Below are 56,362 nucleotides of genomic sequence, written 5' to 3'. Positions count from 1 at the left end.
GCCGTCATCGTTCACGATTTCGATCGCCTCACCGGCCTGCATGGTGATCGCTCCGGGCGCGAAGGCCCGGCCCTTCTGGGTGACCCGGTGCGAGGCCGGATCGCTCGCGACGGCAAGGGCTGTCCCGGATGCGGAGAGGGCGATCACGAGCAGAGCGGCGCCCGCCCGCCTCGGCGCGGTCGCACCCATCGAGCGCACGTCTGACATCAAACCTTCCCCGCTTCCCCACAGGGCGCCCCCGCGCGCTCAGTAAAGTCAGTTAAGCTTCCGTCAGGTTGCGTTCGCATTAACGCCGAACCGCGAAAAGACAGAATTGCTTCAGGCTTCGTAAGCGGGGGAGATTACCTTAACGATTGTCGGTCAGGCTCGCCTCGCGAAGCAAATGGCTCCCTGATGCGTTCTTTTCGACCTTTTCCGGGAAGTTTCCGGTGGCCTGCCGCCGTCGATGCGTTTCTGCGCAGCGGGCACACCATCCGTGGACGCATCTTCCTGGCGTTCCTGATGCTGAGCGTGATCACGGGATTGCTCGGCGGTTACGCTGCGTTCGGCATCATGACGACCGGTGCCCTGGTCGACAAAACCTACGATCGCTCTCTGATGTCGATCAACTACGCTCGCGCCGCCGCCGCCGACCTCGCGGCCCTCCAGGCCACGGTGGCCCGCGCCCGCCTCGCCGGCGACGCGGAAGAAAGGCGCCACCTGGAGGGGCGGATCGAGGAGCTGACGCAGTCCTTCGAGGAGGATCTCGAAATCGCGGTCGACCGCGCACAGTCCGACCGTGCCGCGCGGGAAGCGGCCGCCGCCAAGGATGCGGTGTCCCACTGGCTCGCCGCCCGTCGCGAGTTCGGACCCGACCGCCAGACCGTGGATGTCTGGCAAGCCCTCGACGCGCATGCGGCGGTGGCCGATCAGCACATCGATCTCTTCATCAATTTCACCGCCGGAGATGGCTTCTCCTACCGCCAGACCGCCCGCGCCATCGTCGCCCGCGACGTGCGGCTCAGCATCGCCGCGACCCTGGGCGCCATCCTGCTGTCCGGCATCGTCGCCCTGCTGCTGTCACGGCAGATCGTGCAGCCGGTGGCCGATGCCTCGACGGTCGCGAGCCGCATCGCCGCGGGCGAGCTGGATGTGACCGTGCCGAAGGGGGGCGACGACGAGTTCGGCGTGCTGCTGCGTTCCATGGCGGTGATGCGCGACAACATCGCCGCGATGATGCAGGAGGAGGTGTCGCAGCGACGCTCGGCGGAAGGGTTGCTTGCCGACGCGGTGCAGGGCTCGACGGAGGGGATCGTCGTCGTCGATGCCTCGGGGTGGATCGTCCTCGCCAACGAGCGCGCGGCGGCCTTGCTTGGGTTCACGGCGGCGGAAGCCGGCCGTCACCGTCTTTCGGAAACCTGTGGTTCGGCCGTCGGCGATGCCCTGCTCGCCATGCCGAACGACGGTGTGGCCACCGCCGAGACCCGCTCCGCCGATGGACGCTGGTTGCGCATCAGTCGCAGCCCGACGCGCGACGGCGGCTTCGTCGCGGTCTGCAGCGACGTGTCCCTGCTCAAGGACCAGGAGGATCGGCTCAAGCGCGGCAATTCCCAGCTCGATGCGGCGCTCAGCAACATGCTGCAAGGCCTCTGCCTCTACGATGCCGAGGGGGGATTGCTGGTCTACAATCGCCGCTTCGCCGATATGCTCGGCATCGACGCGGCGGCCCTGCGGCCGGGCATGAGCCTGCGCGAGGTCGCCGGCCTCGTCGAGGCCGCCTCCGGGGACGGCCGTGCCTTCAACCTGCTGATGGAGCAACAGGCGCTGCTCCAGCGCGGCGCGAGCGGTTCCCTGTGTTGTCCGATCCGGACAGATTGCATCGTCTCCCTGAGGCAGCAGCCGACCGCCGAGGGCGGCTGGATCGCCACCTACGAGGACGTGACCCAGCGTTACGAGGCGGAGGCTCGCATCATCACCATGGCGCGCCGCGACGCGCTGACGGGGCTGGCCAACCGCATGGTATTCGGCGAGCGGCTGGAAGAGGCGTCCTCGCTTCTCGGCGAAGGCATCGGCTTCGCCACGCTCTGCCTCGACCTCGACCGCTTCAAGGAGGTCAACGACACTCTCGGCCATCCCGTCGGCGACAGCCTGCTGCGCAGCGTCGCGGACCGGCTGCAGGGCTGCTTGCGGGACACCGACCTCGTCGCGCGGTTGGGCGGCGACGAATTCGCCATCGTCCAGGCAGGTCCGCAGATCCGTGACGACGCGATCGTCCTGGCCAAGCGCCTGATCGCCGCCTTCCAGAGCCCGTTCCTGCTGGACGGCCACACGGTGACGGTCGGGCTCAGCATCGGCATCTCGTTGGCGCCGGAGCACGGAACCAGCCCGGAGAAGCTGCTCAAGAGCGCCGACCTCGCCCTCTACCGCGCCAAGGCGGCCGGGCGCGGCGGCTGGTGCTTCTTCGATGAGGAGATGGATCTCGAACTGCGCAGGCGCCGGGCTCTGGAGAGCGACCTCAAGCAGGCGGTGCGGAACGGGGAGTTCGAGCTGGTCTTCCAGCCCATCGTCAAGCTGGACCAGCCGCGCATCGCCTGCTGCGAGGCGCTGCTGCGCTGGCGGCATCCCGTCCGCGGTTATGTCTCCCCGGCGGAGTTCGTCCCGCTCGTGGAGGAGACCGGCCTCATCGGCGAGATCGGCGAATGGGTGCTGCATCGGGCCTGCGCCGAGGCCGCGACTTGGCCCGGCGGCATCGGCGTCGCGGTCAACGTCTCGCCGGCGCAATTCAAGCACGCCGCCGTCGTCCGGGCTGTGAAAGCGGCCCTGGCCGCGAGCGGGCTGCCGTCGAACCGGCTCGAACTGGAGATCACCGAGTCGGTCCTTCTCACCGACAACATGGCGACGCTGGCGACGCTCCATACCCTGAAACGCATCGGCGTTCGGGTGGCCATGGACGATTTCGGCACCGGTTTCTCGTCGCTGAGCTATCTGCAGAGCTTCCCCTTCGACAAGATCAAGATCGACCAATCCTTCGTGCGCAATCTCGAAGTGACCGGCAATGCGCGGTTGATTGTGCGTTCCGTCATCGGGCTCGGTCGCAGCCTCGGCATCACCACGACGGCGGAAGGGATCGAGACCGAGGCACAGCTCGAACAGCTCCGCCTCGAAGGCTGCGAAGAAGGCCAGGGCTACCTCTTCAGCCGCCCGGTGCCCTCCGCTCGCATCCGCGAGCTGGTCGTCGCCCTGGGGCGGAATGCTGCCTGATCCCGACCCCGGTCGATCAGACCGGAGGCGGGATCAGGAAGCCCGCGCGGCGTCTGAGCGAAGCCTACATCCGCCATCCCGAAGGGATCGACCGGATTGGGTATGAGACGAAGGAACATCGTCCGAACACTGCAGCCACCGAACAGGGATCCGAAGGCTAGGGATCCCGCGCGGAGCTCGACTGCATATCATAATTTAAGTTATGCACATTGCTATACCAGAACAACATATGATGGGATGAGCTTGACGGCAAGTTTCCTCTGAACAAACCACGCGCAAGGCGATTTCCAAGGCACCGAAGCGAAGGCACAGCCCGGCCGAAAGACCCGGCTCTGCGTTGCCGTATGGCTTGTGCTTCGCGCAGCCGAGGAATCGAGCCAATGTATTATCACGACAAGCGTCTTCAGTACCCGGTTCGCGTCGATAGCCCGGATCCGGTCTATGCCCGCATGCTGCAGCAGGCGATCGGCGGCGTCGAGGGCGAGATCCGCGTCTGTATGCAATACTTCTTTCAGGCCTGGGGTAATCGCGCACCGAATACGAAGTATCGTGACATGCTGCTCCATACGGCGACGGAAGAAATCGGCCATATCGAGATGCTCGCCACGGCTGTCGCGATGAACCTGGAGAACGCACCGACCAAGGTTCAGGAAGCGGGTGCCGCCGACGCCATCGTCGGCGCGGTGATGGGCGGCGAGAATCCGCGCCATATCGCCGAGGGCATGCTGCACAAGCACCTGCTCTCCAGCGGAATGGCCGCCTTCCCCGGCAATTCGGACGGCGTGCCGTTCGACATGAATCACATCTATGCCAGCGGTAATATCGCCGCGGATATGTACTGCAACGTCGCTGCCGAGGCGACCGGCCGGACGCTGGCGGTGCGCCTCTCCAACGCGACCAACGATCCCGGCATGAAGGACATGTGGAGTTTCCTCATCGCCCGCGACACGATGCACCAGCAGCAATGGCTGGCGGTGGTGGAGGAACTCGGCGGGGTGGAAGGTGCCCTGCCGATTCCGAACAGCTTCCCGCAATCGGAAGAGAACCAGAAGTTCAACTACAGCTTCTTCGCGACCAACCGCGACGGTGCGCCGCCGCCGGAGGGACGCTGGACGAGCGGCCCCTCCCTCGACGGCAAGGGCACCTTCAACGTCTTCCAGAACGAGCCCATGGGCCAGGAGCCGGTCCTCGGTCCGGCGCGGCCGGATAGCGGCGCCGAGAGCCAGCAGATCGGCTGATCCATCCTCGCCCGTCCGGCCGACCGCCGGGCGGCCCTTTCTCATCCGGCAGCGATCGCATCAGGAGAAGCCGACGATGACGCTCGATACGCGCGAGATCTACGTCACCGCCCTCAAGAACACGCACGCCCTGGAAATGCAGGCCCTCCAGATCATGGAGCGCCAGGTCGAGCGGCTCACCCGCTATCCCGAGATGGAGGAGGCTCTGCGCCGCCATATCGAGGAGACCCACGGCCAGCGCACACGCCTGGAAGAGGCACTTCAGTCCCTCGGCGACAGCCCTTCGACGCTCAAGGAAGGCTTTCTCGGCTTCGTCGGGAACATGATGGCACTGGGTCACACCCCGGCGCAGGACGAGATCTTGAAGAACACCTACGCCAACCATGCCTTCGAGAATTTCGAGATCGCGGCCTACGAATCCCTGCTGACGATCGGCGACGTGGCCGGGCAGGGTGGAAACCTCACCGGCTTCCGGCAATCGCTTCAGGAAGAAGAGGCGATGGCACGCCGGGTGCGCGATCTGATCGGACCGACGACGAAACGCTACATCGATCTCTCGGTCGCGGGTGAGAAGGCGGATCGCTGAGCCGAGGCCGGCGCGCACCACGCACGACGAAACGCACCGGATCGGAGGTATTCCGATCCGGTGCGCGGTCATGGAGAAGGGGGCACCGGCTTCTTGGAAGAGACCGGTGCCGTTTCAGCCGTAAGGCCTCAGGCGGCAAGCCACTCGAGGGTGTCGGCAGCTTCCCAGGCGCAGGGAGCGCTGAGCGAGCCGGCGAACACCGCGTCGAGGCGCAGGCGCTCGGCCTCGACCACCGAACCCTCCACCGCCACCGGACGGCAGCGGCCGTTCCAGCCCGGGGCCACGAAGTCCGGGTTGTGCAGGGCATGATCCGAGGCTTCGGCGAAGAAGGCGCGGTCGCCGCCGTCGATGTAGCTTTCCGCCGGCAGGCCTTCGGCCAGCAGGATGTCGTGGGCATCGAGCTCGACGTGCCAGTAGGTGACGTGAGCGCGCGGCTCGCGGGTGATGGTGGTGCCGTTGATCAGGCACATCACGGGCACGAGCACGCCGCCCTCGTTGTCGGCATCGGCGCCGACCAGCACCGGGTGGCCGGGCGAGAGGAAGAGGTCGTTGACCGGCAGGCCGCCACCGAAGGCGCCGGCCCGGACGCGCACCGGCTGCTGGTTGACGTGCAGCGAACCGGCTTCCGCCACGATCTCGCGGTGGCCGATCCAGGTGATGGGACGCAGGGCGCCGGAGGCGGTGACGGCGAAGTCGCCGACCTGCAGATCCTCGACCGCGACTTCGCCACGCTCGGTGCGGATCTTCGTGCCGGTGACGAAGCAGACGATGTTCGGGCTGTCGGGCGCTTCAGCGCGGGTGATCGGCTGAAGCACATTGAGCAGCGGCAGGGTGCCGCCCTTGGTGACCGCGATCGCGGCCGGCGTGTTCAGGCCCACCGGCGTCAGCGAGAAGTAATAGGTCGGCTCTCCACCACCGGCCGGGACAGAGAAACCTTCGTAGGTCGCCGTGGTCGTCACCGGCAGAAGGCCCGCGACGGTGACCGTTGCAGCAATCTGATCACCGGGATTGGTGACATTGCCGGTAAGAGTTGCCGTGGTCAGGAGGGAGGTGAGGCTCGAGCCAGTAAAGCCGTTTGCTGCAATTGCACCGGTAGCGGCTTCGCCAGCAGTGAAATCAGTCGCGAAAGTCTCAGCCATTTGTGCCCCGCATTTATGTTTGTGCAAGGCATTGATCGGATAACGGACGAGCTTCGACCAGCCGTTGAAAAAGAAAGGTGCTTCCCGAAAGTAGTATCGCCTTTCGCGAAGGATTTTTGCATTGGAATATTATGATTTGTTATTGTGCAATATCGCCAGCAATGGCCACCCGGCCGAATCGAGCAACAGGCGGACGCGGCATGCTGCCCCGCAGGCCTGGGCATCGATTTCCTTGCTGAGACATGCCGTATCCGACGCAGATCCCCCCTCGTGCGGTCGGTTGCACCTTGCAGCGGGCAACAGCGGAGGATGCTCGGACGCTCCCGAGGGCGCCGCATCGGCCTATCGTCCCAGGATATTTGTGGGGATCCGACGGTTGCCGCGACGCCGTCCGTCGGCTCCGCGACCCGATCCCCTTCAAGGCTTCAGAAGCCCGAAACGAAACCGGAGCCCGAGCGATTGCCCGGACTCCGGCATGTCATTGAATGGGATGGTACCACCGCCCCGGCTCGAACGGGGGACCCCTAGATCCACAATCTAGTGCTCTAACCAACTGAGCTACGGCGGCACGTGAGGGGGGCATATCCCGAGCCTCTCGGCATTTCAAGCGTCTTGATGAGGCGACTGTGGATCGCGCCGGCTTTCCTGGGGTGATAGAGCGCGGTCCGATAGCCGAACGGCTTGAGATTTCGTCCCTTTTCCCCGCGAGTGCGATGAAACTTTCGTCATCCCCGTCCGGCACAGGCCCCTGGGTCCAGGCGCCGCTGCGGCTCAGGGCCTGGGTACGGGCGAGCGAGCTGGCCCTCGTGCTGCTCGCCGCCGTCACCGGCTGCCTCGGCGGCTTGGCCGTGGCGGCGATGAGCGGAGCGACGCAGATCCTCCGCGAGGTGCTTTACCGGCTCCCCTCCGGTCAACGGTTGAGCAGCCTGACGGCGCTGCCCGAGGGACTCTCGGGCCTGTCCTTCTTGGCCCCGGCGCTCGGCGGCGCCGTCCTCGGCCTGATGCTCCTGGTCTCGACCCGGGGCCGCGGCAAGGGCCGGCGCAGCGTGGTCGATCCGATCGAGGCCAACGCGCTGCATGGCGGACGGATGTCCCTGGGCGGCTCCCTCGACGTGGCGGCGCAGAACGTCGTCTCGAACGGGTGCGGCGCCTCGGTCGGGCTGGAGGCCGGCTATACCCAGGTCGCGGCGGGGCTCGCCTCCCGGCTCGGCATCGCCTTCCAGATGCGCCGCTCGGACCTGCGCACTCTTGTCGGCTGCGGGTCGGCCGCGGCCATCGCCGCCGCCTTCGGTTCGCCGCTCACGGGGGCGTTCTACGCCTTCGAACTGATCATCGGCACCTACACCATCGCGACGCTCGCACCCGTCGTGGTCGCGGCCCTGTGCGGCAGCTTGGTCGCGCGGGCATTGGCGCCGCAGCCGGCTCTCGTGGATGTCGGCGCCCTGGCGCTCGCCCGGAACGGTCCGGTGGGCGCGGGCGACACGCTGCCCTGCCTCGTCCTCGGCCTTGCCTGTGCCGGCTTCGCGGTGCTGCTGATGCGCGGCGTGACCTTGGTCGAGCGGGGTTTTCGCGCCTCGCGCCTGCCCGCGCCGGTTCGTCCCGTCCTCGGCGGGCTCTGTGTCGGCGGCCTCGCCCTGGCGACGACACCGCAGATCCTCTCGGCCGGGCACGGCGCGCTCCACGTCCACCTCGCGCCCGAGACGGCGACGGGGCTCCTCGCGCTCGCCGGTCTCATCGTCGCCAAGGCCGTGGCCTCGGCCGTGTCGATCGGATCGGGATTTCGCGGCGGCCTGTTCTTCGCCTCGCTGTTTCTCGGTGCCCTGGTCGGGCGCCTGTTCGCCGGGTTCGCGCCCCTGGTCTGGCCCGGCTTCGACGGCTTCAGCCTCGCACCGGTCGGCTACGCCGTCATCGGCATGAGCGCCTTCGCCGCCGCCATCGTCGGCGGTCCGCTCACCATGACCTTCCTCGCCCTGGAGATGACCGGCAGCTTTCCGGTGACGGCCCTGGTGCTCGCCTCGGTGATCGCCTCTGCCCTGACGGTGCGGAAGACCTTCGGCTATTCCTTCGCCACCTGGCGGTTCCATCTGCGCGGCGAGAGCATCCGCAGTGCCCACGATGTCGGATGGATGCGAAGCCTGACGGTGGGACGGATGATGCGCAAGGACATCCGCCCTGTGCCGCTCGATACGCCGATGGCGACGTTCCTGCGCGCCCATCCCCTCGGCTCGCCCTCCCGCGTGGTCGCGGTGGACGGTCAGGGCCGCTATGCCGGCATCATCCTCGTGCCCGACGCCCATGCCCGCGCTGCCGCATCGGGCGCGAGGCCTGCCGAACTCACAGACGTCGTCCGCTATGCGGAGGCCTTCCTCCTGGCCGATATGAGCGTGAAGCAGGCGGCCGAGGCCTTCGACGAGGCGGAGAGCGAAGCGCTTGCCGTGCTCGACGGTGCGGAGAGCCGGCGCGTCATCGGGCTCCTCACCGAGAGCCACACGCTCAAGCGCTACAGCGAGGAACTCGACCGCCAGCGCCGCTCCATGCTCGGCGAGGCGGCGTGAGAGAAGCGGCCGTGCTATGGCGGCGGCATGACCCTGCGCGCCCTCCTCGCCGGCCTCCTGCTATCCCTCGTCCTCACGGTCCCCGCCGGGGCGGATTCCTGCGATAGGTTCACCGTGCGGCTGATCAGGGGCACGGGCGTCGCCCTCGCCGGACGCAGCGGCTCGACGGTGGTGTTCCGTGCCGTCGATGCCGACCGGATGAGCCTCGACTGCGCCCCGCCCCGCCGGCTTCTGTTCCGTTCGGATCGCCGCGAGCCGCCGCGCGCCTTCTTCGTGCTGATCGGCCTCGCGGCGAAGACGCTGACCGGCGCCTCCCCCGAAGCCGTGGAGGCCCTCGCCCTGCGCCTGCACCAGGACAGCCTGCTCACCGGTGAGCCGCAGCTCGGTCGCAGCGACGGCGCGGTCCTGCGCTGTGATCCCGGTGACCGGCCCGACGGCATCGGCGGCGGCAGCCTCTGTCGCCTCGCGCCGGACCGGCCTCATCGCGGTCACGGCCTTTCCCACCGGGTGGCGAGGGGTTAGAGCCGAGCCATGTCCCAGACTGCACAGACCTCCGGTTCCGTCGTCCGCGTCGGCGGCGTCGCCTTCGCCAACCATCTGCCGCTGGCGCTGATCGCCGGCCCTTGCCAGCTCGAAGGGCGCAACCACGCCCTCGAAGTCGCCGCCGCCCTCAAGGAAATGGCGGCCGGGCTCGGCATCGGCCTCGTGTTCAAATCGTCCTTCGACAAGGCCAACCGCACCTCCGGCCGGACGGCCCGCGGCGTCGGGCTCGACGAGGCTCTGCCGGTCTTCGCCGAGATTCGCGAGAGCCTCGGGCTTCCGGTGCTCACGGACGTGCACGAGGCGGAGCAATGCGCCCGGGCGGCCGAGGCCGTCGATGTTCTCCAGATTCCGGCCTTCCTGTGCCGCCAGACCGATCTGCTGCTCGCCGCGGCGGCGACAGGCCGGGCGGTCAACGTCAAGAAGGGGCAGTTCCTCGCCCCCTGGGACATGGCCCATGTCGCGGCGAAGGTGACGGAGGCCGGCAATCCCAACGTCATCGTCACCGAACGCGGGGCCTCCTTCGGCTACAATACCCTCGTCTCCGACATGAGGGCTCTGCCGATCATGGCCCGGGTTACCGAGGGCGCGCCGGTCGTGTTCGACGCGACCCACTCGGTGCAGCAGCCGGGCGGGCAGGGCGCGACCTCCGGCGGCCAGCGCGAATTCGTCCCGGTGCTTGCCCGCGCCGCCGTCGCGGTGGGAGTGGCCGGCATTTTCATCGAGACCCATCCCGATCCCGATCGCGCGCCCTCGGATGGGCCAAACATGGTGGCTTTGGCCGACCTGCCGGCTCTGATCGAGACGCTGATGGCCTTCGACCGTATCGCGAAGACCTGACCGAGCCTCGGCGGATTCGGCTTCAGCTCTGGTTCAGCGAGCGCAGGTTATCCCCGTTTTCAGATGAGGTGAGGGAAGACACGGATAAAGGGCTGCCAGTAGTCCCGTATGCTGGGAACTTTCAGCCAAGCTCGGTGTTTTCCTGTCAAGATATTCCTCGACTGGAAAGGACGCTATGCGTAAACTCGCCCTCGTGACGGCCGCTCTGATCTCCGTCGGCACGCTGACCGCCACCTCCGCCGATGCACGCCCCTATGGCCGTGGCTACGGCCACCATTACGGTCATTATCATGGCGGCTACGGCACTCGGGCCTATTACGGTGGACGCCGCCGGGGCATCAGCACCGGTGCGGCCGTCGGCCTTGGCATCGCCGGCCTTGCCGCCGGTGCGATTGCCGCCGGTGCGGCCCGCGACGCCTATGCCCGGGATTCCTATTACGGTCGTCCGGCCTATGGCTACGATTACGGCTACTGAGGCGAAAGTCTCGTGAAACAGCAACAGGGCGGCCGGAGGATGCTCCGGCCGCCCTTTTCGTTTGGGCCTGCCATCGTCGAGGCCGGCTGCCCGCTCAGCCCCGGCCGCGATAGGGAGCGACACCCTGGTCCGGAAGCCAGACCGATTTCAGCGGCTCGCCCGTCTGCCAGAACACGTCGATCGGAATGCCGCCGCGGGGATACCAATACCCGCCGATCCGCAACCAGCGCGGCTCGAGAACCTCCACGAGGCGCCGGCCGATGCCCACGGTGCAATCCTCATGGAAGGCGCCGTGGTTGCGGAAGGCCCCGAGATAGAGCTTGAGCGATTTCGACTCCACCAGCCAGCGATCCGGCACATAATCGATGACGAGGGTGGCGAAGTCCGGCTGCCCGGTCACCGGGCAGAGGGAAGTGAATTCCGGCGCGGTAAAACGGGCGAGATAGTCGGTGTCGGCATGCGGGTTCGGCACTCGGTCGAGCTGCGCGGTTTCCGGAGAGGTCGGGAGCGGCGTCTGGCGGCCCAGCTGCCTGGCGTGGTGTTCGATGGGATCCATGACCGGCCTATACGCCCTGTGATCGCCGGCGCCTATTGTCATCGGCGAATGTCAGGATCACTGTGGGGGCGGGCCGCTCCGATGGCCGCCCAAAGCGGCGCATCGCAAAATTTGTGAAATCGGTGTGGGGTCGAAGGCAGGCCGGGAGCTTGCCCCCTTTCGAAGGTTGGCAGATAAGCCGGCATCGGAGAGCGTCGCAGGACGCGCGGCCCTCGAAGGCTCCCTGAGAGACGACCCCGCCGCGACGCACCGCAAGGAGCGCCCATGACCGCGATCACCAATATCGCCGCCCGCGAGATCCTCGACAGCCGTGGCAACCCCACCGTCGAGGTCGATGTCCTCTTGGAGGATGGCTCCTTCGGCCGCGCGGCGGTCCCCTCCGGCGCCTCGACCGGCGCCCACGAGGCGGTCGAGCTGCGCGACGGCGACAAGAGCCGCTACAACGGCAAGGGCGTGCTCAAGGCCATCGAGGCGATCCAGAACGACATTCTCGACGCCATCGGCGGCATGGATGCCGAGGATCAGGTCGCCGTCGATGAGGCGATGATCACCCTCGACGGAACGCCGAACAAATCGCGGCTCGGCGCCAACGCCATCCTCGGTGTCTCTCTCGCCGTGGCCAAGGCCGCCGCCGAGACCTCCGGCCTGCCGCTCTACCGCTATGTCGGCGGCGTGCAGGGCCGGGTGCTGCCGGTGCCGATGATGAACATCGTCAACGGCGGGGCGCATGCCGACAACCCCATCGACTTCCAGGAATTCATGGTGATGCCGGTCGGCGCCACCTCGCTCTCGGACGCGGTGCGGATGGGCGCCGAGATCTTCCACACCCTCAAGAGCGCCCTGAAGAAGGCTGGCCACAACACCAATGTCGGTGATGAGGGCGGCTTCGCCCCGAATCTGCCATCGGCGGAGGCTGCCCTCGATTTCGTGATGGAGTCGATCAACGCCGCCGGCTTCAAGCCGGGCAGCGACGTGGTGCTGGCGCTCGACTGCGCCTCGACCGAGTTCTTCAAGGACGGCGCCTACCATTACGAGGGCGAGGGCCAGACCCGCTCCATCGAGCAACAGGTCGAGTACCTCGCCAAGCTGACGCAGGATTACCCGATCCTCTCCATCGAGGACGGCATGGCCGAGGACGATTGGGAGGGCTGGAAGCTTCTGACCGACCGCATCGGCAGCCGGGTTCAGCTCGTCGGCGACGACCTGTTCGTCACCAATGTCGACCGGCTCGCCCGCGGCATCGAATCGGGCACGGCCAACTCGATCCTGGTGAAGGTCAACCAGATCGGCTCGCTCACCGAGACGCTCGCGGCCGTCGATATGGCCCAGCGCGCCGGCTACACCGCGGTGATGTCCCACCGCTCCGGCGAGACCGAGGATTCGACCATCGCCGACCTCGCCGTCGCCACCAATTGCGGGCAGATCAAGACCGGCTCCCTCGCCCGCTCGGACCGGCTGGCCAAGTACAACCAGCTCATCCGCATCGAGGAAGGCCTGGGCGCCCAGGCGCTCTATGCCGGCCGCAGCGCGATTCGTCAGCTCGCCGGCCGTTGATCGGCGCCTGAGCGGCAAGGGGCGCGGCGAGCCGAATGGGCTCGCCGCGCCCCTCTTTTTGCGCTCCCGGCCCAGCGCTCCGTCGTCGCCCGGCAACGCTTTCTTCACCTTGATCGGGCGATCCTCGTGCCCGCCATGGTTATTCGCCGCCGCGTCCGCGCCATCGTCGTTCCTGCCGTCCTGTGGACGGTGTCCGCGCTCGTCGTCGGCTACTTCGTGCATCAGGCGGAGAGCGGCAATCGTGGCCTGGAGGCCAAGCGGGCGCTCAAGATCGAGGCCTACGGTCTGACCCAGGAACTCAACGTCGCCAGGGCTGAGCGCACGACCTGGGAGCACCGGGTCTCCCTGCTGCGCAGCGAGCAGATCGACCGTGATCTTCTGGAAGAACGGGCCCGCGTGGTGCTGGGCCGTGTTCATCCCAACGACATCGTCATCATAGATCCATAGATTTTTTAGCGCCGGCTCAATTGTTCAAAATAGCATTTGAACAACCCTGTTTTAATTGTGTCACCGAATCGACAAGCGTTGCGGTGACAGGACTTGGCCGCTGTCAGTCCACCCCTCGATTTCCGTAAGTCGCTGTCCTAGAACCCCGCGTAACAGCGAGCTTTCTGGAGGACGCCGATGGGTGCGGGCAGCGAGGCGGGGAAACCTGCGACGGACACGGATGCGCCGCAGCACCGGCCTGCCCCGAACATTCCTCAGTTCACCCGGGACGAGGATCTCCACGCCTACCGCGAGATGCTGCTGATCCGCCGCTTCGAGGAGAAGGCAGGCCAGCTCTACGGCATGGGCCTGATCGGCGGCTTCTGCCACTTGTACATCGGTCAGGAGGCGGTCGTCGTCGGCGTGCAGATGGCCGGCGAGGACGGAGACCAGAACATCACCGGCTACCGTGACCACGGCCACATGCTGGCCTGCGGTATGGACGCCAAGGGCGTGATGGCCGAGCTGACCGGGCGCCGCGGCGGCTATTCCCGCGGCAAGGGCGGCTCGATGCACATGTTCAGCCGCGAGAAGCAGTTCTTCGGCGGCCACGGCATCGTCGGCGCGCAAGTCGCGCTCGGCACCGGCCTCGCCTTCGCCGACGCCTACCTCAAGAACGGCAAGGTCAGCTTCACCTATATGGGCGACGGCGCGGCCAACCAGGGCCAGGTCTACGAGAGCTTCAACATGGCGGCCCTGTGGAAGCTGCCGGTGGTCTACATCGTCGAGAACAACCGCTACGCCATGGGCACCTCGGTGGCCCGCGCCTCGGCGCAGACGGACTTTTCCAAGCGCGGCCTCTCCTTCGGCATCCCCGGTGAGCAGGTCGACGGCATGGATGTGCGCACGGTGCGCGAGGCCGCAGCCCGCGCGATCCAGCACGCCCGCTCGGGCGAGGGGCCCTACATCCTCGAGATGCAGACCTACCGCTATCGCGGCCACTCGATGTCCGACCCGGCCAAGTACCGGTCGAAGGACGAGGTCTCGAAGATGCGCGACGAGCACGACCCCATCGAGATGGTGCGCAAGCGCCTGATCGAGGCGCATGGCGTGCCGGAGGCCGACCTAAAGGGCATCGATGCCAAGGTCCGCGAGATCGTCAACGAATCCGCCGATTTCGCCACCCACGACGCCGAGCCCGATCCGTCGGAGCTTTGGACCGACATTCTTCTCGAAGCCCGCGCCTGAGGCGCCCGACCGTCGACGCACCCGGATCGATAGAGCAGCGCAAATGGCGACCGACATTCTGATGCCCGCCCTCTCTCCGACCATGGAGGAGGGAAAGCTCGCCAAGTGGCTCAAGAAGGAGGGCGACGCGGTCAAGGCCGGCGACGTGCTCGCCGAGATCGAGACCGATAAGGCGACCATGGAGGTCGAGGCGATCGACGAGGGTGTGCTGGCCAAGATCCTGGTGCCGGACGGCACCGAGAACGTGGCCGTCAACACGCCCATCGCCATCATCGCCGAAGAGGGCGAGGACGTCTCGGCCGCCGCCGCGAGCGGCGGCAAGGGCAAGCCCAACGGCGCCGATGGCGGCGCCCCGGCCCCGACGCCCGACATGGACGCCGAGGGCATGACGGAAAAACCGTCCGCCACCGCCAAGAGCGGTGAGGATGCTCCGAAGGCGACGGCGGCGCCGGCCGTCATCACCAACAAGGCGCCAGCCCCGGTGATGGAGGAATTCCCGGCCGATTCACCGATGGTGACCACGACCGTGCGCGAGGCCCTGCGCGATGCCATGGCCGAGGAAATGCGCAAGGACGACAAAGTCTTCGTGATGGGCGAGGAGGTCGCCGAGTATCAGGGCGCCTACAAGATCACGCAGGGACTGCTTCAGGAATTCGGCGCCCGCCGCGTGGTCGATACCCCGATCACCGAGCACGGCTTCGCCGGTATCGGCGTCGGCGCGGCCTTCATGGGCCTCAAGCCCATCGTCGAGTTCATGACCTTCAACTTCGCCATGCAGGCGATCGACCACATCATCAACTCGGCGGCCAAGACCCTCTACATGTCCGGCGGCCAGCTCGGCTGCCCGATCGTGTTCCGCGGCCCCAACGGCGCCGCCGCCCGCGTCGGCGCCCAGCACAGCCACGATTACGCCGCGTGGTACTCCAACGTACCGGGCCTCAAGGTGATCGCGCCCTACACGGCCTCCGACGCCAAGGGCCTGCTCAAGGCGGCGATCCGCGATCCCAACCCGGTGATCTTCCTCGAGAACGAGATCCTCTACGGCCAGTCCTTCCCGGTGCCGCAGATCGAGGATCTGGTGCTGCCGATCGGCAAGGCCCGCATCCACCGTCCCGGCACGGACGTCACACTCGTCTCCTTCTCCATCGGCATGACCTACGCCCTCAAGGCGGCCCAGATTCTGTCCGAGCAGGGCATCGAGGCGGAGGTGATCGACCTGCGCACGATCCGGCCGATGGACAGCGCCACGGTGGTGGAATCGGTCAAGAAGACCGGCCGCTGCGTCTGCGTCGAGGAAGGCTTCCCGCAATCGGGCGTCGGCGCCGAGATCGTCGCCCGCCTGATGGTCGATGCCTTCGACTATCTCGACGCTCCGGTGCTGCGGGTGACCGGCAAGGACGTGCCGATGCCCTACGCCGCGAACCTGGAGAAGCTGGCTCTGCCGAGCGTGGCGGAAGTCGTCGAAGCCGCCAAGAGCGTCTGCTACAAGTAAATGTCTCAGGAATTCGAAGAACTCGATATCCCGCCCGACGCCCTGGAACAGGGCGGGATCGAGATTGTGCGCGCCTCCATCGTCGACGGGGCCGTGAGCGTCGCGCTCCGGCGTGCCTTCGACGATCCGGCGACCTGGGGCCGCCTGCTGATCGATCTCGCGCGCCAGGCCGCCCGCGCCTACGCCCTGGAGACGGACACCTCGGAGGAGGAAGCCTTCGAGCGGATCCGCGCCGGGTGGGAGGCCGAAAGCCTCGACCCCAACAACGTCCTCAACTGACCCCTTCTTGAAGGCCGCTCGGGAACGACACGATGCCGATCAACGTCCTGATGCCCGCCCTTTCGCCGACGATGGAGAAGGGCAACCTCGCCAAGTGGCTCAAAAAAGAGGGCGACGCGATCAAGTCCGGCGACGTGATCGCCGAGATCGAGACCGACAAGGCGACCATGGAGGTCGAGGCTGTCGATGAGGGCGTGCTGGCCAAGATCCTGGTGGCCGAAGGCACGGCGGACGTGCCGGTCAACGAGCTGATCGCGTTGATCGCGGAAGAGGGCGAGGATCCGGCGAGCGTCCAGGCGCAGAAGGCCGGCGGCGAGGCGAAGACCGCCCCCGTCGAGCCCAAGGGCACGCCCGATCAGAACGCCGCACCGGATGGCAGCCACGCCTCCTACGCCCGGGTCGATCAGGCGCCGGAAGGGGCCAAACCGAACGGGGCTGCGCCGGCCGCCGCCTCCGAAGCGGGAGGCCGCGTCTTCGCCTCGCCGCTCGCCCGCCGCATCGCCAAGCAGGAGGGGCTCGATCTCTCCGCCGTGAAGGGCTCGGGCCCGCATGGCCGGGTGATCCAGCGCGACGTGCAGGATGCGCTGGCCAACGGGACGGGCAAGGGGACGGCTAAGGGAGCGGACAAGGCTGCCGCCGCGCCGGCTCCGGCAGAGAAGCCGGCCGCTGCCCCGGCGCCGAAGGCCGCTCCGGCGGGCGGCGCACCGGCCGGCCTCAGCCTGGAACAGGTCAAGGGCTTCTACGAGAAGGGCTCCTACGAGGAGGTCTCCCTCGACGGCATGCGCAAGACCATCGCCAAGCGCCTCACCGAGGCGATGCAGGTCGCCCCGCACTTCTATCTCACCGTCGATTGCGAACTCGATGCGCTGATGAAGCTGCGCGAGACGCTGAATGCCGCCGCCGGCAAGGACAAGGACGGCAAGCCGCTGTTCAAGCTCTCGGTCAACGACTTCGTCATCAAGGCGATGGGCCTCGCCCTGACCCGCGTCCCGGCGGCCAACGCTGTCTGGGCGGAGGATCGGATCCTGCGCTTCAAGCATGTCGAGGTCGGTGTGGCGGTGGCCATCGACGGCGGCCTGTTCACGCCCGTCATCCGCCGGGCCGACGAGAAGACGCTCTCCACCATCTCCAACGAGATGAAGGACTTCGCCAGCCGGGCGCGGGCCAAGAAGCTGAAGCCGGAAGAGTACCAGGGCGGCGTCACCTCGGTGTCGAATCTCGGCATGTTCGGCATCAAGCACTTCACCGCCGTGATCAACCCGCCGCAATCGACCATCCTCGCGGTCGGCGCCGGCGAGAAGCGGATCGTCGTCCGGGACGGGCAGCCGGCGGTGGCGCAGGTGATGACCTGCACCCTCTCCTGCGATCACCGCGTCCTCGACGGCGCCCTCGGCGCCGAGCTGATCGCGGCCTTCAAGGGGCTGATCGAGAACCCGATGGGCATGCTGGTCTGAGGCCCACTTCCGTGCAAGCCTGGATCATCTCTGCCATCGGTGCTCTGCTCGCGCTCACTGCCGCAAACGGCATCAGACCTGCGCGAGCCGAGCCGGTCCCAGACTTTCCAATGTTTGTCGATGGCAAACCGGTCTTTCGCCATATCGAATCGGGAAACCCGGATATTTTGCGGTCGGAAGCCGATTTGTCGCTGGTCGATGAAGCAGCGCTTCGGGCTTACGCTGCACAAAGGAAAGACGTCAGGGTCAGTGACATCCGCCGAGCACTCTCAGATGCAACCTACTCGACGTATTCTGGATTTCATGGAACTCAGATAGAGTACGCGGGAGCAGATGGGTCCGTCCATCTCTGGTATCCTGGAAATTCCACGATTCTACGGGGTCAATGGAAGCCCAGGCAAGCTTTCGTCGAATATTTTGTAAACGGCAAACTTCTGCGCAGGTTTGAGAACTCGCAAGTCTGTTTCCGATATGGCGCCGGGACTTACAATCCGGCCACAGGCCACACGGGCGATGGCTGGGAATGTCAACCGTTCCAAGCCTATCGCAAGCATATCGCTGAGACCAAGCGTGGCGATTTTCTGCGGATGAAGACAAGGTTCGAAGTACCTTTCGTCCTCTCGAAAGAAAAATTCTCCCTTGCCGCCCTGCGCGCTCGCATCCGGAGCTAAACGGTCATGTCCGAAACCTACGACGTCCTCATCATCGGCGCCGGACCTGGCGGCTACGTCACCGCGATCCGCGCGGCGCAGCTCGGGTTCAAGACGGCGGTGGTCGACCGCGAGCATCTTGGCGGCATCTGCCTCAACTGGGGCTGCATCCCGACCAAGGCGCTGCTGCGCTCCGCCGAGATCTACCACTACATGCAGCACGCCGCCGATTACGGGCTCTCCGCCAAGGAGGTCAGCTTCGATGCGGCAGCCATCGTCAAGCGCTCCCGGGGCGTCTCGGGCCGGCTCAACGGCGGCGTCGGCATGCTGCTCAAGAAGAACAAGGTCGACGTGATCTGGGGCGAGGCCACGATCGATGCGGCGGCCAAGGGCAACGAACCCGGCAAAGTGACGGTCAAGGAGACCAAGCGGGCCGAGGCGCCGAAGGGCGCCAAGGGCGCGGGCACCTATCAGGCCAAGCACATCGTCGTCGCCACCGGCGCCCGGCCGCGGGTGCTGCCCGGTATCGAGCCCGACAAGAAGCTGATCTGGACCTATTACGACGCCATGGTCCCGGAGACGATGCCCAAAAGCCTGTTGGTGATGGGCTCGGGCGCCATCGGCATCGAGTTCGCCTCGTTCTACCGCACCATGGGCGCCGAGGTGACGGTGATCGAGCTGCTGCCGCAGATCCTCCCCGTAGAGGATGCGGAGATCGCCGGCCTCGCCCGCAAGCGCTTCGAGAAGCAAGGCATCAAGATCCTCACCGGCGCCAAGGTGACGAAGGTCGAGAAGGGCGCCGATTCCGTCACCGCCACGGTGGAGGACGACAAGGGCAAGACGCAGACGCTCACCGCCGAGAAGCTGATCTCGGCGGTCGGCGTCGTCGGCAACATCGAAAATCTGGGCCTCGAGAAGCTCGGGGTGAAGATCGAGCGCGGCGTCGTCGTCAATGACGGGCTCGGCCGCACCAACGTGCCCGGCCTCTACGCCATCGGCGACGTGGCCGGCCCGCCGATGCTCGCCCACAAGGCCGAGCATGAGGGCGTGATCTGCATCGAGACCATCAAGGGGCTGCACACCCATCCGATGGACAAGGGCAAGATTCCCGGCTGCACCTATTGCCACCCGCAGATCGCCAGCGTCGGCCTGACCGAGGCGAAGGCAAAGGATCTCGGCTTCTCGATCAAGGTCGGCCGCTTCCCCTTCGCGGGCAACGGCAAGGCAATTGCCCTGGGCGAGCCGGACGGCCTCATCAAGACGATCTTCGACGCCAAGACCGGCCAGCTGCTCGGGGCTCACATGATCGGCGCCGAGGTGACGGAGCTGATCCAAGGCTATGTCGTCGCCATGAACCTGGAGACGACCGAGGAAGAGCTGATGCACACGGTCTTCCCGCATCCGACGCTCTCCGAGATGATGCATGAGAGCGTGCTCGACGCCTATGGCCGCGTGATCCACACGTAGGCGAAGGTGGACTTCTCTCGCTGAGGTAAAGCGTCTCAACGTGCGCGGGACTTGGCTGCGAGCCCCGATCCCGCGCACGACGTGTGTCGACGCCCTGCGGGGATTGTCGGCCCGTGGCGGCATCTGCGCCTCGCGGCGGCGAAGCGTCACCGGCGTTGGTCCCAACACGGGAAAAAGATTTCACTCTGGTGGTAGCGTCACCGGGGAATGATGTGCTGCGGTTGCATTTCCGTTAGCTCGACGTCGTATATGTCGGCGGTCATTCGCCCTGGACGCGAGGCCCGCCTTTTATGATCCTACGAATTCTTCTGCTTATCGTCGGGCTCTGCGTCGTCTACTTCTCGCTCGCCTCTCTACGCGTGCATCTCTACGTCACGCTGCTGTTGCTCTTCATCTGTGCCGGGCCTCTGAGCTACCTCATCTTCCGTGAGGAAACCGAGTAGACGGTGCGAGTTTCGAAGCCGGAACGGGCGTGAGGGCAGGGACGAAGGGCGGTCGGCGGCCGACCGTCCTTCGCGTAGTTCGCGGCTGAGCCCCGGCATCGGGCCTGATCGGGCCTGCGATCAGCGGGGACCGCCGCCGCGCCGCATCGCGATCTCCTGACCCTCCTGATGGACTGCGCCGGATGGCGGGTTCCGTTCGTTGGGGACCGGATTCATGCCCTCGTGGGCTGTGCGGGAGGCCGGGCGGTTGGCGGCGGGATCGCCTGCGGCGCGTTTCAGGGCAAGGGCGCGCCGGGCGCCGGAGACCGTCCGGCCGCGGGCATCGGCGGACCGGCGGCGTTCGTGCTCCTTGCTGACGCGCTTGACGGCAGCGGCGAGCAGGGCTGCCTTCTCACGGGTGCCGCTGTTGTCGGTGGCCGGGCTCGATCCGGAAGGGGCGGCCTTGCCGCGCACCTCCCGACGTTGACGGCGGGACACGTCTCGGGCCCGGTCCCGGCGCTCCCGCAGCAGGCGGATCAGCTCCGGCAGGGCCCGGGCGTCCTCCCGCTCCAGTTCGGGATGGTGCGACCGCTTCACCAGTTCGGTCTCGCCGGCATCCAGCAGCCGCTCTTCGCGGCGTCGCGATACGGACATGATCTCTCCCGTGGCAGTTTCGAGGCGGGGAGGGAGGTTCTGTCGCCCCCTCCCTGTCGCCAACGAATGCAGATCGGGATCGTTGCCTGATCCGGCCCGAACGGCGTAACCGCCCTACGGGGCCGTAAGCCGGCGGGCCGAACTGATGCCGGGCAGGGCCATCAGCGCCAGCAGGCCCGCGGCGACGAACAGCAGGGTGTTGCCGAGCAGACGCCACGACACCACGCCAATCACGCCTCCGGCGAGGAAGGCGGCGACCGTCACGCCATAGAGCTGCATCTTGCCCGCATCCGGCCCCGGATGGACGCCCCCGCGCCGTGCCAGCAAATGGGCAAGGCCGATGCCGAGATCGGTCACCATGCCGGTCACATGGGTGGTCCGCACGCGGGCATCGGTGATCTGCGTCACGGTCGCGTTCTGGAGGCCGAGTAGGAAGCTCAGCCCCAGAACGAGGATCGCTCCATGCGCCGCCGGCGGCAGCCAAGCGCCAAGGAGCCCGAGCCCGACGAGCAGCACCGCCTCCGCGAGCACGCTGTAGGCATAGATACCGCGCAGGCGACGGTGGCGCCCGGCACTGATGAGCAGGGTCGCGCACAGAGCCCCGGCCATGAAGGTGGCCACCAGTGCCAGGGCCTGGACGGCGAGAGCCAACTCGCCGAGGCCGAGATGGTCGGCCAGCGCCGAGACGTTGCCGGTCATGTTCGACGAGAAGCTGCCGAAGGCGCAGAAGCCGGCGGCGTTCAGGGCTCCGGCGATGCTCGCGAAGGACCATGCGAGGCGCCGGTCGATGCGCAGGCTGCGGGCGTGACCTTCGTGAACGAGCATCGCGTGAGTATCGTCGGCCGGCGGGGAGGGGCGTGTCGCCGCCATTCTACACGCTGCGCAGCCCCTGCAAGCGGGTGGCCTTATCTCATGCGCTGCGGTGATGGACCTCGGGACGCTGACGCGAAGCCCGCCCTGTCACGGCTTCTCATTGCTTCCCTTCGGCCGGACGATGCTTCTGCGGCCCGTGTCCCGCTTGGCCGCCATGATTGTGCTTGTTGTGGTCGCGGTTCTCCCGCTGCGAGGTGCTGCGGGGCTCGCGCGGGGGTTCGGACCGGCGCTTGCCCCCACCGCCCGCCGGCACGTTCGGCCCTTCCTTGTGCTCGATGGTGCGGATCTTGAGGTCGTGGGTCTTGTCGCCGGCCATGGGATCATTCCTCCGTTGTCGGGCGAGGTGCATGTCCGGGCAACCGGGGCGACTCGCCGACGTTCCGAAATCCGGCCCGCTCGCCGGCTCGGGCCTGCGCCGATCCCGCCATGGCCGCCTCTCCAGCCGGATGTCCACAGGCTCGACCGAACCGGGTAAGATCTCGTTAACCATTTCGGTATGTTCTATCTTCGTTCTCACACCGAGTCGGAGAGAGACCATGCGCAAGCCTCAAGCCTCGTCCCAGCCGGTCGAGCGGAGCCGAGGCGCGTTCCCGCCCCCTGCTTCACCCGCTGCAGCACCTCCCCCGAGCACGCTTCGGGAGAACCCGGCTTCCTGCCCGGTGGAGGATATCGCCCAGGCCTATCTCACCAGCACGCAGGGCGATGCCGGGATAGCCCTGCGCTGCGCCATCACCGACGCGCTGTCGGACCTGATGGAGGCAGAGCGCCGGGCCCGCGAGAACAGCCGCCTCATCTCGCGCGGCTACGTCCGTAGCCTCGCACCGCAAGAATGAGCGCCGCCTGCGTCGTCAACGGTGCTTGAAGCGCGGCGGAGCAGGAGCATCTTCCTCTTCGCCGAAGCCAAGAGTGCCCCATGCGCCTGTTCCTGTCCGCCCTCGTTACGGCTTTCGCCCTGACAGCCGCATCGCTGCCGGCGCGGGCCGATCTGCTCGTCGCCGTCGACAAGGACGCTCAGCGCATGAGCGTCCTTGTCGATGGAGAGATCCGGTACACGTGGCCGGTCTCCACCGGGATCGCCGGCCACGACACCCCGAACGGCAGCTATCGCCCGTTCCGCATGGAAAAGACCCACTTCTCCCGGGAATGGGACAACGCGCCGATGCCGCATGCGATCTTCTTCACGCAGGTCGGCCACGCGATCCACGGCACCACCCAGACCCGCCGCCTCGGCCGCGCCGCCTCGCATGGCTGCGTCCGCCTCTCGCAACGCAATGCCGCGACGCTGTTCGCTCTGGTGAAGCAACAGACCATGGCGAGGACGCGGGTGGTGATCGAGGGCAGCGGAGAGGCCGGCGAGGGCGTCGTCGCCGTGCGCTCGCGGGGCCGGGACTGGGAGGAGCGGGACTTCTACGACGCCCCGCCGCGGCGCCGGTATCGCGATGCCTTCGACGGCGAGTACGGGCCCGGCGTCGGCTACGGCGATCTGTACTGACGGTCAGGACGCCTCACGAGACGCCCGGCCGCGACGGCGCGGCGGGCGTTTCATGGGAGAGCCTCAGTGCGATGCCGTGCCGCCGCTCACCCGCCAGACCGCGTTGCCGACATCGTCGGTGACCAGCAGCGCGCCGCCCTTGTCGATGGCGAGGCCGACCGGCCGTCCCTGCGCCTTCTCCTCTTGGTTGAGGAAGCCGGTGAGGGCATCGCGCGGAGCGGCTGCGGGCTTTCCTTCGGCGAAGGGAACGTAGATCACCTTGTAGCCGCTCTTCGGCCGGCGGTTCCACGAGCCGTGCTGGGCGACGAACAGGCCGCTCTTCCAGGCTTCGGGCAGGCTCGACGCCATCGAGAAGGCGATGCCGAGGGAGGCGGTGTGGGTGCCGACCGCGTAATCGGGCGCGATGGCTGTCGCCACCTTCTGCGGCTGCGGCGGCTTCACCCGCTCGTCGACATGCTGGCCCCAATAACTCCATGGCCAGCCGTAGAACGCGCCGTCCTTCACGCTGGTGATGTAATCCGGCACGAGATCGCTGCCGATCTCGTCGCGCTCGTTCACCGCCGTCCAGAGAGCGCCGCTCACCGGTTCGAAGGCGAGGCCATTGGGGTTGCGCAGGCCGGTGGCGAATTCCCGCATCGTCTTGCCGGCGATGTCGTATTCCCAGATGGCGGCACGACCCTTCTCGATGTCGAGGCCGTTCTCGCCGACATTGCTGTTCGAGCCGACCGTGATGAACAGCTTGCGGCCGTCCCGGCTGGCGATGACGTTCTTGGTCCAGTGGTGGTTGATGCCGGCGGGAAGATCCACGACCTTCTCCGGGCGCGCCGTGATCTCGGTCTGTCCCTCCGTGTAGGGCACGCGCACCAGCGCATCGGCATTGGCTACGTAGAGGTCGGAGCCGACCAGCGCCATGCCGAAGGGGGAGGTGAGCCCCTTCAGGAAAACGTGGCGCTCTTCCGCCACGCCGTCGTTGTCCCTGTCGCGCAGGAGCACGATGCGATTGGCGCTCTCGCCGCCGGCCCCGGCGAGGCCCTTCACCTTGTCGGCGACCCAGTCGGTGACGCCGGTCGAGGTGTCACCGGATTTCGGCGCCTGGCTCTCGGCGACCAGAACGTCGCCGTTCGGCAGGACGACGGGCCAGCGCGGGTGGTCGAGGCCGGTGGCGAAGGCGGTGACCGTCAGTCCCTCCGCCGCCCGGGGCATCGCTCCCGCCGGCCAGCGCGCCACGCGGGCGATGTTGACGGTCGGCATCAGCGTCGGATTCGGCGGCGGCAAGGTTGGGTTCGCGCCGCTGCTCTGCGCGATGTCGAGCGCGGCGGATTCGGGATAGATGACGAAGCGCAGGAAGGCGGCGCCTCCCACCAGCACGACGGCGAGGGCGGCGAGGCCCAGCTTGGAAGACGTCCGCATCGGCATCCTCGTCTCGAACAGGCGGATCAGGCGACCGGAGCGGCAACGGCCTGAGCGGCATTCTCCTCGGCGCCGGGATGGCGGCGCGACGAGTAGTAGAGGCCGATGGCGTTCCAGAACGCGTCGCGCTGCTCGTGGGTGAACCGGAGCAGAGCCGTCTCCAGCGCGGCGCGGCCAGCCGCGGCGGCCTCCGTGCGCATGCGCTCGTCGAAGGCGTCGGACGGCTCCTCGCTCGGCTTCGCAAGAGACTGATCCGACATGCGCTGGCACTCCGCTCGCAAGGTCCCAGCGTGGGCAACGCCTAAGCTCTTCTTCCGTTCAACGCCGTCGTCGCGAAACGGCTTGCGGGCTCCGTGTGCGAAAAGACACACCGCCCCGGATTCGAAGCCGAGGCTTAACAGTTCCTTTGCTCCTGTGGTTCGAATGGTCCAGCTTGGCCATCCAGCGTCGTCAGCCTTCAGGAGCCTGCATGCGAGCCGACCGGACTTTTCGCCTTTTCTGCCTCTTCGGACTGGCACTGACCGGTTCGGGCCTCGGCGGATGCGGATTGTTCCGGCCTCAAACGGAGCTGACCACCGGCTCGATCGCGCCGAGCGCCAAAGTCGTGCAGGCGCCGACCGCCGCAGACAAGGAATGCCTCGCCCGGGCGATGTATTTCGAGTCGAACCGCAGCGACGAAGAGGGCCTTCTCGCCGTCGGCACGGTGGTGATGAACCGCCTCGATGCGCCCGCCTATCCCGGCCGGATCTGCGAGGTCGTCGGCCAGAAGCGGCAGTTCGCCAATGGCGTGCTGACCAAGCCGGTGCGGGAGCAGGACCGGCCGCGGCTCGAAAAGGTCGCCGACGCGTTGCTGTCGGGCCAACGCCATGAGGGGGTCGGCCCGGCCCTGCACTTCCACACCGCCGGCTACAGCTTCCCCTACAAGAACATGCACTACGTCGCCGCTGCGGGCGGCAACGTGTTCTACGAGAAGAGCGACCGCGAAGGGTATCTGCCGGCGGTGCAGCCGCGTGCGGTAGTGCAGACGGCCTCCGGCCGGCTGATGCCGCTTCAGGTCGCCGCCGCCAATTCCGGGATGATCGGCCTGCCGCTCACCGGCCGCGTCCAGCCGACGCTGACGGCCGAATACACGGCGCCGACCGCACCGGATCTGCGGATCCCCGGCCCGGCCCGCTACGCCTCGGCTCCCGGCCGCGACCAGCGCTGATCTGAGCGGAGCGGGTTACGGCCGGGGCGGGTTGTCGCCCCCGGCCTATGCGCAGACGGCCCAAGGCCTTAAGTCAGGGACGGGCCGGGCCTCCCCTCCGGCTTTCCTGGTGTCGAACTGCGCAGTCTCATGGCCGTCGTCCTCGATCTCCTGAACAACGACACCCGGCCGAAGCAGGCTGCGCCCGCGCGCCCGCGCCATCCGGAAAAGGCGCATCGGCCGGACACGGCGATCCAGCGCAAGCCGGACTGGATCCGGGTGAAGGCGCCGGGCTCGAAGCTGTGGGCGGAGACGAAGGACATCGTCCGCGCCAACAAGCTGGTCACCGTCTGCGAAGAGGCGGGCTGCCCGAATATCGGCGAGTGCTGGGAGAAGCGCCACGCCACCTTCATGATCATGGGGGACACCTGCACCCGCGCCTGCTCGTTCTGCAACGTGCGCACCGGGCTGCCGGAGGGCCTCGATGCCGCCGAGCCGGAGAAGGTGGCCGACGCGGTGGCCAAGCTCGGCCTGCATCACGTCGTCGTGACCTCGGTGGACCGCGATGACCTCAAGGACGGTGGCGCCGAGCATTTCTCGCGCACCATCGCCGCGATCCGCCGGGCGAGCCCCGGCACCACCGTCGAGATCCTGACGCCCGATTTCCTGCGCAAGCCCGGCGCCCTCGAAATCGTGGTGGCGGCCAAGCCCGACGTGTTCAACCACAACCTCGAGACCGTGCCGGGCAAGTACGTGACGGTTCGGCCAGGGGCGCGCTACTTCCACTCCGTGCGCCTGCTGCAGCGGGTCAAGGAGCTCGATCCGACGATCTTCACCAAGTCCGGCATCATGGTCGGGCTGGGCGAGGAGCGGAACGAGGTCGTGCAGCTCATGGACGACCTGCGCTCGGCGGAGGTCGACTTCCTGACCATCGGCCAATATCTGCAACCGACCCGCAAGCATCATGAGGTCGTGCGCTTCGTGCCGCCGGACGAGTTCAAGGCCTACGAGACGACAGCCTATGCCAAGGGTTTCCTGCTGGTTTCGGCGACGCCGCTGACCCGCTCGTCGCACCATGCCGGCGAGGATTTCGCCCGCCTCAAGGCCGCGCGGCTCGCCAAGCTCGGGCCCACCTCGCTCGCCGCCGCCAACGCCTGAGTCCGCATGCCATCCTTCCGCATCACGAGGAAAGTGCGCCACACGGCGACGCAGATGTACGACCTCGTCGCCGACATCGAGCGGTATCCCGAGTTCCTGCCGCTCTGCGAGTCGCTGCGCGTGCTGCGCGATGTCGAGGGGCCGAACGGCACGAAGATCCGGGTCGCCGAGATGGGCGTCGGCTACAAGGCGATCCGCGAGCGCTTCACCACCCGCGTGACCCTCGACCGCGACAACCGCAAGATCACCGCCGAGTATATCGACGGCCCGTTCCGGCATCTGGAGAACCGCTGGTCCTTCCGCGAGGCGGCGGATGGCGGTTGCGAGGTCGACTTCTTCATCACCTACGAGTTCAAGAGCCGCACCCTCGGCCTGCTGATGGGCTCGATGTTCGACCGTGCCTTCCGCAAATTCACCGACGCCTTCGAGGGCCGCGCCACCGCGATCTACGGGGCACCGGCCTGACACCGCCCGACCCTCTTGCCGTCCGCGTCCGTTGCCGTATCCTTGCGTAGAGGCCGTTCACGCGCTCTCCACCAGCACGGATTGCCGCTCGAACAGCGCTCGGCAGGCACTGCCCAGGCACCCCATCAGCGCGCCATGCGGCTTGTCCTCGACGAGGCGGCCGTGATCGAACATCAGGATGCGGCCGCGGATCAGGCGCTCCATCGCCTTCTGCACCAGCGAAGGCGCGGGCAGCCTTCTTCGGGAGGGTAGGCCAGGGGCTTCAGCCGGAGAGGCTGGCATGGGTCGAGCGGCAGAGAGGAAGACGATGGCGGCGGCCGTGCTGTTTCCTCCTGTTCAAGCAATGAGGAGCGAAAATCGGAGGGGAATGCGCGCTTCGCAATGCACAAAATTCGAAACGCATTTTCGATGCTGCAAAGGCTATTTCCGAATGCCCAAGCATGACTGCGAGGCTTGTCGATCGATCCTGCCCCCCATCTGGAAGCGGCAGAATTCGTCATCGATCAGCAACGTATCACCTTCAAATTAATTGCGATATTTGCTATTATTTATTGCAAGGATATATTTATATATATGAATTACATATCGGTACGCAGCGCGATTTGGGCCGGACGGTATTTTCAAAAATCTATCGCGATCACTCACATCCACGACTGACACTGGAAGATATGTGCGCGGCACGTCAAATTCGACCGTGAAGCATCGAATCCGTCGATTCACCTTCTACGATAGATCGCGAAACACAAGCGCAACAATAAGCATAATATCTCACCATCTATTCGCCAGAATTCATGGTATTACGCTTAGGAAATGATCGCTTATCATCTAAGACACAAAAGATTTATTCTTTACATTCGGTTGAAATCTGCAGCATGTGATCCTCTTTGTCGCACCTTGGCCTGAAGTACACCGCCCAAGCAGCGGCAATGCGGCACCGGAACCGTTACGCCTGAGGAATGATGGATTGGGCACACGAAACCTGACATGGCAGACGCTGCAGCCCCGCGAGTGCCGCTGGGCGCGGATGAGGCAACGGCCGGCGATTGCGTGGCTGACCGGCCTCTCAGGAGCTGGAAAATCGAGCGTTGCCAATGCGGTCGATCGCGCCCTGACGGAGGCCGGCCGCAGCAGCATGGTGCTCGACGGCGATAATCTGCGTCACGGGCTGAACCGCGATCTCGGCTTCACGGCGGAGGAGCGGATCGAGAACATCCGCCGTACCGCCGAGGCCGCCCGGCTGATGGCGGAGGCTGGGCTCGTGGTGATCGTCTCCCTGATCTCACCCTTCCGCGCCGAACGTCAGACAGCCCGGGCGATTGCCGGAGACATCCCCTTCCTCGAAGTCTTCATCGACACGCCTCTGGCGATCTGTGAAGCCCGCGACCCGAAGGGCCTGTATGATCGCGCGCGGGCCGGCAAGATTCCCAACTTCACCGGCATCTCAGCTCCCTACGAGATCCCGAACTCCCCCGACCTCACCCTGACAACGCGGGATCGCAGCGTGATGGACACGGCGCAGCCGCTGATCGCGGCCCTGCTGGAGCTGAGCGCGGGCTGACCGGGACGGCCCGCGGCTCTGTTTCTGCCCGTCAAGCAACCGGGACCGCGCGCCTGCGCTTGCTGCGACGGCTGATATTACGTCCGCCCGAAGCATTCCGGCGCAGCGACCCTATTGAAGAGGGCAGGACCGGCTGAATTGCCTGGGTTGAAGCCTCGTCGAGATCAAAGCTTCATCGCTCAAATCAAATCTTCCGAATCCGGATGCCCCCGCTCCGCGTGGGGGCGACACGGCGCCGGGCCCGTCCCCCGATACGGTGCGCAGGAGCAGGGCGCTCCTTCCAAGCCGACACCGAATGAAGGCTGCCGAAGGCGCGCAGACCGTCGCCATCTCGACGACATCGATTTTCATCCCTCACTGTCATGCGAATTGCCGATGTCAGGTGCTGTGTCGCACAAATCGGAATAGGCGCCCGGATTAAATCTGAAGTATATACTAGTGACAAAACGCACTTTAAAAGTACATTTTTCGGGACTACTCTTATTCTGCGACGAACAAGGAAGACAAAAAAAGTTCGCGGTTGAGGGATTACGAGAGGAAGGTCGATATGAACCGGATTATGACGATTGGTTTCCTGGCGGCGGCTCTGATTGCTCCTGTTGCCACTCAGGCGGCGGATGGCGGGAGTGGCAGCCGTCAGCAGGCTGGCGGCGCCTTCATGAGCAGCTACGTCGATGACCCCTATCACGACCCGCGTTCGCTCCACTCGCAGCGGAAAGGCACGGGCCAGATCCTGGGCGCGCCGATGCTGAGCGAGAATGCCGGTGCCAAGACGAGCCCCGCTCGTGCGGCCCTGCGCGAGGGCGCGGTCGGTTCGCGGTGGTCGGCGGGTCAGGCGCCGCGCCGGACGCGCTGAAGCATCGCTCTGAGCGGCGGCCGTGCCTGCTCCTGAAACGACGGCGAATACAAGCTTCACGCTTCGTCTTCACGGGGGGCCATCGGTCCGTCTGAGGAGGTCGATGAAGAACGAGAGACTAGCGCGTCCGATCTCCCGATCGATGCGCTAGGCCCATGCGGAGGCGGCGCGCCGAAACTCGCGCCGCCGGATGCGCCAACCGGATCGGCCCTGCGGCCCATCTTCGAGCGAACGCATCCGACGGCATCGTGCCGACCGATAAGTCGCTGCGCCAGACGCGGCGACACGGGCGGGCTTTTGCCGACCGGCCGCGCCGGCCCGCTCGACTTGTGCCCAGTCTGCTTGCGTCCGGTCTACTTGGTGTCCCGCAGGCGAAGCCCCGTCTGTCGAGCACCGGAATCTCACCTCTGTCGGCGCGCCGTCTCACGCGCGGCAATGGACAGCGAGGCCGATCGTGGACGGTAGAGTTCAGGATCTTTCAGCGCTTGCGGAGTGCATCCCCGTGGGCGCGGGCAGATCGGCGGGCTGCCGTTCCATGACCATCCGCGGCCCGGAGCCCAGGTCGGTCTCCGCGCCGCATCACGCGACTCGTCCGAATACATCACCCGATCCGGCCCCAACGATCTTGTCGCGAGCCGCACCGATGATCCCGTCGCGCCGGTGCCGGGAGCAGGGATGGCTGCGCCAGGCATCGCCGGCCTCCACGCTGTCTCAGCGGAGTAGCATCTTGCCATGTCCTCCATTTTCGCCCGGCTGATCCCGCCGACCCTGGGCCGGGATCTCCCGGCCTCCTTCGTCGTCTTCCTCGTGGCGATGCCGCTCTGCATGGGCATCGCCATCGCCTCGGGAGTGCCCGCCGAGCGCGGCCTCATCACCGGCGTGATCGGCGGCATCGTCGTCGGTTTCCTGGCCGGCTCACCGCTCCAGGTCAGCGGCCCGGCCGCAGGCCTTGCCGTCATTGTCTTCGAATTCGTGCGCGAGCACGGCATCGATGCCCTCGGGCCGGTCCTCGTCGCCGCCGGCGCGATCCAGCTTCTTGCCGGCGCCCTGCGGGTCGGCGGCTGGTTCCGGGCCATCTCCCCCGCCGTCGTGCACGGCATGCTGGCGGGCATCGGCATCCTGATCGTGCTGGCGCAGATCCATGTGCTGACCGACGCGCTGCCGAAGGCCAACGGCCTCGACAACCTCGTCGCCATCCCGGCCGCCTTCTTCAACTTCGTCTCCGGCCCCAACGGCAACCGGCCCGGCGCGGTCATCGTCGGCATCGTCACCATCGTGGCGATGATCGGCTGGGAGCGGATCCGGCCGGTCAAGCTGAAGCTTCTCCCAGGCGCGCTCGTCGGCGTCCTGGCCGGCACGCTCGTCGCCGATCTCGGCGCCATGGCAGTCAAGCGCGTCGAGGTGCCGGAGAACATCCTCTCCGCCGTCGCACTCCCGGCCTCCGGCGACTGGAGCCGCCTGACCGAGCCGGCCATGATCATCATGGCCCTGACCCTCGCGGTCGTCGCCAGCGCCGAGAGCCTGCTGTCCGCAGCGGCGGTGGACCGGATGCATGACGGCCCGCGCACACAGTACAATCGCGAGCTCGGCGCGCAGGGCGTCGGCAACATCCTCTGCGGCCTGGCGGGCGGCTTGCCGATGACGGGCGTCATCGTCCGCTCCTCGGCCAACGTCCAGGCGGGCGCGGCGTCGCGGGCCTCCACGATCCTGCACGGCAGCTGGATCCTGGCCTTCCTGCTGGTCCTGCCGATGGTATTGAAGCTGGTTCCGACGGCGGCTTTGGCCGGCATCCTGGTGGTGACGGGCTGGCGCTTGGTCAGCCCTGCCCACGCCTTCCATCTGCACGAGCGCTACGGCCTTGCCACCGCCGCGATCTGGCTCGCGACCATGGTGATGGTGGTCGCCACCGACCTCCTGACCGGCGTGCTGACCGGGCTCGTCCTCAGTCTCCTTCAGGTCATCCCGCATTTCGTCCGGGGGCCGCTCAAGATCGAGGGCGGCGCCGCCAAGACGGTGCAGGGCGGAACGATCGAGGCCGTCCCGGAACTGCGCCTCTCGGGCTCGGCCACTTTCCTGCAACTGCCGCATCTCAACGAGGCGCTGGAACGGACCCCGGAGGGCACGCCGGTCCGGCTCGCGGCGGAGAATCTCCGCCACGTCGATCACACCTGCCTGGAGATGCTCCGGGAATGGGCGACGCGGCGGGCCAAGACCGGCGCCCGGGTCGAGATCGTCGGAGGCGGCGCCAGCGGGCTGCATCACAGCCTCGCCGCCGTCGCGCACGCCGCCCCGAAGGACTGACGGAGACCCGGTGCCAACGAGGAAGGGCCGGTGCCGCGTCGAGCGGCACCGGCCCCCTCTCAGACGGAGACGGGTTGCTGCGGGCCGCCGATGCGCCGGGCCGCCTCGAACCGGTTCAGGAACCGGGGCTCCTTTTCCGGGGCGATGCGGATCGTCAGGGCGATCACCCCACCGGAATCGGCCTGCCGGTCGAGCACCTCGGCATTCTCGTAGAGCCAGTTGAGGGCGGCGCCGTCCTCCGGCGGCAGGCTCACCGCGAAGGTGGAGCGGGCCCGCGCCACCTGCGATTCAATCCGCTCCGCCAGGGCGGGAAGCCCCTCGCCGGTCAGGGCCGAGACGAGGATCGGCGCCGGTCCGGTTCCTCGATGCGCGGCACTGAGATTGAGCAGCCGGGTGCGCTCCCCCTCATCCAGCAGGTCGGCCTTGTTCCAGACCTCGATGATCCGGTCGGCATCCGCCTTGATGCCGAGTTCACGCAGCACCGCCTCGACATCCTCGGCCTGAGCCTGGGTGTCGCCATGCGAGACATCCCGCACATGCAGCAGGATGTCGGCCTCGATCACATCCTCCAGCGTGGCGCGGAAGGCGGCGATCAGCGAGGTCGGCAAGTCGGAGATGAAGCCCACCGTGTCGGACAGGATCACCGTCTCGCCATGCGGCAGCTTGGTGGCGCGGGCGGTCGGATCGAGGGTGGCGAAGAGCATGTCCTGCGCCTTCACCTCGGCCTTGGTGAGGGCGTTGAACAGGGTCGACTTGCCCGCGTTCGTGTAACCGACCAGGGCGACGATCGGGTAGGGCACCCGCGCCCGGCTCTTGCGGTGCAGGCCGCGGGTCCGCGTGACCGCGTCGAGATCGCGCTCGATCCGGGTCATGCGCTCTTGGATCATCCGCCGGTCGGCCTCGATCTGGGTCTCGCCGGGTCCACCGAGGAAGCCGAAGCCACCGCGCTGACGCTCAAGGTGAGTCCAGGAGCGGACCAGCCGGGAGCGTTGATAGGCGAGGTGGGCATGCTCGACCTGAAGCGTGCCCTCCCGCGTCGAGGCCCGCCGCCCGAAGATTTCCAGAATCAGGCCGGTGCGGTCGATGACCTTCGCGCCCCAGGCCTTTTCGAGGTTGCGCTGCTGAACCGGCGTGAGCGCGCAATCCATCACCACGAGGCCGATCTCCTCGGCCTGGATCAGCCCGGCCACTTCCTCGACGCGACCCTTGCCGAGATAAGTCGAGGGACGCGGACGCTGAATGTGAACCGACATCGCCTGGGCCACGTCCAGATCGATGGCAGCCGCCAGCCCCACCGCCTCGTCGAGCCGCGCCTCGTCGGAGCGGGCGGCCTCCGCCTGTCCGGGAACGAAGCGCTGGGCGGTGCGTGTCAGATAGGGGCCGAGAACCAGGGTTCGGGTCGCGGCGGCGATCTCGCCCTCGGGGGCGGCCTTCGCCTGCAAGCGTGCTTCGCCGGGCGGAAGGAGTTCAGTCATGGCGTCTCCGTGTCATCGTTCCTTCATGTGGGAACGATGACGCCATTTCGCATCCGCCGGCTTCCGCAAATGACCGAAATCGAAGCGGCAAGCCGTCGTTTTTATTTCGTGAGGCGGGAGCTGTTCCCGCGGAAGGGCGAAGCGCGCCGTTACGCCTTGTCGGGCGCAGTCTCGTCCGGCTCGAACAGCTGGACCGGATGGCCGGGCATGATCGTCGAGATCGCGTGCTTGTAGACCAATTGCGAATGCCCGTCCCGGCGCAGCAGAACGCAGAAATTATCGAACCAAGTCACGACACCTTGAAGCTTGACGCCGTTGACGAGGAAGATTGTCAGCGGGATCTTGTTCTTGCGGACATGGTTGAGGAACGTGTCCTGGAGGTTTTGAGCGCGCTCGCCCGCCATTTCTTCTTATCCTTGTTTCAGCATCGGCACCGCGGAAGCGCGGGTTCCCGTGGCGGCATCGCGGGGTGCAGCCGCTCCGCACCTTTCGAGACCGCTTCCCCAAGCCAAATCGCATTACAGGGCGAAGCTTGCCGCGACGCAAGGGGCTGATTGCGCCACCCTGTGGCGATATCCACCCCTTGCAACCGCTTCCGCAGCGACGCCGCTCTCCCCGACAGCCCTCGAAACGGGATGAGCTTCCCGATCGTCTCCCGTTAGGGACCGATGCCGAGGGATTTCAGCTTCCGGTGCAGGGCCGAGCGCTCCATGCCGATGAATTCGGCGGTGCGGGAGATGTTGCCCGAGAAACGGGCGATCTGCGCGATGAGATATTCGCGCTCGAAGATCTCGCGCGCCTCGCGCAGGGCGAGGCTCATCAGCTTCTCTCCGCCCGCGCCGGTCGGCGTTGTCGGCACCAGGGCGCCGATCTCGGTCGGCAGCATCTCGGAGGTGACCTCCTGCTCCGGATCGCTCTGGGTCAGGATCATCAGCCGTTCGACGTTGTTGCGCAGCTGGCGCACGTTGCCGGGCCAGTCGTGCGACTGCAGCACCGCCATGGCGTCCTCGGCGATGCGCCGCCGCGGCAGGCCGGTGGCGGCCGAGATCTGCTCCATGAAGAAGGTGATGAGTTCCGGCACGTCCTCGCGCCGCTCGGCGAGCGACGGAATGCGGATCGGCACCACCGAGAGGCGGTGGAACAGATCCTCGCGGAAGCGTCCGGCGGCGATCTCCTCTGTCAGATCGCGGGAGGAGGAGGAGATGATGCGCACGTCCACGTGGACACGGGCGGTGCCGCCGACGCGCTGGAAGTTCTGATCGACCAGTACCCGCAGGATTCGGCTCTGCGTCTCCTTGGGCATGTCGGCGACTTCGTCGATGTAGAGGGAGCCGCCATGGGCTTCCTCCAGGGCGCCGACGCGCCGCACCCGGCCCTCGCCGCCCTCGACGCCGAACAGCTCGGCTTCCATCGTCTCCGGTGTGATCGTGGCCGCGTTGATGACGACGAAGGGGCCGCTCGCCCGTGCCGAGGCCCCGTGCAGGGTGCGCGCCGAGAGTTCCTTGCCGGCGCCGGGCGCGCCGGAGATCATCACCCGGGCATTGGTCGGGGCCACGCGCTCGATGGTCTGGCGCAGCTGGTTGATCGCCACCGAGGCGCCGACGATGCGGCTCGCCTGGCCCGACCGGACCTTGAGGTCGCGCACCTCGCGCTTGAGGCGCGAGGCTTCCAGCGCCCGCTCGGCGACGAGGATCAGCCGGTCGGCCTTGAACGGCTTCTCGATGAAGTCGTAGGCGCCGGATTTGATCGCCGCCACGGCGGTCTCGATGTTGCCGTGGCCGGAGATCATCACCACCGGCAGGTCGGGATGGCCGGCCTTGATCAGGTCGAGCACCTGAAGGCCGTCCAGGCGCGAGCCCTGGAGCCAGATGTCGAGGAAGACGAGATGGGGCCGGCGCGCCTCGATCGCGGCCAGCGCCTCGTCGGAGCCCGCCGCCGTGCGGGTGCGGTGCCCCTCGTCGTCCAGGATGCCCGCGACCAGATCGCGGATGTCGGCCTCGTCGTCGACGATCAGGATGTCGGCGCTCATGGCTGCATCTCCGCGACGCGTCGCGCTTCCATGGCGTCCTCCGTGTTCTTGTCCATCGTTGTCCCGTCACGCGCGTCCGGCGCGGCGGAGCGTGTCCGCTCCTGCCCGGCACCGGGCTCGGAATTCTGTCCGGCCTCCGGCCCGCCCCCGACCTCCCGCGGCAGACGCATGCGGACCTGTCCGCCGCGCCCCCTCGGGTTGTCGTTCAGCTCGATGCCCCCGCCATGCTCTTCGAGCACCTTGGAGACGATGGCGAGTCCGAGGCCGGTCCCGCCCTCGCGGGTCGTCATATAGGGTTCGAGCAGGCGCTGGCGCCCCTCCGCCGGGAAGCCTTTTCCATTGTCGGTGACCTCGATCACGACGAAGGCCTCCTCGACGACGAGCCGCAGCGCCACCTCGCCCTTGCCGCCATCGGCGGTCAGCACATCCTCGGGGACGGCCTGGACCGCCTCGACGGCGTTCTTGAGGATGTTGGTGAGCGCCTGGGACAGGAGCCGCACGTCGAAGGCGGCAACGACACGTCCCTTCTCGTCGGCGCCCTCCGTCTCGAACGGAAACTCCATGTCCGGGTGGGCCATGCGGAGCATGAACAGGTTCTGGCGGGCGATCTCGGCCAGATCCTGCTGCGTGATCGCGGGCTTCGGCATCCGGGCGAAGGAGGAGAACTCGTCCACCATCCGCTTGATCTCGTCGACCTGCCGCACGATCGTGGCGGTGCATTGCTCGAACACGTCCTTGTCGGCCGTGATCACTTTTCCGTATTTGCGCCGGATGCGCTCGGCGGAGAGCTGAATCGGGGTCAGCGGATTCTTGATCTCGTGGGCGATGCGCCGGGCCACATCCGCCCAGGCGGAGGTGCGCTGTGCCGTGACGAGGTCGGTGATGTCGTCGAGGGTCACCACGTAGCCGCGCGCCTCCCCCTGGGCCTGCTCGCTCGTGACCCGCACGGCGATGGTGCGCTCGCGACCGCCGCGCACCAGCTGGATCTGCTGCTGCAGGGCGCGCTGGCGCCCCTCCGCCTCGGGGAACAGGGCGGCGATCTCGGGCACGACCTGCGTCAGCGGCTGGCCAACCAGCTCCTTCGCCGTGAGGCCGAGGGTGCGCTCCGCACCCGGATTGGCGATGGTGATGACCCCGTCGGCATCGACGCCGAGCACGCCGGGCGAGACGCCCGACAGCACCGCCTCGGTGAACCGGCGGCGGCGGTCGATCAGGTCGCTGGCCGCGCGCAGGCCGTCATGCTGCCGGCGCAGCTCCTGGGTCATGGTGTTGAAGCTCTCGCCGAGATGCGCGAGGTCGCCATCCGCCTTCCGTGCCGGCACGCGGGCGTAGAAATTGCCGGCGGCCACCTCGTCGGCGGCGTTGATCAGCCGGCGGATCGGCGCAACGAAGCGGTTGGCGAAGTTGAGCCCGAACCAGACCGCCGAGAGCAGCGTGATCAGCGCGATCAGGATGAAGACCGAGGCGAAGGCGATCTGAACGTAGCGGCGCAATTCGTCGTAGGTCAGGTATTCCGCCGCCGCCGCGCGGGCGACGCCGGGGAAATCGATGGCGAGCTGGCTGACCTCGCGCTGCACCAGCAGCACGGCGTTGTCGTAGGCCGGCATCCGCATCAGGGCGGCGAAGACGCGGCCCTCGTTGGGCAGAAGGCAGATCGGATCGCTCGACTTCGCCGCGTCCTCGAAGGCGGCGGCCGAGGGCAGGCGGGTCTGCTTGAGCACGTCGATATTGGCCCGGGCCACCACCTCGTTCGGCCCGCGCATGATCTTGGCGATCGGCAGCCCGAGCGCCTGGGCGCGTATGGTCAGGAAGCTCTCGAACCACTCGCGATTGACGTCGAAATTCGGCCGCGCGCGGGTCAGGTCGTCGGTCAGGATGCGGATTTCGCGGGCCAGCGCCTGACACTGGTTCTCCTGATAAGCGTCGGCGATCTCGACCGATTTCAGCACCACGTCCCGCACCCGGCCGGTGAAGCCGAGGGAGAGCCCGACATCGATCGTCACGGAGGCGACGATGGCGAGCAGGATGGTCGGCAGGATCGCGATCAGGCTGAACAGGCCGACGATGCGGGTGTGGAGCCGCGCCACCGAGGCATGGGTGCGCCGGGCATGCAGGAAGACCCGAGCCTCCCAGGCGATGACCACGACGAGGGCGAGCACCAGCACGGCGTTGACCGCCAGCAGCGTCACGCCGGTGGCCGGCGTCCGTGTGATCTGGATGATGCCGACCAAGATCAGGAAGGTGATGGAAGCGGAGATCAGCGCCGTCGCCACCACGGCCGCCCCGATCCAGCCCGGCCCGCGCGGGGGCGAGTCGAAGCGGCGCGCGATTTCCGCCGCGCCGTCCTCCTCGGACGGGGCGTCGGACGGCTTGGCGTGAGAGCGTCGCGACAGGAGCGGCATCGCTGATGCGGGGCCACAACAGTGTGGCGAAATTAATACGAATCGGTCCGAGGCGTCGAAACGATCAGGCCGCCAGACTGCCCCAGCGGCGCAGGTCGCGGAACCGCCGGCCGTCCGAAAACCGCACGGTCACGCTCTCCGTGAGCCGGCCGGCGGCCTCGACCCGCACGGCGTCCGGCCGCTCCAGCTCGTCGGCCCGGTCGAGGGCCGCCTCAATGCTCATCGGCACCGGCTCGGCACCGCCGAAGGCCCGCCACCACTGCACCGCCTTCTCACGGGCATGGCCGGAATGTTCGAGGCAGACCTCGACGCGGCATCCGCCCCCCTGCCACCGGAACGCGACCTCGAGACGGTCCGGCCCCGAGCCGCCGGGACCGCGTCCCAGCCGCCAGGAGGCCAACTCCCGCCAGGGGGAGACGGGTTCGGACAGGATCGGCAGCGCGTCCTCGGCACTCGCCGCATGGGGCGCCTCCTCGTCCTCAGTCTCCGGCTCGACCCAGCAGGCCTCGCAGGTGCTGGCATTGAGGGCGATCAGCGCGCCGCAGCCGGGGCAGGGCTTGGCGCGCGCGATTCCCGGCGCGGCGGGGCCGAGGGCGACGCTGCGGGCCGTGACCGCATCGACCGGCCCGTGCATCCGCACCAGCCCGGCATAGTCGAGCACGATCGCATCCGCCTTGCCCGGCGCCCGGCGCAGGGCCCGGCCGACCTGCTGCACGTAGAGACCGGCGGATTGAGTCGGCCGCAACAGGGCGATGAGATCGACCTCAGGCACATTGAAGCCAGTGGAGAGCACGCCGACCGAGGTGAGGCAGCGGATCTTGCCGGCCCGGAAATCGCGCACGATCCGGTCGCGCTCGCGCTTGCCCATCTCGCCGGTGACGGTCTCGCAGGACACGCCCTCGGCGCGGATCGCATCGCGCATGGCGGCCGCGTGGGCGAGGCCGGCGCAGAAGGCGAGCCAGGCCCGCCGCTCCCGGCCGTAGCTCACCATCTCCTCCACGGCGGCGCGGGTGATCCATGCGCGGTTGACCGCCGCCTCCAGCGCCGAGGGCACGTAGTCGCCGCCGCGCTTCGGCACCCCGGTGACGTCGAGGGAGAGGGCGGTGGCCTTGCAGACCAGGGGGGCGAGATAGCCCTGATGGATCAGGTCGCCGACGAGCGCTTCGTAGACGATGCGTGCGAAGACCCGGCCCTCGCCCTCGTCGAGCCGGCCGGAATCGAGGCGGTAGGGGGTGGCGGTGAAGCCCGCGACCTTGAGATCCGGGTTGCCCGCCCGCGCGGCGGCGAGGAAGCGGCCGTAGCCGGTCTCGCCGGAGCGGGGCACGAGATGGGCCTCGTCGATGACGATGAGGTCGATGGTCCCGAACAAATCGGCGCGGTCGCGCACCGATTGAATCGAGCAGAACACCACCTGCGCACCGGCCTCCCGCCGCCCGACACCGGCGGAGAAGATGCCGGCGGGCGCCTCCGGCCAATAGGCCAGCAGCTCGCCGTGGTTCTGCACCACCAGCTCGCGGACATGGGTGAGCACGCAGATGCGGGCCTCCGGCGCCCGCTCCAGCCAATCGCGGATCAGCGCGGCGATGACGAGCGCCTTGCCGGCGCCGGTCGGCAGCACGACGAGGCCGGGCCCGCCGCCCTGGTCCCAATGCCGGTCGAGCGCCTCCAGGGCGGCGCGCTGATACTCACGGAGGCGCAGCATGGCGCGCCTTTAGCGAAGCGCGGCCGTGGAGAACAGAGGGGGATCGCACGCGGCCTCGCCGGCTCCCCCTTCAGCGCCTCACCGCGAGGTGCGGAACACCTGCAGGTCGAGATCCCGCACCTTCTTGCGCAGGGTGTTGCGGTTGACCCCCAGCAGCTCCGCCGCCCGGATCTGGTTGCCGCGGGTGGCGGCGAGCGCCGCGCCGATCAGCGGGCCTTCGATCTCGCGCAGGATCCGGTGATAGAGGCCGGGCGGGGGCAGGGTGTCGCGATAACCGGAGAAGTAATCGGCCAGATGCCGCTCGACCGCACCGGACAGGGTTTCGCTCTCCGACGCGCCGTTCTTGCGCGCGGCGCCGTTGCCGGCGGGGGCGGGCTGGGCCAGCGGCAGGGTATCGAGTTCCGCCTCGATGACGGGGCCGGTGATGGTCTCCTGCGGGTAGAGGGCGGCGAGCCGGCGGACGAGATTCTCCAGTTCGCGCACGTTGCCCGGCCAGCGGTAGCGCTTGAGCCGCTCCATGGCGTCGCCGTCGAGGGTCTTGCGGGTCAGGCCCTCACGCTCCACCAGCACGAAGAAGTGGCGGATCAGGTCCGGCACGTCCTCGGCACGCTCGCGCAGGGCCGGCAGGCGCAGGGGCACCACGTTCAGGCGGAAGAACAGATCCTCGCGGAAGATGCCCTGCTGGATCGAGACCCGCAGATCCTTGTTGGTCGCGGCGATGATCCGCACGTTGGTCTTGATCGGCACGCGCCCGCCGACGGTGGTGTACTCGCCCTGCTGCAGCACCCGCAGCAGGCGGGTTTGGGCCTCCATCGGCATGTCGCCGATCTCGTCGAGGAACAGCGTGCCGCCCTCCGCCTGCTCGAAGCGGCCGGCGGAGCGGGAGAGCGCGCCGGTGAAGGCGCCCTTCTCATGGCCGAACAGCTCCGATTCGATCAGGTCGCGCGGGATCGCCGCCATGTTGACCGGCACGAACGGCCCGGTGCGGCGGCGGCCGTAATCGTGCAGCGCCCGGGCCACCAGCTCCTTGCCGGTGCCGGATTCGCCGGTGATCATCACGGTGAGGTCGGTCGGCATCAGGCGGGCGAGCGCCCGGTAGATCTCCTGCATGGCCGGCGAGCGGCCGACCAGCGGAATGTCCTCGTTCTCCGGCCCGGCGCCGGGAGCCGGCGTCCCACGGGGGCGTGACAGGGCGCGGCCGACGATGGCGGTCAGCTCCTTCAGGTCGAAGGGCTTGGGCAGATACTCGTAGGCGCCGCGCTCGGAGGCCCGGATCGCGGTCATGAACGTGTTCTGCGCGCTCATGACGATGATCGGCAGCTCGGGCCGCACCCGCTTGATGCGCGGCAGCAGGTCGAACACGTTCTCGTCGGGCATCATCACGTCGGTGATGACGAGGTCGCCCTCACCCTGGGCGACCCAGCGCCAGAGCGTCGAGCAATTCGAGGTGGTGCGGACCTCGTAGCCGGCCCGGGAGAGAGCTTGGTTGAGGACGGTGCGGATGGCAGCGTCGTCGTCCGCGACGATGATGTGGCCGTTGGGCATGACTCTCGACTCAACGATCCGCAGTCGATTCACGCCCGTCGCGGGCGCTCGACATGGGAAGCAGGATCCGGAAGGCGGTGCGGCGGGGAACGGGATCGCATTCGACGATGCCCCCATGATCGCCGACGATCTTGGCAACCAATGCAAGTCCGAGGCCGGAACCCTGCGCCTTGGTCGTGACGAAAGGGTCGAACAGGTCGGACAGCAGGTCGGGCGGGATGCCCGGGCCGTTGTCGCGCACCGCCACCTCGATGGGCAGGCTGACGCGCTCGCGGGAGCCGGGGATCTGGAGGCGCAGGCCGGTGCGGAAAGCGGTGGAGAGGGTGATCTCACCCTCGACCGTATCCGTGCCGATCGCCTCCGCAGCGTTCTTGACGAGGTTCAGGATCACCTGGATCAGCTGGTCCCTGTTGCCGAGGACGGGCGGCAGCGAGGGATCGTAATTCTCGACGAAGCGGATGTGACGGGCGAAGCCCGACTGCGCCGAGCGCTTCACCTGATCGAGCACGCCGTGGACGTTGACCGGGCCGCGCTCCACCGGGCGCTCGTCGCCGAACAGTTCCATCCGCTCGACGATGCGCACGATCCGATCGGACTCGTCGCAGATGAGGCGGGTGAGCACCCGGTCCTCGTCGTCCCGCTCCTGTTCGAGCAACTGCGCCGCGCCGCGGATGCCGGCGAGCGGGTTCTTGATCTCGTGGGCGAGCATGGCGCCCAGGGCCACCATCGAGCGGGCGGCGCCGCGATGGGTGAGCTGGCGGTTCATCTTGTCGGCGATGGTGCGCTCCTGGAGCATCAGCACCACCGAATCGTCCTCGTCCCGCAGGGGCGTGGCGAACACGTCGACGCTGCGCTCCTGGCCCGAGCGCGGCTGGACCAGCTCGACACGGTATTCCGAGACGCTGGAGCTCCGCCGCCGCACCTCGGCCACCAGGGCGATGATGGGCGAGGAGAACGGGATGATGTCGCGCAGCCGCCCGCGCAGCATCAGCCGGGCGGACGCGTCGAAGAACAGCTCGGCGGCGTGATTGACCCGCAGGATCCGCTCGTCTGGGCCGATGGTGAGCACCGGCAGCGGCAGGGAATTCAGCACCGCTTCCGCCGCCGGCAGCGATTCGGGCAGAGGCTCGTCAGAAAAGGGCATCAGGCCGCCTCGCCGAAGGGCGCATCCGTCCCTCCGGCCGGTTCGAGAAAAGCGCGGCGCAGGAGACGCAGCGCCTCCGCCGGATCGGTGGTGGTGACGAGGCGGCGCCGGTCGTCGGCACCGAGGCCGCCGGCCGCATCGGCATAGGCGGCGAGGTGCTTGCGGGCGTGGCGCACGCCCATCGACGCCCCGTAGAGCGCGATCAGCCCCTCGTAATGCGCGGTCGCGACCTCCGCTTGCCGTTCGGGCGAGAGTGGCATGACGGTTCTGCCGGCCAGCCCGGCGGCGATTGCGCCGACGAGCCAGGGCCGGCCGACCGCCGCGCGCCCGATCATCACGCCGGTCGCGCCCGAGGCGGCGAGGCAGGCGCGCGCCTCCTCCAGGCTCGCGATGTCGCCGTTGGCGATGACGGGGAGACTCACCGCCTCCACCACGGATCGGATCGCCGACCAATCGGCCCGGCCCTTGTAGAATTGCTGCCGGGTGCGGCCGTGGACGGTGACGCCGTCGAGACCGAGCGATTCGGCGCGCCGGGCGAGGTCCGGCGCATTGAGGCTGGCATGGTCCCAGCCGAGGCGCATCTTCACCGTCACCGGGACCTCGACCGCCTCGCGCACCGCGGCGAGCAGCCGGGCGGCATGATCGAGATCGCGCATCAAGGCGGAGCCGGATTCGCCGCCGGTCACGGTCTTGGCCGGGCAGCCCATGTTGATATCGATGGCATCCGCCCCGTTGGCGACGGCGATGCGGGCGGCCTCGGCCATCGGCTCCGGTGCGCAGCCGGCGAGCTGGACGATGTGCGGACTCACCCCGGCGCCCTCGGCCCGGACGCGCGATTCGGCGTCACCCTTCGCCAGTTCGGCCGCCGCCACCATTTCGGAGACGACGGCGCTGGCGCCGAGCCCCTGCGCGAGACGGCGCATATGCAGGTCGGTGACGCCCGAGAGCGGAGCCAGAAGGACGGGCGGATGCACCGGCCCTCCCTCACCCCCGGAGCGCAGCGCGCTCAAATAATGATCATCTGTCATTATGCACAATAAATAGCCAAACGCGGGCCGGACGCAAGCGCCGACTGCGTTTGCCTTCAGTCTATCCGCCGCATAAGAGCGCGGCGTCCCCAATTCTCTGTCGTTCGAGGCCTCAGCATGTCCGACCCCGCCGCGCGGCAGCCGGGAGGCTCACAGGATCCCGTCGTCGCCGCCGTGGTCGTCGCCGCCGGCAAAGGCCTGCGCGTCGGCGGCGACTTGCCCAAGCAATATCGCCGCGTCGGCGGCCGGGCCGTGCTGACGCGGACACTCGCGGCTTTGGCCGGCTCCGACCGCATCGCGCGCATTCAACCGGTGATCGCCTCCGACGCGCAGGATTTCTACCGGGAATGCCTCGCCGATCTCGACCCGGCCCATCGTGAGAAGCTGGCGGAGCCGGTGCCGGGCGGTGCGACCCGCCAGCAATCGGTGGCGGCGGGGCTCGAAGGGCTGGCGCGCTCCGGCCACCCGGATCTCGTGCTGATCCACGACGCGGCGCGGCCCTTCGTGGACGACGCGCTGATCGCCCGCGCCGTGTCCGCCGGGGCGGAGCACGGCGCGGCCGTGCCGGGCGTGGCGGTCTCCGACACCATCAAGCTCGTGGAAGAGATCGCGCCGGGAATCGGCCGCGTCCACGAGACGCCGGCCCGCGAGAAACTGCGCGCGGTGCAGACCCCGCAGAGCTTCCGCTTCGGACCGCTCCTCGACGCCCACCGCAAGGCGGTGGCGGAGGGGCGCGACGGCTTCACCGATGACGGGGCGCTGGCGGAATGGGCCGGATTGCCGGTGGTGGTGTTCGAAGGCGATGCCCGCAACAGGAAGATCACCCAGGCCGCGGACCTGATCGACGCGGATCGGGCTTTCTCCGGCCGGGCTTTCTCTGAAACCGCGGCCGCGATATCTGAAGACCCTATGACCACTTACGTGACCCGCCTCGGCACCGGCTTCGATGTTCACGCCTTCACGGAGGGCGACCATGTCTGGCTCGGCGGCGTGAAAATTCCGGCGGACCGGGGCGTGCTCGCCCATTCCGACGGCGACGTGGCGCTGCACGCGCTGACCGATGCGCTGCTCGGCGCCATCGCCGACGGCGATATCGGCACCCATTTCCCGCCCTCCGACGAGAAGTGGCGCGGGGCCGCCTCCGACCAGTTCCTCGCCCATGCCTGCCAGCTGGTGCGGGCGCGCGGCGGTAGGATCGACCATCTCGACGTGACCGTGCTGGCCGAAGCCCCGCGCATCGGCCAATATCGCGACGCGATCCGTGCCCGCATCGCCGAGGTTGCCGGGGTTCCGCTCTCCTCCGTCTCGATCAAGGCGACGACGACGGAGAAGCTCGGCTTCGTCGGCCGGGCCGAGGGGCTGGCCGCCCAGGCCGCCGCCACGGTTCGCCTGCCGGAGATCCCGGCGGAGATCGAGACCGAAGCGGAGACCAACGAGCGCCGCTCGTGATCGAGGACGCCGCCCTGCTCGCCCGCGCCGAGGCACTGGTGCGGGCCTATGCGGCGGCGAAGCAGCGTGTCGTGACCGCCGAATCCTGCACCGGCGGCTTGGTCGCCGGTCTGCTCACGGCGGTGCCCGGCTCCTCGGCGGTGATGGAGCGCGGTTTCGTCACCTATTCCAACGAGGCCAAGGCCGAGGCCATCGGCGTGCCGATGGACGTGATCCTGCGCCATGGCGCGGTGAGCGAGCCGGTCGCCCGTGCCATGGCGGACGGTGCGCTCGCCGCGTCCCGGGCGGAGGTCGCCGTCTCGGTGACCGGCATCGCCGGGCCGGGCGGCGGCAGCGCGGACAAGCCGGTGGGGCTCGTGCATTTCGGGCTGGCGGTGCGGGGCGGACCCACCCGCCACGTCGAACGCCGCTTCGGCGATCTCGGCCGCGCGGAAATCCGGCGGCTGTCGGTGGCGGAGGCGCTGGCGCTGCTCGAATCCGTCGACCTCGCTCAGGCGTCATCGGGCCGAACCGGCTGAGCGCAGCTCTTCGAGTCTGATCCGCCTCCTGAGCTGCGCCGCAAAGCGGGTCTCGACGGATGTCCCGGTCGGCTTCCGGAGGATCCTTCGAGGTTGCTGCGCGGCCGCTCACAAGAGGAGCGAATCAGAGACGCGCCTCGCGGCGAGTCTCACCCCAACAGCCGGTCCAGCGTGATCGGCGTCTTGCGCACGCGGATGCCGGTGGCGTGATAGACGGCGTTGGCAATGGCGCCCGCCGTGCCGGTGATGCCGATCTCGCCCACGCCCTTGATTCCGAGGGGATTCACGTGCGGGTCGTGCTCCTCGACCAGAATCGCTTCGATGGCGGGCACGTCGGCATTCACCGGCACATGGTACTCGCCGAGATTGGCGTTCATGACCCGGCCCGAGCGGGGATCGAGCACGGCGGTCTCGTGCAGGGCGAAGGACACACCCCAGATCATGCCGCCGTAATACTGGCTGGTCACGAGACGCGGATTGACGATCCGTCCGGCGGCGAAGGCGCCGACGAGCCGTGTCACCCGGATCTGACCGAAATCGGGATCGACGCTGACCTCGGCGAAGACGGCGCCATGGGCGTGCATGGCATAGGCCTCGCGCGAGGCCGGATCCGGCGCGGCCTTGCCCTCGGCCGAGACCGAGGCGCGGCCCGCGCGTGCGAGAATATCGGCGAACGATTCGCCACGGCCCTCGTCATCCCGGCGCAGCAATCGGCCGCCCCTGGCGAACACGCCGGCATTGCCCGCGCCGTAGAGCGGCGAGCGCTCGTCACCGGTGGCAAGCTCGGCGAGCTGCGCCAGCACGGCACTGGTGGCGGAATGGATCGCCGAACCGGCGGTGGCGGTATGGGCCGAGCCTCCGGCGATGCCGGCATTGGGCAGGTCGGAGCGGCCGCTCTGGAAATCGAGTCGATCGAGATCGATCCCGAGCCCGTCGGCGGCGATCTGGGCCAGGGCGGTCCAGGCGCCCTGGCCCATGTCGTGGGCGCCGAGCGCGACCGTGCCGGTGCCGTCGGCGCGGATCTCGGCCCGCGCCTCGGCCTGCATCATCAGGGCCGGGAACAGGGCGGTGCCGACCCCGTAGCCGACCAGCCGCCCGGCGGAATCGCGCATGGAGCGCGGCGCCTTCGCCCGCTTGTCCCAGCCGAACCGGGCCGCGCCCTGCGCGTAGCACTCCCGCAAGGCCTTGGAGGAGAAGGGCCGGCCGGAGATAGGCTCGGCCTCGGCGTAGTTCTTCAGGCGGAAGTCCAGCGGGTCGAGGCCGCAGGCCTCCGCCATCTCGTCGATGGCGCCTTCGAGCGCGACGCTGCCCGAGGCTTCCCCCGGCGCCCGCATGAACAGCGGCGTCCCGGTATCGACCCGCACGCCCGAATGGCCGGTCGAGACGGCGGGCGCCGCGTAGAGGTAGCGGGAGAGGGCGCTGGCCGGCTCGTAGAAATCGTCGAAGCTGCTCGTCGCGGTCAGGGTGTGATGGTCGAGGGCGGTGAGCGCCCCGGAGGCGTCGGTCCCGAGGCGCAGGGTCTGGCGGGTCTCGGCCCGGTGCCCCACGGGACCGAACATCTGCTCCCGGCGCAGCACCAGCTTGACCGGACGGCCGACGAGCTTGGCCGCCATCACCCCGAGCACCTGCGGGCCGAATAGAAAGCCCTTCGAGCCGAAGCCGCCGCCGAGGAAGGGCGAGCGCACGAGGACGTTCTTCGGATCGAGGCCGAACAGGGCCGCGAGCCGCATCTGGGCCGTGGCCAGGGCTTGGCTGGGCGTATCGACGATCAGCCGGTCGCCGTCCCATTGCGCGACGACGGCATGTGGTTCGAGGGGGTTGTGATATTGCGCCGCCGTCTCGTAGACCGTCTCGATGCGCCGCTCGGCCTCGGCCAGCCCGGCCTCGACATCGCCGCGGGAGGCGCGCGTCTTGTCGCCGGCTCCGACCGCCTCCGGCTCCTGCGGCGCTTCGACGTCGAGGCCGATCCGGGCGGGCTCGACCGCGTAGCGCGGGGCCAGCAGCTCGGCCCCCTCGGTCGCGGCCTCCAGGGTCTCGGCGATCACCACCGCGATCGGCTGATGCGCGTAGCGGACCTGATCGCTCTGCAGCAGATCGAGCCGGAACATGAAGGGATTGTCCTTCGCGTCCGGGTCCTGGGCGAGCTTCGGCGCATTGGCGCCGGTCATCACCGCGACGACACCGGGATGACCTTTCGCCGCCGCGACGTCGAGATGGGTCACGCGGCCCCGGGCGATGCGGCTCACCGCCATCACCGCGTGGAGCAAGCCCTCCGGCCGGTTGTCGGCGGCGTAGGTCGCGGCGCCGGTGACCTTCAGGATTCCGTCGCGGCGGGTCAGCGGCTGGCCGATGCTCGACCCGTGCCGGGCCTGCTCGTAGGCGATATCAGGCATGGAGCGCGCTCCCGTCAGCGAAGGCGGAGGCCGGCAGGGCGAGCATGCGCTCCGGGGTGCCGGCGGCGGCGAGGGTGAGCGTCCGCACGATCAGGCGGCGGGCAAGCTCGATCTTGAAGGCGTTGTCGCCCGAGGGCCGGGCCTCGGCCAGAGCCGCATCGGCCGCCGCGCGGAAGCTCGCCTCGCCCGGCTCGGCGCCGGCCAGAACCGCCTCGGCGGCGCGGGCGCGCCAGGGCTTGAGGGCGACACCGCCGAGCGCCAGCCGCGCCGCGCCGATCCGCCCGCCCTCAAGGCGCAGCGCAGCAGAGGCCGAAACCACCGCGAAGGCGTAGGAGGTGCGGTCGCGGATCTTGAGGTAGCGTGAATGGCCGGCGAAGGCGGCGGCGTCTTGCGGAAGGCGGAGGGAGACGATCATTTCCCCCGGCTCCAGCACCGTCTCCCGCTCCGGCGCGTCGCCGGGCAGGCGGTGGAAGGCCTCAAGCGCCACCTCGCGGGTGCCGGCCTTCCCCGCGATCTCGACCACGGCATCGAGGGCCACCAGCGGCACGCAGAGATCGGACGGGTGGGTGGCGATGCATCGCTCGCTCCAGCCGAGCACGGCGTGGAGGCGGGTTTCACCGCCCCGCGCGTCGCAGCCGGCGCCGGGATCGCGCTTGTTGCAGGCGCTCGCCGGATCGTAAAAATAGGGGCAGCGGGTCCGCTGCATCAGGTTGCCGGCGAGCGTCGCGGCGTTGCGCAACTGCGCCGAAGCCCCCGACAGAAGCGCCTCGGCTACGGCCGGGTAGGCGCGGGCGAATTCCGCGTCGTAGGCGAGGTCGCTGTTGCGCACGAGCGCGCCGACGCGATGCCCCCCGCCGGGCAAAGCCTCGATCCGGTCGAGCCCGGGCAGATGCGTCACGTCCACGAGGCGCGTCGGGCGGGTGATCCCGCCCTTCATCAGGTCGAGCAGGTTGGTGCCGGCGGCGAGATAGGCGGCGCCCGGCTCGGCGGCCGCCGCGACGGCCTCGGCCACCGATCCGGCGCGGACGTAATCGAAGCGGTTCACGCAGCCTCTCCCTGTTCGGAGGCGAGGCGGGCCTGGGCCTCGAGCACGGCCTGGGTGATGCCGATATAGGCGCCGCAGCGGCAGAGATTGCCGCTCATGCCCTCCCGCACCCGCTCGGGATCGTCGCCGGCCTGTCCCTCGCGGATCAGCCCGACAGCGCTCATGATCTGGCCCGGCGTGCAGAAGCCGCATTGAAAACCGTCATGGTCGATGAAGGCGGCCTGCACCGGATGCAGCGCGTCGCCCCGTGCCAAACCCTCGATGGTCAGCACGTCGGCGCCGTCGAGGCTCACGGCCAGGGCGAGGCAGGAATTCACCCGCCGCCCGTTCACCAGCACCGTGCAGGCACCGCACTGGCCCCGATCGCAGCCCTTCTTCGAGCCGGTGAGGTGAAGCCGTTCGCGCAAGAGATCGAGAATGGTGACGCGCGGATCGTCGAGGTCGATCGCACGGGTTTCACCGTTGACGGTGAGCGTGAGACTGAAGCTCATGCGGAGAAGGCTCCCGGGCCCGCATCCTGTCTGGAAGCGTTTCAATTTAGCCCGGCCGTTTCACGTGACCAGTGCGGTGCACTGAGGCAATTGCGGGCAATTCGCCCAGTTCTTCGGCTTCTCCCCGTTTCGTGAAGGTCCCCGCCGTGGTGGACCCGCTGCTTCGGTCGAGCATGGTCCGCCTCGAAGCGGGGCGCCAGATTCCGGGTTCGCCTTCGGCCCCCGGAATGACGGGTATCGACGGTGCGCGGTCCGCCAACGCATCTTGAGCGTGACACTCATTGAACGGAGCAAACCCCAGCGCCTCGCACCGCTTGCAGGGCGGAATTCAGTTCGATCCGCCTGATCGGCCAAGCCCGCTCTCACTGCCCCTTGGCGGCCTCCTTCCGCTTCAGGAAGGCCTCCATCTGCGCGATCTCGGTATCCTGCGCCTTGACGATGTCCTCGGCGAGCTTGCGGATCTCGGGATCCTTCGAATGTTCGAGGGCGATCCTGGCCATGGCGATGGCGCCGCGGTGATGCGGGATCATTCCGCGCACGAAATCGACATCGACATCGTTGGTGTAGCGGATGTCCATCTCGCGATGCATCCGGGCATCCGCGTCGCGAAACGCCCGCGTCGCAGGCGTGTCGGCTACGGCCCCCTTCGCGTCCGATGCGCCGTGATGATGATGGTGTCCGTCCTCGGCGAGTGCCGGACCGGCCAGGATGAGAAGGGCGGCGAGGGCGATGCGCTTCATCGTGGTGTTCTCTTTAGTCTGGAGGAAAAATCAGTCGAAACGGGCGCTGGCGGTGGCGCCATCGGGGGCGGTGATGCGCAAAGCCCCGGCGGGTTGGTCGCCGAGGGGCGCGTCGGCCCGGCCGGCGAGCCGGCCGCCTTCGGGCACGAGCGGGATGCGGACGGCCTTGGAGCCGGCCTTCAGGATCGCGACCGCCTTGAAGCCCTCGACCGGCAGCGCCTTGCCGCCGCCGTCGCTGAGATAGACGGAGACCGCATCGCCCCTGGTGACGAGTTCGGCGTGCCAAGCTCCGGCATCCTCGACGCGCCCGCCATGTGGGCCGGGCGCGTGGTCGTGATCGTGAGCCGGACCGGCGCTCGCGGGCGTGGCGAGCAGGGCCAGCGCCAGGAGGAAGCCGCGTGGTTTCGCGCGCATCGTCGATGGTCTCCTCACAGGAAAAGGGATCAGAAAGCCTCGCGCGCCGGGGCGTGCAGGCTGTCGGCGGAAGGGGGCGCGTGCAGCCGGGCGAAGGCCCTGCGCCCGACCATCAGCACCAGCACCGGGGTCAGGAGCGCGTCGAGCAGCGTCGCGCTCATCAATCCGCCGAAGATCGTGACCGCCACCGGATGCAGGATCTCCTTGCCGGGCGCCGAGCCGTCGGTGAGGAGCGGCACCAGGGCGATGCCGGCCGAAAGCGCCGTCATCAGCACCGGGGTCATCCGCTCCAGGCTGGCCCGGGTCACGAGGGCGGGACCGAGGGGCAGCCCCTCGTCACGGCTCAGATTCAGCATGTGGCTGATCTTGAGGATGCCGTTTCGGGCGACGATGCCGGTCAGGGTCACGAAGCCGATCATCGACGCCACCGACAGGGGCAGGGCGGCGATCCAGAGGGCGGCGACGCTGCCGACCAGTGCCAGGGGCACGTTGCCCATCACGATGAGCGCCAGGGGCACCGAGCGGTAGCGCCCGTGCAGCAGGGCGAAGACGAGGGCGAGGGAGACGAGGCTGAGCAGGCCGATGGTCCGCGCGGCCTCGCCCTGCGCCTCGTAGGTGCCCTCGATCCGGGCCGAGACTCCCTCCGGCAGCCGGGTGCCGTCGAGGACGCGGCGGATGCCGCCGACGATGGCGGCCATGTCGGTACGGCCGTCGGAATTGGCCTGGACCACGATGCGCCGCCGCCCGTTCTCGCGCAGGATCTGGTTCGGCCCGTCCGTCTCGCGGATATCGGCGATCTCGCGGGCCGGCACCCAGCCCGACGGCGTCTCGATCAACAGGTCACCGAGCGCCTGGGGGCTGCGCCGGGCCTCGGGCAGGCGCAGCACCACGTCGAAGCGGCGCGGCCCGTCGGCGATGGTCGAGAGGGTGCGCCCATTGGCGAGCCGGGCGATGGTCTCGACCACGTTGGAGGGCGAGACGCCGTAGAGCGCGGCCCGGCCGTGATCGACCCGGATGTCGAGCTGCGGGATACGCACCTGCCGCTCGACCTGGAGGTCGGTGACGCCGGGCACCTCGCGGGCGATGGCCTCGCGCAGACCCTCCGCCGCGATGCGCAGGGCATCGAGATCGTCGCCGACGAGCTTGAGCGCGATCTCGGCGCGGACGCCCGACAGCATGTGGTCGAGCCGGTGCGAGATCGGCTGGCCGACATTCACCGCCACCGGCAGGACCGCCAGACGCTCCCGGATCTCGGCGATCACGGTCTCGCGCGGACGGCCGGCCTTCAGGCGCACTTCGAGGTCGGAGGAATGGACGCCCTCGGCATGCTCGTCGAGTTCGGCCCGGCCCGTGCGGCGCCCGACCGTGGCGACCTCGGGCATGTCGAGGATCAGCCGCTCGGCGATGGCGCCAACCCGGCTGCTCTCGGCGAGCGAGATCCCGGGACGGAAGGTGACGTTGATGGTGAGCGAGCCCTCGTTGAAGGCCGGCAGGAACGCCCGGGGCAGATGCACGGCGGCGATGCCGGCTCCGACCACGCAGAGGGCGACGCAGGAGACTAGCATCCGCGGATGGGCGAGGGCGTGCCTGAGCAGCGCCGCATTGCCGGCCTTGAGCCTGCGCACCAGGGCCGGTTCGCGCTCGGCGAGGGAGGCCATGCCGGGCAGGAGGTAAGAGGCGAGCACCGGCGTCAGCGTCACGGAAACGAGCAGGCTCGCCAGGATCGCGACGATGTAGGCCTGCCCCAAAGGCGCGAACAGCCGACCCTCGATGCCGGAGAGGGCGAAGAGCGGCACGAAGACCAGCACGATGATGGCGGTGGCGTAGACGATGCCCGAACGCACCTCGCTGGAGGCGGCCACCACCACGTCGAAGACGCTGCGGGGCGAGCCCTCCGCCCGATTCTCGCGAAGGCGGCGGAAGATGTTCTCGACATCGACGACGGCGTCGTCGACCAGTTCGCCGATGGCGATGGCGAGTCCGCCGAGCGTCATGGTGTTGATCGAGAAGCCCAGCAGCCAGAATACCAGGGCCGTGGCGAGGATCGAGACGGGGATCGCCGTGAGCGAGATCAGTGTCGTGCGCAGGTTCATCAGGAAGGCGAACAGCACGAGCGCCACCACGGCGACCGCCTCGATCAGCACGCGCTCGACATTGGCGAGCGAGGTCTCGATGAAATCCGCCTGCCGGAACAGGATCTTCTGCGCGTCCATGCCCTTCGGCAGAGAGGGAGCGATCTCCTTCAGCGCCGCCTCGACGGCCTGCGTCAGCCGCACCGTATCGACGCCGGGCTGCTTCTCGACCGAGAGGATCACCGCCGGCTCGCCGCGGTAGCCGCCATCCCCGCGCTTCGGCCGCGCGGCGAACGCGACCTCGGCGATCTGGCGCAGGTAGACCCGGCCCTCGACCGCCGGATTGCCCGTGCCGGGCAGGTCCGCCGCCGCGGTCGCCCCCTGCGGGCCGGTCGGGATCACGAGGTTGCGCAGATCCTCCAGGCTCAGGGTGCGGCCGATATTGCGGATCAGGATCTCGCGGGCATTGGCATCGGCGAATCCGCCGCCGGCATTGGTGCCGAAGCCGGACAGCGCGTTCGCCAGAGCCTCGTTGCTGACGCCGAGCGCCCGCATCGCCGCCGGGTTGGGGCTGACCCGGAACTGGCGCACCTCGCCGCCGATGGGGATCACCTGCGCCACACCGGGAATGGCGAGCAGGCGGGGCCGGAGGGTGAAGTCGGCGGTCTCGCGCAGCTGCATCGGGCTCAAGCCCTCGCCCGTGACCGCGACGAGGAGGATACCGCCCATGATCGAGGCGACCGGGCCCATCTGCGGGGCGATGCCCTGCGGCAGCTCGGAACGGACCAGAGCGAGGCGTTCCGCCACGAATTGCCGGTCGCGGTAGAGGTCGGTGTCCCAGCCGAACTCCACGGTGACGATGGAGAGCCCGGCGCCCGAGACCGAGCGCACACGGGTGACGCCGGGCAGGCCGTTCATCCGCGTCTCGATGGGGTAGGTGACGAGTTGCTCGACCTCCGGCGGGGCGTAGCCCTCCGCCTCCGTCATCACCGTGACGGTGGGGCGGTTGAGATCGGGCAGCACATCGACCGGCAGGCGGGTCAACGCGAGCCCACCCGCCAGCACCAGGGCGAGGCAGAGCGCGAGCACCAGCACCCGGTTGAGCAGGGCAGCGCGAACGAGGAGGGCGAACATGACGCGTCTCCCCTCAGCGAACCTGATCGAGCAATTCGGCGCCCTGGACGACCACGCGCCGGCCGGGGGCGAGGCCGCCCGCGACCAGCACCTGCTCCGCGTCCAACGGCTCGACCCGCACGATTCTCGGCTCGAACCGCTCGGCCGAGACATGCTCGTAGACCACTGTGCCGCCCTCGCCGCGAACCACGCCGGAGCGGGGCAGGGCGAGGCCGTTGGCGGATTCGCCGGTCGGCGCCAGCACGGTGACGAACTGGCCGAGCCGCACGGACTCGACGGGGCCGGTGATCGCGAACTGGACCGGCACCGCCTGGTTGCGGTCGGCGAGGCCCGCGCCGCGATAGATCAGGGCCAGGCTGCGTCCATCGGGCAGCCGCGCGGTGGCGGCGGCCCCGGCGTCGAGGCCGACGAAGCTCAGGGCCTCGACATAGAGCCTGTCCGGATCGACGATGCGGAACACCATGGTGCCCGGCGCCGCCATCTGGCCGGTGATCGCGGCCCGCTCGGCGATGACGCCGTCCACGGGGGCGACCAGTTCCTCGGGCGCCCGGCGGATCGTGTCGAGGGCGGCGCGCCGATCCTTCAGGCCGGCGAGTTCGGCACGGGCATCCTCCAGGGCGGTCTGCGCCACGGCGCCGGTCGCGGCGAGTCGCTCGTAGCGGGCGACCTTGCGGCCGGTGATGGCGATCTGCTGATCGAGGTCTCCCTGCGTCTGGCGCATGTCGGATTGATCCACGGCCTGGACCGGCGGGGTCACGGTGCCGAGCACGTCGCCCCTGCGAACCCGCGCCCCGAGATTGGGGAAGCCGCCCGGCGGCGGGGCGAGCCGGCCGCCGACGGAGGATTGCACCACGCCGCTGGCATTCGGATCGGCGATGACGCGGCCAGGCAGTTCCACCGTGCGGCGGTGTTCGGCCAGTCCGGTCACACCGGTGCGGAGGGCGAGAAGGCGCTGCGTCGATTTCGGCACGAACACCGCACCGTCGGGCAGGCGCCGGGCTCGCTCCAGGCCCAGTTCGGCCGGCCGCGTCAGGGCAGCGCCCTGGACCGGAGGCGCCGCCTCGGCGCCGTGACCGTGCCCTTCATGGGCGAAGGCCGCACCGCCGACCAGCAGGGTCAGGGTGATGGCGAGCACCGCGAAAGCCGGCAAAGCCCGGCGTGCCCGCAGGAGCATGATGACGGCCAGCCCCAGCAGGAAACCGCCGGCGGCGGCGCCGACCGGGCCCTGGTGCGTCAGGTGCCGCCGGACATTGGCGAGCCAGGCCGGCCCCTCCGATGAAGCGGGAAGGACCGAAGTGGGCGGGGGAGCGGGCAGGGGAGCGGGCAGGTGCAGATCGAGGTCCAGCACATCCGTGACGCCGTCGGCGGTCACGGTCGCGAGCAGATCGTGACTGCGGCTCCGGGCCAGCCAGGGCGCCGGCATCTCGTAGACGCCGTCACCGATGGCGGTGGCCACCACCGGGCCGTCCGGCGTCTCGACCTCGATCCCGGCGGCGGGCACGGGCGCGTTGGTGGCGAACCGGTCGAGATAGAGCCGGAGCTTCGCCTCCGCCGCCACCGCAACCAGCTCGAATTCGGATGAACGCGCCTCCGCGCGTGGCGCCGCCTGAACCGGCGAAGCCGGCGGCGGGGCGCCGTGATCGTGCCCGTCGTGAGCCAGGACATCGTGGCCCGAGAGCGATGCGGCGGCCAGCGCGACGCAGACGGCCAGCGCCCGAAGCGCCGCCGCAGGATGGATGAACATATCGAACGACACCTTCGCCGGAGATGCAACGACAGCGTCCGGCGCCCCCATGGGCAGCGGACGGAGTTCGGGCGTCAGGCGAAGGGTCTGGGAGGCTCGATCTGCGCCTCGGGCAAGATCCCCGAAAGGCGCGGCCCGTCACCGACCGTGGCACGAGCCTGCACCATCGGCGGTGCGAGGACCGGAACGGGGGAGGGGGCGAGGCCTGTAGCGCAGCAGGAGGACGGGGCGTGACCGCAGGCCGCGCAGGCCGGACACGCGCAGGCGAGGCGGGAGAGGCCCGCCGTCTGCGCCGGGACCACGTGCTCGGACGCAACAGCCGCGAGGGATCGGCCGGTCAGCTCCAGCGGAGCGTCAGCCACAGGCTGCGCGACGGGAGCATGCGCGTGAGAGCCATGGGCGCGCGCACCGGTCGGCATCAGCGCAGCGGCGATCGTCACGATCACCGCCGCCAGCCAGAGCGCTATGTGGCCTGCGGGCTTCATGATGAGGCACGCCTAGCATGAAGGCGTCACCATCCAAAGGGGGTGTCCATTCAACCGAGGCATATAAATTAAGAGGGCGGCATCCGATCCGCGCCGATCGCGTGTTGCCGGCAGCCGCACAGTGAACCTGTACTTCGGTCCGGTTACACCCGCCCGTTCTCTTGGCCATCATCGACTTCGCGACCGCCGACTTCGCCTTTCGACAAGCTCTGCCTGCACCGGCCGCCGCTGTCTGCACCGGCGCGGCACATCGCCTCGCGAACGGCGGAATGACACAAGTCCAGATGGATGGCATGCGACGCGACGATCTCTCTATCCATCGGCAAGCCGAATCGAAGACCTTTCTAAACTGATGTTCCGCCTTGGCGGCAGCCGCCGGTGTGAAGCCGGCTCAACTCGGCCGCAGCCAGCCTCCAGGATGTCCTGTGTGGATGGCTC

51 protein-coding genes and 1 tRNA gene (1 of these 52 cut by a window edge) are annotated in these 56,362 nt (G+C 68.3%); 27 read left to right on the top strand and 25 right to left on the bottom strand.

Annotation, left to right across the window (positions count from 1 at the left end):
• Positions 1-207 carry the 5' portion of a cupredoxin domain-containing protein gene (locus tag MZTS_RS02885; protein WP_192281345.1) on the bottom strand. It extends 162 nt beyond the left edge of the window, so only the first 207 of its 369 coding nucleotides appear in the window; the start codon lies at positions 205-207; its stop codon lies beyond the left edge, outside the window.
• A gap of 186 nt (positions 208-393) precedes the next feature.
• Here MZTS_RS02885 and MZTS_RS02880 point away from each other — a divergent pair, with 186 nt between their 5' ends.
• The 3 genes from MZTS_RS02880 (at position 394) to MZTS_RS02870 (ending at position 5,064) form a co-directional block, all read left to right on the top strand.
• Positions 394-3,240, top strand: a complete 2,847-nt coding sequence (locus MZTS_RS02880) for an EAL domain-containing protein (RefSeq protein WP_192281343.1) — start codon at positions 394-396, stop codon at positions 3,238-3,240.
• Positions 3,241-3,620: 380 nt separating this feature from the next.
• On the top strand, positions 3,621-4,478 hold the full coding sequence (locus tag MZTS_RS02875) for a manganese catalase family protein (RefSeq protein ID WP_192281341.1): 858 nt from the start codon (positions 3,621-3,623) through the stop codon (positions 4,476-4,478).
• 76 nt (positions 4,479-4,554) lie between these two features.
• The gene (locus MZTS_RS02870) at positions 4,555-5,064 is read left to right on the top strand and encodes a ferritin-like domain-containing protein (protein ID WP_009866737.1); all 510 of its coding nucleotides are present in this window, start codon (positions 4,555-4,557) and stop codon (positions 5,062-5,064) included.
• A 128-nt stretch (positions 5,065-5,192) separates the two neighbouring features.
• Here MZTS_RS02870 and MZTS_RS02865 read toward each other — a convergent pair whose 3' ends face one another.
• Together MZTS_RS02865 and MZTS_RS02860 are read right to left on the bottom strand one after the other, a co-directional pair.
• Positions 5,193-6,023: a Hint domain-containing protein gene (locus MZTS_RS02865; protein WP_343068687.1), complete on the bottom strand. Its 831-nt coding sequence runs from the start codon at positions 6,021-6,023 to the stop codon at positions 5,193-5,195.
• A 671-nt stretch (positions 6,024-6,694) separates the two neighbouring features.
• A tRNA-His gene (locus tag MZTS_RS02860) sits at positions 6,695-6,771 on the bottom strand.
• A 145-nt stretch (positions 6,772-6,916) separates the two neighbouring features.
• Here MZTS_RS02860 and MZTS_RS02855 point away from each other — a divergent pair.
• The 4 genes from MZTS_RS02855 to MZTS_RS02840 all read left to right on the top strand — a co-directional run bounded on the left by MZTS_RS02855 (position 6,917) and on the right by MZTS_RS02840 (position 10,613).
• On the top strand, positions 6,917-8,758 hold the full coding sequence (locus tag MZTS_RS02855; RefSeq protein ID WP_192281337.1) for a chloride channel protein: 1,842 nt from the start codon (positions 6,917-6,919) through the stop codon (positions 8,756-8,758).
• 27 nt (positions 8,759-8,785) lie between these two features.
• Entirely contained in the window at positions 8,786-9,280 is a 495-nt protein-coding gene (locus MZTS_RS02850) for a hypothetical protein (RefSeq protein ID WP_192281335.1), read from the top strand.
• Positions 9,281-9,289: 9 nt separating this feature from the next.
• Positions 9,290-10,138 carry a 3-deoxy-8-phosphooctulonate synthase gene (kdsA, locus tag MZTS_RS02845; protein ID WP_192281333.1) on the top strand — a complete coding sequence of 283 codons (849 nt, stop codon included), beginning with the start codon at positions 9,290-9,292 and terminating at the stop codon, positions 10,136-10,138.
• 175 nt (positions 10,139-10,313) lie between these two features.
• Positions 10,314-10,613 carry a hypothetical protein gene (locus MZTS_RS02840; RefSeq protein ID WP_192281330.1) on the top strand — a complete coding sequence of 100 codons (300 nt, stop codon included), beginning with the start codon at positions 10,314-10,316 and terminating at the stop codon, positions 10,611-10,613.
• Between the two features lie 94 nt (positions 10,614-10,707).
• Here the strand turns inward: MZTS_RS02840 and queF are convergent, their stop codons facing one another.
• The gene (queF, locus tag MZTS_RS02835) at positions 10,708-11,169 is read right to left on the bottom strand and encodes a preQ(1) synthase (protein WP_192281328.1); all 462 of its coding nucleotides are present in this window, start codon (positions 11,167-11,169) and stop codon (positions 10,708-10,710) included.
• 264 nt (positions 11,170-11,433) lie between these two features.
• On the opposite strand from queF, the gene eno reads away from it, so the two are divergent.
• From eno to MZTS_RS02790, 9 genes are all read left to right on the top strand, one after another.
• Positions 11,434-12,723 (top strand): phosphopyruvate hydratase, encoded by a 1,290-nt coding sequence (gene eno / locus MZTS_RS02830; RefSeq protein WP_192281325.1) that lies wholly within the window; start codon positions 11,434-11,436, stop codon positions 12,721-12,723.
• A 135-nt stretch (positions 12,724-12,858) separates the two neighbouring features.
• Entirely contained in the window at positions 12,859-13,170 is a 312-nt protein-coding gene (locus tag MZTS_RS02825; RefSeq protein ID WP_192281387.1) for an FtsB family cell division protein, read from the top strand.
• Positions 13,171-13,347: 177 nt separating this feature from the next.
• Positions 13,348-14,397 (top strand): pyruvate dehydrogenase (acetyl-transferring) E1 component subunit alpha, encoded by a 1,050-nt coding sequence (pdhA, locus tag MZTS_RS02820; protein ID WP_192281322.1) that lies wholly within the window; start codon positions 13,348-13,350, stop codon positions 14,395-14,397.
• A gap of 43 nt (positions 14,398-14,440) precedes the next feature.
• Positions 14,441-15,889: a pyruvate dehydrogenase complex E1 component subunit beta gene (locus tag MZTS_RS02815; RefSeq protein ID WP_192281319.1), complete on the top strand. Its 1,449-nt coding sequence runs from the start codon at positions 14,441-14,443 to the stop codon at positions 15,887-15,889.
• On the top strand, positions 15,890-16,168 hold the full coding sequence (locus MZTS_RS02810; RefSeq protein WP_192281317.1) for a DUF5076 domain-containing protein: 279 nt from the start codon (positions 15,890-15,892) through the stop codon (positions 16,166-16,168).
• Positions 16,169-16,200: 32 nt separating this feature from the next.
• Positions 16,201-17,622, top strand: a complete 1,422-nt coding sequence (locus tag MZTS_RS02805) for a pyruvate dehydrogenase complex dihydrolipoamide acetyltransferase (RefSeq protein WP_192281314.1) — start codon at positions 16,201-16,203, stop codon at positions 17,620-17,622.
• Between the two features lie 11 nt (positions 17,623-17,633).
• A complete protein-coding gene (locus MZTS_RS02800) occupies positions 17,634-18,293 on the top strand; it encodes a hypothetical protein (RefSeq protein WP_192281311.1) in 660 nt (219 codons plus the stop codon).
• A gap of 6 nt (positions 18,294-18,299) precedes the next feature.
• On the top strand, positions 18,300-19,739 hold the full coding sequence (gene lpdA / locus MZTS_RS02795; protein WP_192281301.1) for a dihydrolipoyl dehydrogenase: 1,440 nt from the start codon (positions 18,300-18,302) through the stop codon (positions 19,737-19,739).
• 290 nt (positions 19,740-20,029) lie between these two features.
• Positions 20,030-20,182, top strand: a complete 153-nt coding sequence (locus MZTS_RS02790) for a hypothetical protein (RefSeq protein WP_192281298.1) — start codon at positions 20,030-20,032, stop codon at positions 20,180-20,182.
• Between the two features lie 120 nt (positions 20,183-20,302).
• Here MZTS_RS02790 and MZTS_RS02785 read toward each other — a convergent pair whose 3' ends face one another.
• The 3 genes from MZTS_RS02785 to MZTS_RS02775 form a co-directional block, all read right to left on the bottom strand.
• A complete protein-coding gene (locus MZTS_RS02785; RefSeq protein ID WP_192281296.1) occupies positions 20,303-20,815 on the bottom strand; it encodes a hypothetical protein in 513 nt (170 codons plus the stop codon).
• 114 nt (positions 20,816-20,929) lie between these two features.
• Entirely contained in the window at positions 20,930-21,640 is a 711-nt protein-coding gene (locus MZTS_RS02780) for a YoaK family protein (protein ID WP_192281294.1), read from the bottom strand.
• Between the two features lie 145 nt (positions 21,641-21,785).
• Positions 21,786-22,004: a hypothetical protein gene (locus tag MZTS_RS02775; RefSeq protein ID WP_192281292.1), complete on the bottom strand. Its 219-nt coding sequence runs from the start codon at positions 22,002-22,004 to the stop codon at positions 21,786-21,788.
• A gap of 220 nt (positions 22,005-22,224) precedes the next feature.
• Here MZTS_RS02775 and MZTS_RS02770 point away from each other — a divergent pair, with 220 nt between their 5' ends.
• Together MZTS_RS02770 and MZTS_RS02765 are read left to right on the top strand one after the other, a co-directional pair.
• The gene (locus tag MZTS_RS02770) at positions 22,225-22,521 is read left to right on the top strand and encodes a hypothetical protein (RefSeq protein ID WP_192281290.1); all 297 of its coding nucleotides are present in this window, start codon (positions 22,225-22,227) and stop codon (positions 22,519-22,521) included.
• Between the two features lie 80 nt (positions 22,522-22,601).
• Positions 22,602-23,180 (top strand): L,D-transpeptidase, encoded by a 579-nt coding sequence (locus tag MZTS_RS02765; protein WP_009865154.1) that lies wholly within the window; start codon positions 22,602-22,604, stop codon positions 23,178-23,180.
• Positions 23,181-23,243: 63 nt separating this feature from the next.
• Here MZTS_RS02765 and MZTS_RS02760 read toward each other — a convergent pair whose 3' ends face one another.
• Positions 23,244-24,590 carry a PQQ-dependent sugar dehydrogenase gene (locus MZTS_RS02760; RefSeq protein WP_192281260.1) on the bottom strand — a complete coding sequence of 449 codons (1,347 nt, stop codon included), beginning with the start codon at positions 24,588-24,590 and terminating at the stop codon, positions 23,244-23,246.
• Between the two features lie 26 nt (positions 24,591-24,616).
• Positions 24,617-24,850, bottom strand: coding sequence for a hypothetical protein (locus tag MZTS_RS02755; RefSeq protein WP_192281257.1), 234 nt, complete (start codon positions 24,848-24,850; stop codon positions 24,617-24,619).
• A 209-nt stretch (positions 24,851-25,059) separates the two neighbouring features.
• Between MZTS_RS02755 and MZTS_RS02750 the strand changes: the two genes are divergently transcribed.
• The 3 genes from MZTS_RS02750 (at position 25,060) to MZTS_RS02740 (ending at position 27,399) form a co-directional block, all read left to right on the top strand.
• On the top strand, positions 25,060-25,797 hold the full coding sequence (locus MZTS_RS02750) for a cell wall hydrolase (protein ID WP_192281254.1): 738 nt from the start codon (positions 25,060-25,062) through the stop codon (positions 25,795-25,797).
• A 129-nt stretch (positions 25,798-25,926) separates the two neighbouring features.
• Entirely contained in the window at positions 25,927-26,934 is a 1,008-nt protein-coding gene (gene lipA, locus MZTS_RS02745; protein WP_192281251.1) for a lipoyl synthase, read from the top strand.
• 6 nt (positions 26,935-26,940) lie between these two features.
• Entirely contained in the window at positions 26,941-27,399 is a 459-nt protein-coding gene (locus MZTS_RS02740) for a type II toxin-antitoxin system RatA family toxin (RefSeq protein WP_192281248.1), read from the top strand.
• A 57-nt stretch (positions 27,400-27,456) separates the two neighbouring features.
• On the opposite strand, the gene MZTS_RS02735 is transcribed toward MZTS_RS02740, so the two are convergent.
• Positions 27,457-27,603, bottom strand: a complete 147-nt coding sequence (locus MZTS_RS02735; protein WP_192281245.1) for a hypothetical protein — start codon at positions 27,601-27,603, stop codon at positions 27,457-27,459.
• Positions 27,604-28,363: 760 nt separating this feature from the next.
• Here MZTS_RS02735 and cysC point away from each other — a divergent pair.
• The 3 genes from cysC to MZTS_RS02720 all read left to right on the top strand — a co-directional run bounded on the left by cysC (position 28,364) and on the right by MZTS_RS02720 (position 32,114).
• Positions 28,364-28,957, top strand: a complete 594-nt coding sequence (gene cysC, locus MZTS_RS02730) for an adenylyl-sulfate kinase (RefSeq protein WP_192281242.1) — start codon at positions 28,364-28,366, stop codon at positions 28,955-28,957.
• Between the two features lie 547 nt (positions 28,958-29,504).
• Complete coding sequence (locus MZTS_RS02725; RefSeq protein WP_192281384.1) at positions 29,505-29,813, top strand: hypothetical protein; 309 nt, start codon at positions 29,505-29,507, stop codon at positions 29,811-29,813.
• 732 nt (positions 29,814-30,545) lie between these two features.
• Positions 30,546-32,114: a SulP family inorganic anion transporter gene (locus MZTS_RS02720; RefSeq protein ID WP_192281239.1), complete on the top strand. Its 1,569-nt coding sequence runs from the start codon at positions 30,546-30,548 to the stop codon at positions 32,112-32,114.
• Positions 32,115-32,173: 59 nt separating this feature from the next.
• Here the strand turns inward: MZTS_RS02720 and hflX are convergent, their stop codons facing one another.
• The 8 genes from hflX to dusB form a co-directional block, all read right to left on the bottom strand.
• On the bottom strand, positions 32,174-33,589 hold the full coding sequence (gene hflX / locus MZTS_RS02715) for a GTPase HflX (RefSeq protein WP_192281236.1): 1,416 nt from the start codon (positions 33,587-33,589) through the stop codon (positions 32,174-32,176).
• 149 nt (positions 33,590-33,738) lie between these two features.
• The gene (gene hfq, locus MZTS_RS02710) at positions 33,739-33,993 is read right to left on the bottom strand and encodes an RNA chaperone Hfq (RefSeq protein ID WP_009866358.1); all 255 of its coding nucleotides are present in this window, start codon (positions 33,991-33,993) and stop codon (positions 33,739-33,741) included.
• A 254-nt stretch (positions 33,994-34,247) separates the two neighbouring features.
• Entirely contained in the window at positions 34,248-35,618 is a 1,371-nt protein-coding gene (ntrX, locus tag MZTS_RS02705; RefSeq protein ID WP_192281233.1) for a nitrogen assimilation response regulator NtrX, read from the bottom strand.
• Positions 35,615-38,020 (bottom strand): sensor histidine kinase NtrY-like, encoded by a 2,406-nt coding sequence (locus MZTS_RS02700; protein ID WP_192281231.1) that lies wholly within the window; start codon positions 38,018-38,020, stop codon positions 35,615-35,617. The genes ntrX and MZTS_RS02700 overlap by 4 nt, the downstream gene beginning before the upstream one ends.
• 64 nt (positions 38,021-38,084) lie before the next feature.
• On the bottom strand, positions 38,085-39,722 hold the full coding sequence (locus MZTS_RS02695) for a DEAD/DEAH box helicase (RefSeq protein ID WP_192281228.1): 1,638 nt from the start codon (positions 39,720-39,722) through the stop codon (positions 38,085-38,087).
• A gap of 78 nt (positions 39,723-39,800) precedes the next feature.
• Positions 39,801-41,267, bottom strand: coding sequence for a nitrogen regulation protein NR(I) (ntrC, locus tag MZTS_RS02690; RefSeq protein ID WP_192281225.1), 1,467 nt, complete (start codon positions 41,265-41,267; stop codon positions 39,801-39,803).
• A 10-nt stretch (positions 41,268-41,277) separates the two neighbouring features.
• Positions 41,278-42,411: a two-component system sensor histidine kinase NtrB gene (locus MZTS_RS02685; protein WP_192281222.1), complete on the bottom strand. Its 1,134-nt coding sequence runs from the start codon at positions 42,409-42,411 to the stop codon at positions 41,278-41,280.
• Positions 42,411-43,439: a tRNA dihydrouridine synthase DusB gene (dusB, locus tag MZTS_RS02680; RefSeq protein WP_192281219.1), complete on the bottom strand. Its 1,029-nt coding sequence runs from the start codon at positions 43,437-43,439 to the stop codon at positions 42,411-42,413. The genes MZTS_RS02685 and dusB overlap by 1 nt, the downstream gene beginning before the upstream one ends.
• A 117-nt stretch (positions 43,440-43,556) precedes the next feature.
• On the opposite strand from dusB, the gene MZTS_RS02675 reads away from it, so the two are divergent.
• Positions 43,557-44,888: a bifunctional 2-C-methyl-D-erythritol 4-phosphate cytidylyltransferase/2-C-methyl-D-erythritol 2,4-cyclodiphosphate synthase gene (locus MZTS_RS02675; RefSeq protein WP_192281216.1), complete on the top strand. Its 1,332-nt coding sequence runs from the start codon at positions 43,557-43,559 to the stop codon at positions 44,886-44,888.
• Positions 44,885-45,406 (top strand): nicotinamide-nucleotide amidohydrolase family protein, encoded by a 522-nt coding sequence (locus MZTS_RS02670; protein WP_192281213.1) that lies wholly within the window; start codon positions 44,885-44,887, stop codon positions 45,404-45,406. Before MZTS_RS02675 ends, MZTS_RS02670 begins: the two co-directional genes overlap by 4 nt.
• 149 nt (positions 45,407-45,555) lie before the next feature.
• Here the strand turns inward: MZTS_RS02670 and MZTS_RS02665 are convergent, their stop codons facing one another.
• From MZTS_RS02665 to MZTS_RS02635, 7 genes are all read right to left on the bottom strand, one after another.
• Positions 45,556-47,799: a xanthine dehydrogenase family protein molybdopterin-binding subunit gene (locus MZTS_RS02665; RefSeq protein WP_192281210.1), complete on the bottom strand. Its 2,244-nt coding sequence runs from the start codon at positions 47,797-47,799 to the stop codon at positions 45,556-45,558.
• On the bottom strand, positions 47,792-48,844 hold the full coding sequence (locus MZTS_RS02660) for an FAD binding domain-containing protein (protein WP_192281207.1): 1,053 nt from the start codon (positions 48,842-48,844) through the stop codon (positions 47,792-47,794). Before MZTS_RS02660 ends, MZTS_RS02665 begins: the two co-directional genes overlap by 8 nt.
• Positions 48,841-49,335, bottom strand: coding sequence for a (2Fe-2S)-binding protein (locus MZTS_RS02655; protein ID WP_009864419.1), 495 nt, complete (start codon positions 49,333-49,335; stop codon positions 48,841-48,843). The genes MZTS_RS02660 and MZTS_RS02655 overlap by 4 nt, the downstream gene beginning before the upstream one ends.
• A 362-nt stretch (positions 49,336-49,697) precedes the next feature.
• Positions 49,698-50,075, bottom strand: coding sequence for a CopM family metallochaperone (gene copM, locus MZTS_RS02650; protein WP_009864866.1), 378 nt, complete (start codon positions 50,073-50,075; stop codon positions 49,698-49,700).
• 30 nt (positions 50,076-50,105) lie between these two features.
• Positions 50,106-50,489 (bottom strand): hypothetical protein, encoded by a 384-nt coding sequence (locus tag MZTS_RS02645; RefSeq protein ID WP_009864867.1) that lies wholly within the window; start codon positions 50,487-50,489, stop codon positions 50,106-50,108.
• A gap of 29 nt (positions 50,490-50,518) precedes the next feature.
• The gene (locus MZTS_RS02640) at positions 50,519-53,695 is read right to left on the bottom strand and encodes an efflux RND transporter permease subunit (RefSeq protein WP_192281204.1); all 3,177 of its coding nucleotides are present in this window, start codon (positions 53,693-53,695) and stop codon (positions 50,519-50,521) included.
• A gap of 13 nt (positions 53,696-53,708) precedes the next feature.
• Positions 53,709-55,439, bottom strand: coding sequence for an efflux RND transporter periplasmic adaptor subunit (locus MZTS_RS02635; RefSeq protein WP_192281201.1), 1,731 nt, complete (start codon positions 55,437-55,439; stop codon positions 53,709-53,711).
• A gap of 646 nt (positions 55,440-56,085) precedes the next feature.
• On the opposite strand from MZTS_RS02635, the gene MZTS_RS02630 reads away from it, so the two are divergent.
• Positions 56,086-56,277 carry a hypothetical protein gene (locus tag MZTS_RS02630; RefSeq protein ID WP_192281199.1) on the top strand — a complete coding sequence of 64 codons (192 nt, stop codon included), beginning with the start codon at positions 56,086-56,088 and terminating at the stop codon, positions 56,275-56,277.
• The last annotated feature ends 85 nt before the right edge of the window (positions 56,278-56,362 follow it).

Source organism: Methylorubrum zatmanii (assembly GCF_014845115.1).
GTDB lineage: Bacteria > Pseudomonadota > Alphaproteobacteria > Rhizobiales > Beijerinckiaceae > Methylobacterium > Methylobacterium zatmanii.
The sequence above is the reverse complement of the archived record's forward strand: the minus strand, read 5'-3'. Positions and strand labels throughout refer to the sequence as shown.

Coding starts and splice junctions, on each gene's coding strand:
- MZTS_RS02755 (WP_192281257.1), bottom strand. CDS start 24,850: ATGTCGGATCAGTCTCTTGCGAAGCCGAGCGAGGAGCCGTCCGACGCC.
- MZTS_RS02645 (WP_009864867.1), bottom strand. CDS start 50,489: ATGCGCGCGAAACCACGCGGCTTCCTCCTGGCGCTGGCCCTGCTCGCC.
- MZTS_RS02850 (WP_192281335.1), top strand. CDS start 8,786: ATGACCCTGCGCGCCCTCCTCGCCGGCCTCCTGCTATCCCTCGTCCTC.
- MZTS_RS02785 (WP_192281296.1), bottom strand. CDS start 20,815: ATGTCCGTATCGCGACGCCGCGAAGAGCGGCTGCTGGATGCCGGCGAG.
- queF (WP_192281328.1), bottom strand. CDS start 11,169: ATGGATCCCATCGAACACCACGCCAGGCAGCTGGGCCGCCAGACGCCG.
- MZTS_RS02780 (WP_192281294.1), bottom strand. CDS start 21,640: ATGCTCGTTCACGAAGGTCACGCCCGCAGCCTGCGCATCGACCGGCGC.
- MZTS_RS02875 (WP_192281341.1), top strand. CDS start 3,621: ATGTATTATCACGACAAGCGTCTTCAGTACCCGGTTCGCGTCGATAGC.
- MZTS_RS02665 (WP_192281210.1), bottom strand. CDS start 47,799: ATGCCTGATATCGCCTACGAGCAGGCCCGGCACGGGTCGAGCATCGGC.
- MZTS_RS02725 (WP_192281384.1), top strand. CDS start 29,505: ATGAACCGGATTATGACGATTGGTTTCCTGGCGGCGGCTCTGATTGCT.
- MZTS_RS02855 (WP_192281337.1), top strand. CDS start 6,917: ATGAAACTTTCGTCATCCCCGTCCGGCACAGGCCCCTGGGTCCAGGCG.
- MZTS_RS02840 (WP_192281330.1), top strand. CDS start 10,314: ATGCGTAAACTCGCCCTCGTGACGGCCGCTCTGATCTCCGTCGGCACG.
- MZTS_RS02810 (WP_192281317.1), top strand. CDS start 15,890: ATGTCTCAGGAATTCGAAGAACTCGATATCCCGCCCGACGCCCTGGAA.
- MZTS_RS02805 (WP_192281314.1), top strand. CDS start 16,201: ATGCCGATCAACGTCCTGATGCCCGCCCTTTCGCCGACGATGGAGAAG.
- ntrX (WP_192281233.1), bottom strand. CDS start 35,618: ATGAGCGCCGACATCCTGATCGTCGACGACGAGGCCGACATCCGCGAT.
- MZTS_RS02760 (WP_192281260.1), bottom strand. CDS start 24,590: ATGCGGACGTCTTCCAAGCTGGGCCTCGCCGCCCTCGCCGTCGTGCTG.
- MZTS_RS02770 (WP_192281290.1), top strand. CDS start 22,225: ATGCGCAAGCCTCAAGCCTCGTCCCAGCCGGTCGAGCGGAGCCGAGGC.
- hfq (WP_009866358.1), bottom strand. CDS start 33,993: ATGGCGGGCGAGCGCGCTCAAAACCTCCAGGACACGTTCCTCAACCAT.
- copM (WP_009864866.1), bottom strand. CDS start 50,075: ATGAAGCGCATCGCCCTCGCCGCCCTTCTCATCCTGGCCGGTCCGGCA.
- MZTS_RS02775 (WP_192281292.1), bottom strand. CDS start 22,004: ATGGCCGGCGACAAGACCCACGACCTCAAGATCCGCACCATCGAGCAC.
- MZTS_RS02640 (WP_192281204.1), bottom strand. CDS start 53,695: ATGTTCGCCCTCCTCGTTCGCGCTGCCCTGCTCAACCGGGTGCTGGTG.
- ntrC (WP_192281225.1), bottom strand. CDS start 41,267: ATGCCCAACGGCCACATCATCGTCGCGGACGACGACGCTGCCATCCGC.
- MZTS_RS02765 (WP_009865154.1), top strand. CDS start 22,602: ATGCGCCTGTTCCTGTCCGCCCTCGTTACGGCTTTCGCCCTGACAGCC.
- MZTS_RS02790 (WP_192281298.1), top strand. CDS start 20,030: ATGATCCTACGAATTCTTCTGCTTATCGTCGGGCTCTGCGTCGTCTAC.
- MZTS_RS02735 (WP_192281245.1), bottom strand. CDS start 27,603: ATGGAGCGCCTGATCCGCGGCCGCATCCTGATGTTCGATCACGGCCGC.
- MZTS_RS02750 (WP_192281254.1), top strand. CDS start 25,060: ATGCGAGCCGACCGGACTTTTCGCCTTTTCTGCCTCTTCGGACTGGCA.
- MZTS_RS02825 (WP_192281387.1), top strand. CDS start 12,859: ATGGTTATTCGCCGCCGCGTCCGCGCCATCGTCGTTCCTGCCGTCCTG.
- MZTS_RS02700 (WP_192281231.1), bottom strand. CDS start 38,020: ATGCCGCTCCTGTCGCGACGCTCTCACGCCAAGCCGTCCGACGCCCCG.
- kdsA (WP_192281333.1), top strand. CDS start 9,290: ATGTCCCAGACTGCACAGACCTCCGGTTCCGTCGTCCGCGTCGGCGGC.
- MZTS_RS02720 (WP_192281239.1), top strand. CDS start 30,546: ATGTCCTCCATTTTCGCCCGGCTGATCCCGCCGACCCTGGGCCGGGAT.
- MZTS_RS02880 (WP_192281343.1), top strand. CDS start 394: ATGCGTTCTTTTCGACCTTTTCCGGGAAGTTTCCGGTGGCCTGCCGCC.
- MZTS_RS02870 (WP_009866737.1), top strand. CDS start 4,555: ATGACGCTCGATACGCGCGAGATCTACGTCACCGCCCTCAAGAACACG.
- MZTS_RS02695 (WP_192281228.1), bottom strand. CDS start 39,722: ATGCTGCGCCTCCGTGAGTATCAGCGCGCCGCCCTGGAGGCGCTCGAC.
- MZTS_RS02815 (WP_192281319.1), top strand. CDS start 14,441: ATGGCGACCGACATTCTGATGCCCGCCCTCTCTCCGACCATGGAGGAG.
- MZTS_RS02685 (WP_192281222.1), bottom strand. CDS start 42,411: ATGCCCTTTTCTGACGAGCCTCTGCCCGAATCGCTGCCGGCGGCGGAA.
- MZTS_RS02655 (WP_009864419.1), bottom strand. CDS start 49,335: ATGAGCTTCAGTCTCACGCTCACCGTCAACGGTGAAACCCGTGCGATC.
- lpdA (WP_192281301.1), top strand. CDS start 18,300: ATGTCCGAAACCTACGACGTCCTCATCATCGGCGCCGGACCTGGCGGC.
- hflX (WP_192281236.1), bottom strand. CDS start 33,589: ATGACTGAACTCCTTCCGCCCGGCGAAGCACGCTTGCAGGCGAAGGCC.
- pdhA (WP_192281322.1), top strand. CDS start 13,348: ATGGGTGCGGGCAGCGAGGCGGGGAAACCTGCGACGGACACGGATGCG.
- lipA (WP_192281251.1), top strand. CDS start 25,927: ATGGCCGTCGTCCTCGATCTCCTGAACAACGACACCCGGCCGAAGCAG.
- MZTS_RS02635 (WP_192281201.1), bottom strand. CDS start 55,439: ATGTTCATCCATCCTGCGGCGGCGCTTCGGGCGCTGGCCGTCTGCGTC.
- dusB (WP_192281219.1), bottom strand. CDS start 43,439: ATGACAGATGATCATTATTTGAGCGCGCTGCGCTCCGGGGGTGAGGGA.
- MZTS_RS02675 (WP_192281216.1), top strand. CDS start 43,557: ATGTCCGACCCCGCCGCGCGGCAGCCGGGAGGCTCACAGGATCCCGTC.
- MZTS_RS02740 (WP_192281248.1), top strand. CDS start 26,941: ATGCCATCCTTCCGCATCACGAGGAAAGTGCGCCACACGGCGACGCAG.
- eno (WP_192281325.1), top strand. CDS start 11,434: ATGACCGCGATCACCAATATCGCCGCCCGCGAGATCCTCGACAGCCGT.